The sequence below is a fragment of the Nonomuraea sp. NPDC054003 genome, assembly GCF_055585125.1.
The window spans coordinates 393,017-445,473 of sequence record NZ_JBVJKR010000006.1; the positions used below are offsets into that span (position 1 = coordinate 393,017).

Consider the following 52,457-nt stretch of genomic DNA (forward strand, 5'->3'; position numbering starts at 1 on the left):
GCCCTCCCATGGCCTCGCGATCTTCACGGTACCAGGCGGGGATCAGGCGGGGATCAGCTCGTGCAGGGTCGCGGGCGTGACCACGCGCGCCGCCTGCCCGAGATAGGTGGTGTGCGCCGCCGAAGAGCCCTTGGCGCGCAGCCGGTCGGCCAGGTAGCGGACCGTCAGATACTCGCGCTCCACGATCGAGCGCACCAGCAGCGAGGCGGTGACCCGGTTGTCCTCCACCTGGTTGAAGTCCGGATATCCCTTCAGGTAGAGGTGCAGCCACTTCACCCGCCAGGCGCCGTCGCCGTCGCGCAGGAAGGCCAGGGGCAGCGCGACCCGGCCGGAGCCGCGCAGGTCGGACTTCATCCGTACGGTGCGCGGCTCGAAGGGGAGGCCCCGCTGCTCGTCGTTCCTCGTCATGTAGCCGAAGAACGCCTCGGCGGCCTCGTCGAACGGTTCCCCCGCGTAGACGTGGACCTGGGGGATGATGATCGACCGGGTGGCGGCGGCGAGCCGGATGTCGACGAACTCCGACGCGCCTTCCGGCGCCTCGGTGAGGTCGCCGGAATACCGCGCGAAGCCACTGCTGTAGTTGGTCCACGACACGTGGATCTCGTCGCCGTACGAGTCGTCCAGCATGAGCGCGGACAGGTCGTAGTCGGTGCGGCGCGCGGCCTGGCGCCAGTGCACGAAGAACCGGAGCAGCTCGCCGTCCACCGGTGAGATCGAGCCGCGGGGCAGCATGCCGAGACCGGGCGCGACGGCCTTGCCCGACAGGGGCAGGGCCACGCCGAGCATGTCGGGGTCGACGATCAGCTCGCCGGGGTCCGGGAGGCGGCGGGTGATCTCCTCGTCCAGGAGGGCCAGCGCGTGCGCCAGCACCTCCCGGTCCAGCGGCGGGCGGGAGTCGGGCGTGGTGTAGGCCCGGCCGTGCCGGTTGGTGAAGACGCGGCCGGGGGCGGGGGACAGGCGGTTCTGCACGTGCTCGCGCAGCGACAGCAGCACGCGGCCGGACGCGTGCGCCGCGGCCCGCGCCGCCGCGTCCAGCACGTCCCGCGCGGACGGGCTGAGGCGCAGCAGGTGGTCCAGACGGCGCAGCAGCGCGCCGGGCGCGTTGGCGAGCAGCGTGACGGCCTCGGCGGGGCGGCCATCCGCCAGGGCGGCCTCGACCCGGCTGTCGAGGCTCGCGGCCTCGCGCGTACCCCTGGCCACCTCGAAGACCTGGGCGGCGCGCGGCAGCAGCGGGTACTCGTGCGGGTGCAGCCGCTCGCCGAGCCGCTTCCACCGCTCCCGGTGGCGTGGCACGTCGCCGAGCTTGGCGGGGGTGGCCACCGCGTCCAGGGCCCGCAGCAGCGCGCGGCGCTCGGCGCGGCGGAAGGACCGGAACCTCGTGGGGGTGGCCAGGGTGACGTCCCCGCCGGAAAGGGCGCAGGCCAGGCGGAGCACGTCGGTCACCGTGTCCACCAGCGGCGGACGCCCGGCGGCCAGCCGCGCCTCGTTGAGCACGGCGCGGTTCTCGCGCACCGGGATGCGCTCCGGCTCGTCGGCGCAGCTCGCGGCCAGCAGGCGCAGCGCCGCCAGGTCCTCCTCGGCGAGCGGGGCCTCGGAGCCGGCCATCGACAGGAACAGCGCGCGGGTCTCGGCCTCCAGGCTCCCGCCCAGCTCCAGCACCGTCACCCGGTCGGCGGCCAGCGGGACCAGCTCGGCGTGCGCGGCCAGCAGGTCGGCGTAGGTGTGCTGGTAGCGGCCGTACGCGGGGAAGTCCAGCAGGTCGACGACTTCCGGCCGCGCGCGCTCGGCGGTCACCGGGTCGAGCAGCGCCTGGCGGAGCAGGTCGCCCCAGAACTCCAGGGTGTCGGGCACGTTGCTGGGGAAGTCGACGAAGTAGGCGTTGTGCCGGACGTGGTCGCCGACCAGGGTCCTGACCGCGGCGAGGACCCGTACGCCCAGATCCAGTACGGCCTCGCCGGGCAGTTGCGACAGCCGTCCGAGCAGGGCGGGCGAGCAGGTGAAGCCGACGGTCAGCAGCGCGGCGTCGAGCTGCCGGGCGGCGGCCTCTCCCCAGCCCGGGGCGGCGCCTGCGGGGGCGTCGACGGGGACGCGCAGGCGCCGGGCGATGACCAGGGACTCCAAGTCGCTCACCGCTGCACTTTATCGGCGAACTGATCCACTTTCGTGGGGTTTTCGCCTGCCCAGCCCGGGTCCGGTCGTGGCCGGACCCGGGCGGCTCAGGGCGGTGTGCGGTGATCAGCGCACTTGGAAGCAGGTGCGGTGATCAGCGCACTTCGAAGCAGGTGCGGCCCTTGGGACGCCAGCCGGATCCGACCTTCTCCCAGCCCTGAGCGCAGATCCTCGACCCGGCGGTGTAGTCGTCCACCCCGCTCCAGATCGCCGCCTGGGGCGGGGTGTGGTCGCCCCGCTGGATCGTGTGCCGGCCTTCGCGATGCAGGTCGATGTGCCCGGTCCAGGCGCCGGTGCGGCCGTCGTGGTAGGCCTCGGCGTAGGTGACGCGCAGCCCTTCGTTCACCACTTTCAGGCAGACCCCGGGGACGTCGGTCCGGTTGCTGCACGACTGGTGGTCGGCGTGCGCGGCGGGGGTCCCGGCGAGCAGCCCCGTCAGGAGCATCGCTCCCGCGAGGAGTCCCTTGGCGGCGGAGGACGCGGTGCGGGTACGGGTGTTCATCTCTGGGTTCCTCCCTCGGTGGCCGGCGGCCGTTCCGCCGGACGGGACCCAGAGAAGCCGCCGGGCCGAGGTGTCCAACAGGGGCGCGGACGGACTCGAACGGAATCGATCCACTTCCGCGCCGGTCCCGGACAGGGCGTGGCCACCGGGGCCGATCAGTCGCTCCGGCCGGCCCGCCACTCCGGCGCCAGCACCGACCAGACCTCCATGTCGTGCCGCCGGCCGCGGTAGGGGTAGCTCTCGCGCAGCACGCCGTCCTTGGTCATGCCGAGCCGCCGGGCGACGGCGATGCTGGCCGCGTTCTCCGACGAGACCACCCACTCCACGCGGTGGATGCCGCGCTCCTCGACGGCCCAGTCGATGATCGCCCGCACCGCCTTGGTCACCAGGCCCCGGCCGGCCGCCGACGGCTCCAGCCAGCAGCCCGCCTCGGCGGTGCCCTTCGGGACGTCCATCGTCCTGAACAGGACGCCGCCGGCCAGCTCGCCGTCCACCCAGATGCCGTAGACCCGCCCGGTGTCGGAGGCGGCCTTCTCCGCGTACGCCCGCAGGAACGCCAGGCTGGAATCCAGGTCCGTGACGGAGTCGGGGAGCCCAACGTACCGCCCGATGAACTCCCGGCCCCGGTCGATGTGGCTCAGGAACTCCCCGGCGTGCCAGGGCTCCAGCGGCCGCAGTTCCGCGCCGTCACCCAAGGAAACTGCGAACATTTCGCCCTCCATGCCCTTATAACCGGAGAAATCCTCTCATGGGCGTGATCCTTTCAGGCCCGGTGGAGCTGCCCTCCGGGCCTGGTGACCACCAGCTCCGACACGACGGCCCTGGAGGAGAGCCGCGTCAGGCTCATCGCCAGCTCGGCGACGTCCGCCGTGCGGATCATGTCGGCGGGATCGATCCGGTCGTGCACCCACGCGGACATGTCGGTGTCCACATAACCGGGGCAGATGGCGGTGGCCGTGACGCCGTCGGCGGAGAGCTCCGCGTTCAGCGACCGGCACAGCGAGATGAGCGCCGCCTTCGAAGCCCCGTACGCGGCCAGGCCGGGCTCGGGGAAGGCCCCGGTGAGCGACGACAACATGATGATCTTCACGCCGTGGTCCGGCCGTGTCGCCGCGGTCGCTCTGAGCGTCGGCAGCAGCGCCTGCACCAGCGTGTACGGGGCCCGGACGTTGACGGCGAACTGCTTGTCGAACCGGTGCAGGGGCGCGGTGTCCACCGGCCCCGCCGTGCCGACCCCCGCCGCCACCACCAGCACGTCGAGCCGCCCGTACGCGTCCTCGTGCGCCCTGGCGAGCCGCCGCACGTCGTCCTCGGCCGCCATGTCCGCGGGCTCGGCGCGGACGGCCGCCCCGAGCGCGGCGAGCCTGGCGCCCGCGGCGGCGAGCGCGTCGCCACCCCGGGCGCAGATGGTCAGGTCATGCCCGGCGGCGGCGAGGCGCTCGGCGATGGCGAGACCGATGCCCCGGGAGGCGCCGGTCACCAGCGCCGCGGGCCTGGTCGTGGTCATGTGCGGATGCCCTCCTTGAGCGCGCGCGGCCCCGCCGCGACGAGGAGTGGCGTGCAGGAACTCATGGATGCTCCCCGCCCGCGCGGAGCACGTTCTTCTGGATCTTCCCCGTCGAGGTCTTGGGCAGCTCCCCGAAGACCACCTTCCTGGGCGCCTTGAAGCGGGCGATCCGCTCGCGCACGTACGCGATGACGTCGTCCTCGGTCACCGGGGGCGCCTCCGGCCGGAGCGCGACGAAGGCCACGGGCACCTGGCCCCACTTCTCGTCGGGCACGCCGACGACGGCCGACTCCAGCACGGACGGGTGACCGTCGAGGACCCGCTCCACCTCGACGGAGGCGATGTTCTCGCCGCCGGAGATGATGATGTCCTTGGACCGGTCGCGGATCTCCAGATAGCCGTCGGGGTGCCGCACGGCCAGGTCCCCGGTGCGCAGCCAGCCGCCGGCGTCCACCTCGGCGGTGGCCTGCTCGTCGCGGTAGTAGCCGAGCATCACGTCGTTGCCGCGGACCATGATCTCGCCCACCGTCCCGCCGTCGGCCGGCACGTCCGCGCCGGACCCGTCCACGACGCGCACCTGTTCCGCGATCACGTTGCCCACGCCCTGGCGGGCCTTGAGCTCGGCCTGCCCGCCGGCGGGGAGGGCGTCCCACTGCGGCTGCCACTGGTTGACCGCCACCGGTCCGAACGTCTCGGTGAGCCCGTACAGATGGGTGACCTCCATGCGCAGCCCGGCCATGCGGGCGAGCAGGGCTGGGGTCGGCGGCGCGCCGCCCGTCTGCACGCGCACGGTCCGGCCGAGCGGGGCGCCCGCCCGCGCCTCGGGCGCGTTCGCGATCATGGTGAGTACGGTCGGCGCGGCGCTGAAATGGGAGACGTCCTCCTCGCGCAGCAGCCGCCAGATCTCGGCCGGGTCCACGGCCCGCAGGCAGACGTGGGTGCCGCCGGCCGCGGTGACGGCCCAGGTGAAGCACCAGCCGTCGCAGTGGAACATGGGCAGCGTCCACAGATAGGCGCTGGCGGGGCCGAGCCCGGCGTGGAACGCCATGGCCAGCGTCTGCAGGTAGGCGCCCCGGTGGTGGTACATGACCCCCTTCGGGCGCCCCGTGGTGCCGCTCGTGTAGTTGATCGCCAGCAGCCCGCGCTCGTCCTCGCAGGCCGCGAGGCGGGGCTCGGCGGCGGCGAGCAGCTCTTCGTACTCGTCACCGGGGCCGCCCGCCAGGACGAGCCTGACCCCGGTCGCGGCGGCGACCTCGCGGGCGCGCCCGGCCAGCTCGTCCGTGGCGACCAGGACGCGCGCGCCGGAGTGTTCGACGATGTGCGCCAGCTCCCCGGCCGACAGCCGGATGTTGAGCGGCACCAGCACCGCGCCGCGCATCGGCACCCCGTTGTGCAGCTCCAGCATCACGTGGCTGTTGACGCAGAGCGCCGCCACCCGGTCGCCGGGCTCGACGCCGAGATCCGCCAGCGCCCCGGTGAGCCGCCGCGCCCGATCGAGGAACTCACCGTACGTGAGCCGCCTGGCGCCGTCGATCACCGCGATCCGGTCGCGGAAGACGGCCCCGGACCGCTCCAGGAAGGCGGACGGCGTGAGCGGGGTGAACGTGAACGACGCCATGGCGGCGCTCACCGGCCGCCGGGCAGGAGTCCGGCGAGATCACCCGGGGCGGCGGCGACGGCCAGCGCGGGCCGGGCCGACGCGAGCTCATTCGGGTAGTAGCCCCAGCCGGCGCCGACGAACGCGGTCCCGGCGGCGATGGCCGCCTCGGCGTCGTGCGGGCCGTCGCCCACGTAGGCGCAGTCGCCGGCCGTCCACCCGGCGCGGCGCAGCCCGTGCAGGATCGGCTCGGGCGACGGCTTGCGCTCGACGGTGTCCTCGGTGGTGACCACCACGTCGAACAGCGGCAGCAGGTCACGCGCGCCGTGCACGTGGCGCAGGTCGTGCTCGGTCCGCTCCCGGCCCTTGTTCGTCACGATGCCGAGCCGCAGCCCCTGCCCGCGCAGCGCGTCGAGCATGTCGGCCGCCCCCCGGTAGAGGACGACCTTCCGGTGACCGTCCTCCAGGTAGTGGCGCTCGTACCGGGACACGCACTCGGGGGCGCGCTCGCCCGCGACCTCGGCCATCACCTCGCGCATCCGCCAGCGCATCACCCGGCCGAGGCCGAGCTCCAGCAGGGACTCCCAGCCCTGGGGGATGGGCGCGAGCGCCGCCCGGTAGCAGTCCAGGATCGCGGGACGGGAGTCGACGAGCGTCCCGTCGAGGTCGAAGAGCACTGCCCGCGTCATCGCGTGACCTCCCTGAAGGCGAGGAACCCGGCCGGGTTGGCGACCAGGGTCAGCTCGGCCAGCTCGTCGCCCAGGGCCTTCCTGATGGCGTCGAGGCAGGGGCCGAGCCCCGGCGAGCCGCCGTAGGCGCGCTGGTAGGAGCCGCGGCCGAGGTCGCCGGAGACCATCACCCGGGTGTGGCCGGCGTCCACGAGGCGCCGGACCATCGCGGCCCGGTCGGTGTCGTGGCCGTACTTGTCCTTGGTCCACTGGTCGAGCCCGAGCCAGGCGCCGCGGCGGGCCAGCGAGAGGAGGTAGTCGGCTTCGAGGTTGCGGTCGAGGTGGCCGACGCACACCTGGCCCAGGTCGAGCCCGGCGGCCTCGAAGACGTCGAGCTGCTCGTGGCCCAGGCGGCCCGCCTGGGTGTGGGTCAGGATCGGCGCCCCGGTCTCCTTGGCGGCGATGGCCGCCGCCGTGAGGACCTTGCGCTCGACGTCCCACATCTCCTCGGTGGAGCAGGTCCCGGCCTTGATGGCGCCGGCCCGGGTGTTCTCCGGGCCGAACCCCGTCAGGATGTCGGCGACGAAGCCGGCGGCCAGCTCCTCGCTGCTCCGCCTGGACGTGCCGGCCGGGTAGTAGATGCCCTTCTGCAGGCCGGTGCCCTGGACGATGTGGGCGCCGGTGGCCCTGGCGGCGGACAGCGCGGCCGTGACGTCGCGGCCGTAGTCGACCGTGGTGAGCTCGACCAGCCCGCCGCCGCCGGCCTCGACGAAGTCGGAGACCTCTTCGGCGGCGCCCTCCGCGGTGCCGAACTCCAGGTCGGGATCCCGGTGAATTGCGTAGGCCGGCGGCGCCGTCAGCAGGTGCTCGTGGACGAGCATCGCTCCCAGGGACTCGGGTGACACGTCACCGAGCACCGTGCGGACCAGCCCTGCCGGTTCTGCGGTGTACACGATCAGTCCTTTCCTTGGTCGCCTGCGCGGCCGAAGCCGGCGAACAGCTCGCGCGCCGCCGCCTGCGCGCGGAGGAAGCGGTCGAACGCCTCCCGGTGGGGCTCGGCCAGGCGGGGGTCGGGCTCGACCCGGCCGACGGTGCGGACCATCTCCGACACCGCGGTCTCCAGGTCCTTCCAGATGCCGACGTTCACGGACGCGAGGATGGCGACGCCGAGCGCGGCCGACTCGCTGGTGGTCACCAGCTCGACCGGCACCTGGAGCGCGTTGCTGAAGGTCTGCCGCCAGACCCGGCTGCGCGCGCCGCCGCCGGTCAGCCTGAGCAGGCTCAGGTCGTCACCCTGCCGCCGGTAGCAGTCCATGGCGGCGTACACCTGGCCCTCGTAGACGGCGCGGAGGATGTCGCCGCGGGTCGTCCCGTGCTCCAGGCCGAGCATCACCCCGCGCACGTTCCCGTCCTTGAAGGGCGCCTGGACGCCGGCGGGAGAGAGGTACGGCAGGAACGTGAGGCCGTGGCCGGCCTCCTCCGACGCCAGCGCCTCGGCCTCGACGGCGGCGAAGTCGGACGCGGCGCCGCCGGCGAGGTCGCGGCAGAACGTGCGCACGGCCCAGTCGAACGTGCCCGCGCCCGCGGTGTGGGCCAGGCACCGGATCCAGTGCTCGCCGTCGGGCGACGGGTACACCCAGCCGACCCCGCGCAGGTCGTCGTCCAGGTAGCGGTTGACCATCTGGTTCAGCCAGCTCGTGCCCAGGACCGAGACGGCCTGGCCGGGCATGACGACCCCGGTGCCGAGCATGGCGGAGATGGCGTCGCCGAGTCCGTTGGCGACCGGCGTGCCCTCGGGGATGCCGGTCGCCAGCGACGCCTCGCGGGTGACCGTACCGATGATCTCCCCGGACGGGCGCACCTCCGGCGCCCGGGAGAGGAACGCCTCCGCCCCGACCAGCTCCATGAGCCGCGGCGAGATCCGGCCCGTGGCGATGTCGCCGGGCATCAGGGACACGTCGGTCGGGTCGGTGACGACGCGCCCGGTCAGGAACGACTGGACGTAGTCCTTGGCGCAGGCGAAGTAGCGGGTCCTGGCGATCACGTCCGGCTCGTGCCTGGCCAGATGCCCGAGCAGGAGCATCGTCATGCCGGGCAGCGCGCTGGTGGCCGAGATGTCGAGGTACTCCTCGTACGGCGGGCTCGCCTCGAAAGCCGTCAGCGTGTCCAGCGTGCGCGCGTCCGGCCAGGCGATCGCGTTGCGCACCGGCCGGCCGGTCTCGTCGAGCAGCCAGGCACCGGTCATGTGGCCGGACACGCTCACCGCGGCGATGTCGGAGGCGCGGCCGGGCAGCGCGGCGACCGCCTCGGCCACGGCGTCCATCGTGCTGCGCAGGCTCACCGCGGGATCTTCCTCGTGCCAGCCCCGCCGGGGGCTGAGCACCTCGATGAAGCGGGCCGCGCGGGCCAGCTCGTTGCCGGTCTCGTCGAAGACCGCCGCCTTGGTGACGGTGGTCCCCTTGTCGATGCCGACGATCAGCCTGCGGCCTTCGGGAACGCTCATCAGTGGCCTGCTCTCCTTCCGGACACCATGCGCCGGGCGCTGGTGCTCATGCCGACGGCCGCGATGAGCAGCAGGCCCTGGAAGATGAACTGCGCGGACGTGGACACGCCGTGGATCGCCATGCCGTTGAAGCCGACGGCCACGGTGACCACGCCGATCACGGTGCCGACGACGTGGAACTCGCCGTCGCGCAGGCACGCGGAGCCGAGGAAGGCCGCCGCGAACGAGGACAGCAGGTAGCCCTGGCCGCCCGCGATCTGCCCGCTGCCGACGTTCGCCGTGATCAGCACGCCGCCGGCGGCGGCGAGGACGCCGCACACGACGAACGCGAAGATGACCACCCGGTGCACGCGGATGCCGCTCAGCTCGGCGGCGGTCCTGTTGCCGCCGACGGCCTGCCACTCCAGGCCGAGCGAGGTGCGGTTGAGCAGCAGCCAGAGCACCCCGGCGACCGCGAAGAGGATGACGATCGGCCACGGGATCGGGCCCAGCTTGCCCAGGTAGACCTGGATCAGGTCCATCCCGGAGGCGTCCAGGCTCTGCGGCACGCCGGCGGTGACGATGTAGGTGGCGCCCATGACGACGCTGCCTATGCCCAAGGTGCCGACCAGCGCGTTGACGCCCAGTTTGGTCACGATGAGGCCGTTCACCAGGCCGACCAGCGCCCCCACGGCGATGACCAGCCCGATGGCGCCGAGTTTGCCCCCGGCGGAGCCCGCGTACAGGCCCGCCGTGAGCACGCCGGCCAGGCTGGCCGTGTAGCCGATGCTCAGGTCGAACTCGCCCACCACCAGGACCACCGTGAGGCCGAGCGCGATCACGACCGAGATCGTCGACTGCAGGAGGATGTTCTGGAAGTTGGTGAACGACAGGAAGCGGCTGCCGTCCAGGAAGGAGAAGACGAGGACGAGCAGGATGAGGACGAGCAGCGTGCCGTAACGGCCGAGGAACTTGACGGCCTTCAGCGTCATCGAGCTCGCGCCCGCCTGCTCGGCCCGATGCGAGCCAGGTGGCGGCGCGGCGGGCTGCTGGCCAGCCGCGGTGTGACGGACGGTGTTCATGGAACTCTCCTGGATCGTCTTTCTATGCCTGCTCGACGGCGGCCGCGCCGGCGCGCAGGAAGCAGAGGCGGGTCAGCTCGTCCTCGTCGAAACCGTCGTCGTTGTCGAACTGCACCGTGGCGCGGCCCTCGACCATGACCACGATGCGATCGCAGTACTCCAGCTCGGCCAGCTCGGAGGAGACGTAGACGACGCCGACGCCCTGGTCGGCGAGGCCGCGCACCATCTGCTGGAAGTCGTAACGGGCGCCGACGTCCACGCCCCGGGTGGGCTCGTCCAGCAGGAGCAGGCGCAGCCCGTCGACGGTCGCCCGGCCGAGCACCACCTTCTGCTGGTTGCCGCCGCTGAGCGACATGATCGAGTCGTTCAGCGACCGCGCCTTGAGCCGCAGCGACTCGGCGAGCCGCTGGGCCGACTCCCGGTAGCGGGACCGCCTGCTCAGGATGCCTCCCGGCCCGCCGCCCAGCGTGCGGAAACGGGAGCTGGAGAAGTTGAACACGATGTCCCGCTGGGTGAAGATCGCCTGGGCCAGGCGTTCCTCCGGCACCAGGACGACGCCCTGCTTCAGCGCCCTGGCCGGGTCGCGGGGCTGGTAGGCCCGGCCGCCGAGGCTGATCTCGCCGGACACGACCCGGCGGAGCCCGACCAGCGCCTCCAGCACCTCGGTCCGGCCGGCGCCGACGAGGCCCGCGATGCCGACGATCTCGCCGGGGTTCACCTCGAACGAGACGTCATCCACGCGGTTCTGCAGCCGGAGACCGCTGACCGAGAGCAGCGGCCCGTCAGGGCTCGCGCTCTTCTTGACCGAGGCGGCCGGGGCCGTCGTGGTGCGTTCGGCGCGACGCCGGTCACCGCCCGCGTCGTGGGCGATGAGATCGGCGAGCGCGTGCTCGTCGACGCCCTCCATCGGGCCGTCGTGCACCCGCTGGCCGTTGCGCAGCACGGTGATGGCGTCGCACAGCCGGCTGACCTCGCCCAGCCGGTGACTCACGAAGATGACGCCCGCGCCGGCCTCGACGCGGCGGCGGATGATGGAGAACAGCCCGCTCACCTCCTTCGGGCCGAGCGAGGCGGTCGGCTCGTCGAGGATGAGCAGGCGTCCGCTGCCGACCAGCGTCTTGGCCAGCGCCACGGTCGCCTGGTGGGCGGGGGACAGCTCGCGCATGACGGCGTCCAGCGAGATGTCCAGCCCCCATTCCTCGAACAGCTCCGTGTACGCGCGCTCGCGTTCCTTGGCGCCGGCCAGCTCGGGATGGAGGTAGCGGCCGAGGTGGAGGTTCTGGCGCACGCTGAGCGCCGGGACGATGGCGAGCTCCTGGTGGGCCAGGCGCACGCCGGCCGCCGCCGCCTCGCGGATGCTGCCGGGGCGGAAGGGCACGCCGTCGATGGCGAAGTCTCCCTCGTCCGGCTTGGCGAGGCCGGCGAGGATCTTCACCAGGGTGGACTTCCCGGCGCCGTTGGCGCCGAGCAGCCCGTGCACCTCCCCGCGCCCGACGGTGAGGTCGGCACCGCGCAAGGCCTGGACGAGGCCGTAGTTCTTCACCGCGCCCCGCACCGACAGCAGGGGCGCCGGATCGTCTCCGGCCGCCCGCGCGGCCGGATGCCCTGTCGCCATCACGTATGACTCGCCTCCCTCGTCAGGCCTTGGTGGTGGGTCCCGGTACCGCTAGCTGAGGAGATCCGGGTTCTCCTGGAGCGTCTGCTCGATGTTGTCCTTGGTCAGCAGGACGCTGGGCGCGGTGACGTCCTTGGGCTGCCACGAGCCGCCCGCGTCACGCCACTCCTTGATCATTTCCACGATCTGCTCGCCGGCCTTGTCGACCTGGATCCACAGCACGCCGGTCGCGTAGCCGTCCTGGATGGCCTGGATCGCGGGCTTGGAGATGTCCCAGGTGTAGAGCGGGTAGGGGCCGCGGCCGGCCTGCTTCTCGGCGGACACCGCGCCGATGGCGGCCTCGGAGAAGCACGGCCAGATCATGAAGGTCGTCTGCCCGTCGTCGGGGTGCGCCTGCAGCCAGGCGGAGGTGGCCTCCTGGGCCGACTGCTCGCCGCCGGGGATCTTCACTTCCTGGCGGGTGACGTTGACGTTGGACAGCCCTTCGAGCTTGGCGTCGAGGTCCTCGGCCCTGGACCGGCACGGGGCGCCGGGGGTGTAGCGCAGCTGGAGCAGCTCGACCTTCGGCTTGTCCTTGATCGCCGCGATCACCTCGTCGTTGACGTTGGCCGCCGCGACGAGCTCGACCGCGCCGGCCTCCCCGCCGCCGGCCAGCCCGCCCGCGGTCGAGAAGACCGGGATGTCGGCCGCCTTCGCGGCCGCGAGGCCGGCGGACAGCTGGTCGGGGGTGTAGGTCTGCACGATGATGGCGTTCACGCCGCTCTGCACGAGGTTCTGCATCGCGGAGATGGCCTTGGCGGGGTCGCCGTCGGAGTTGATCTCCGTGGTCTCCCAGCCGATGCTCTTCATCTTCTTCTGGGCGGCGGTGCGCTCGTTGAGCGCGGTGATCTGCGTCGCGTCGAGGGCGACGATGCCCACCTTGAACGGGTCGCCCTCCGCGGGCGTGCCCGCCTGGTCGGTGGAAGGGCTGGACCCGCATGCGGCGACCACGGCCGCCAGGGCGCCCATGGCGGCGAGCGCGCGGATCCTGCTGAACCGACGGGCCGACTGTGCGATCACGTCTTCTCCTGTCTTATGGCGTCGTACGAAGAGATGCCGTCGCATTCGATCCCGACGTAGCGCTAAGCGGGACGTGGACCGTTTGCTGGAGCCATTTGTCCAACTCAGTGGACATATGACATCAGAGTGGGAATGAGATTTCAAGGGTGTATATAGGGCAAGATATGGCGTTTGCGCAGGTGAGCGAGCCAGTACCGGAACGACTCCTCGGTGTCGAGGCAGTCGTGGAAGCCCGCCCGGTGCAGCTTGACGGTGCTCAGGAACTTCGGCGGCATCGGCTTCTCCGACCCGTACGCGAAGCACTTGTCCGCGTAGTGGTGGGACTCGCCGAGTAAGGCCGGCAGGGGCGTCGGGCGCAGCCCGTGCTCCCGCACGATCTCCTTCCACACGTGCTCGTGCCGGGGCAGGAAGTCCGCGAGCGCCCGGGGTGTGTCGGCCGCCGGCTCCATGCCGAGCTCCGCCGCGATGGCGGGCCACAGGTCCCGCCACTCGAAGACGTCGCCGTTCGTGATGTTGAAGGTCTCTCCCCGGGCGGCGGGCGACGAGCGGGCCCACGACAGCGCCGAGGCCACGATCCGCGCGTCGACCGCCTCCCAGACGTAGGACCGCCCGCCGGGGAAGCCGAACGGGAGGCCGAGTCTCGCGCAGAGCGCCGCGTAGACGCCGATGACGGGGACCACGTTCATCGCCGAGCCGGTGGCTCCGCCGACCAGCATCTGGGGGCGGAAGATCGTGAGGTCGAAGCCGTGCCGGTCGGCCGCCTGCCGGAGGTAGTCCTCCTGCAGCCAGTAGAAGTTCGGGTGGGGGTCGCGCGGCTCCCGCTCGCGTGACGGGATCCGGCGGGGCGGGTGGACGTGCCCGCCGTACGCCTTGGCGCCCTGCATGAGGCTGACGTGGCGCAGGACCGGCCGGGTCGCGCCGACGAGCGCTTCGACGAGGTTCGTGAGCATGGCCAGGTTGGTGCGCATCTGGTCTTCCTGCAGCCACCCGGCCACGAGCCCAGGCTTCTCGAACAGCGCCGCGTAGACGACGTGCGTCACGCCCGCCAGCCGCCCCAGGACGTCCCGGCACGCGGCGGCGTCCGTCAGGTCCACGGCGACGTGCCGGAGCCGGGGGTGGGGAGCCACGTCGGGAGGCCGCCGCGACAGGGCGACGACGTCGGTCCCGTCGGCCAGGAAGCGCTCGACCGCGGCCTGGCCGATGACGCCCGAGGCGCCCGCCACCAGGACGGTCATGACGCGTCACCCGCCGCGATCAGGGTCTTCATCAGCCCCGCGGGCCCGTCGCCGAACACGCGGCCGGGCGCCTCGCGCACCGGCACCACGTCGCTGACCAGCGCTTCGAGGGGCAGCCCCGCCGTCCCCATGAGGTTGACGGCGCGGGCCATGTGGTCGCCGGTGTAGACGCGGGAGCCCACCAGCGTCTGCTCCTTGAGCATCACCTGGGACATGGGCACCCGGGCCGGCCGGTCGGTGAGCGCGCCCACCAGGACGGTGCCGCGGGGCCTGGTGACCTCGGCCGCGGCCGCGTAGGAGGAGTCGGCCCCCGACACCTCGAAGCTCACGTCCACCCCGCCGGGCGCGCGGCTCTCGCACCAGGAGGCCACGTCGGCGCCGAGCGGGTCGGTGACGGTCATGCCGAGCTCCGCCAGCAGCTCCCGCCGGTCCGCGCGCGGCTCGGCGACCAGCACGGCGGAGGCGCCGGACAGCCGGGCCACGAGGCCCAGCAGCGCGCCGATGGGCCCGCCGCCGAAGACCATGACGACGTCGCCGACCGCCACGCCGGCGCGGGAGACCATGTGGACCGCCACCGAGAGCGGCTCGGCGAGCGCCGCGACCCGCGGCGGGACGCCGTCAGGCAGCCGGTGCAGGCGGTCGGCCGCGACCACCACGTGGCTCGCCGCGCCGCCGTCGCGGTCGATGCCGTAGAGCCCGAGCGCCTCGCAGATGTGCCGGTGCCCGCGGCGGCAGGTGCGGCAGGTCCCGCAGCTGATGAGCGGCTCGACGGCGACCGGGTCGCCGGGCCGGAGCCCCGCCCGGCCGAGGTCGCCGCCGACGGCGCGCCCGGCCATCTCGTGACCGATCACCACCCCCGGCCGGACCCGTGCCAGGCCGCCGCGGACCAGGAGGTGATCGGTCCCGCAGACGCCGACGTGACCGACTTCCACGAGGACCTCGCCCGGACCCGGCTCGGGCTCGGGCACGTCGCGGATCTCGACCGCGCCGGGACCGGCGTAGACCAGCGCCTCCATGACGTTCCTTCCGTTGGGTCGGGGCGATGACGAGCAGCGTGGCAACCAGAACGGGCGATGTCAATGAGTAGGACACACATTCGTTGAATGAGACAGAGTTGTTGTCTGCTCTCAGGCCCTGAGAGTATGTGTCATTGACTGAGTCTTGTGCATCGTTCATAGTGGGACCAGGCAGCTCTGGATGGCTAGGCCGCCGATGGTCTGACCTCATGAAAAGGAATCGACTGCATGCCCGCAAGTGAAGGCGCGTCCCTCACGACCTCATCGGAGGTGGTCGAGCGGATCCGCGAGCGCGCCCAGTTCGTCCGCCTCGAGACCGTCCGCCTGATCTCGATCGCGAAGACGGGTCACTACTCGTCGACGTTCTCGTGCGCGGAGATCCTCGCGACCTTGTACTACGGGGTGCTGCGCCTGCGCCACGGAGACCCTCAGTGGCCGGATCGCGACCGTTTCGTCATGGGCAAGGGCCATGCCGCCGTCGGGCTCTACCCGATCCTGGCCGACCACGGGTTCTTCGATCCCGAGCTGCTCGACGGCTACACGCGCCTCGGCAACCCGCTCGGCGACCACCCGGACATGACCAAGGTCCCGGGCTGCGACTTCAGCTCGGGCTCGCTCGGCCACAACCTCTCCGTCGGGCTCGGCATGGCGCTGGGCGCCCGCATGACCGGGCGTGACTTCAACGTCTACGCCCTGCTCGGCGACGGCGAGCTGCACGAGGGCCAGATCTGGGAGGCCGCCGCGGCGGCCGGTCACTACGGCCTGGGCAACCTGGTCGCGATCGTCGACCGCAACGGCTACTGCCTCGACGGCAAGGTCGACGACATCATCACGATCGAGCCGCTCGCCGACCGCTGGCGGGCCTTCGGCTGGGACGTCGTGGAGGTCGACGGCCACGACGTGCCGGCGCTGCTCGACACCCTGCTGCGGCTCCGCGACGGCGAGCCGGCCAAGCCCACGGCCGTCATCGCGCACACCGTCAAGGGCAAGGGCGTCGGCTTCATGGAGCGCGACTTCGGCTGGCATCTGGGCTGGCTCGCCGAGCAGGACGAGGCCGCGGTCATCCGGGAACTGAAGGACGAGAAGTGAACCTGAACACCGACAGCCTCGTCCCGCGCGGAGCCGATGGGCAGCCGCTCGCGGAGGGCTCCTGGCACATCCCCAGCATGCTGCTCAAGTCGCCGGGCCTGCTCGCGCTCGGAGAGCAGCTGGGCGCCCTGGTCGACGACGGCGAGCCGGTCGTCGTGCTCACGCCGGACCTGTCGTTCTCCAACGGCCTGTGGGCGTTCCACGAGCGCCATCCCGACCGGTTCCTGCAGCTCGGGGTGAGCGAGCAGAACTCGGTGTCCGTCGCCGCCGGTCTGGCCACCACCGGGCTGCGGCCGTACGTCACCGGCTTCGCCTCGTTCCTGGCCCTGCTGTGCTGCGAGCAGATCCGCACCGACATCGCCTACACCCGGCAGCCGGTCCGGCTCATCGGCCACCACTCCGGCATCACCTTCGGCTTCTACGGCACCTCGCACCACGCGACGGAAGACATCGCGATCATGCGTACGATCGCCAACATGACGGTCGTCGCGCCCGCCGACCACGTGGCGATGGGCGTGCTCCTGAAGGCGTACGCCGACCACCCGCTGCCGGTCTACTTCCGGATGGGCCGCGGCCGCGAGCCGCTGGTGTACGAGCCGGACGACGAGCGGATCCGGCCGGGGCAGGCGATCGTGCACGCCACGGGCGACGACCTCACCATCATCGCCACCGGGACGACGGTGCATCCGTCGCTGCTGGCGGCGGAGGAGCTGCGCGCCGAGGGCCACAGCGTCGGCGTGATCGACCTGCACACGATCAAGCCGCTGGACGAGGCCGCGGTCGTGGCCGCCGCCGAGGGGTCACGCCGGCTGATGACGGTCGAGGAGCACAACGTCTACGGCGGGCTCGGCGGCGCGGTCGCCGAGACGCTCACCGACCACGGGATCGGCGTGCCCCTGCTGCGGCACGGCATCCGCGACGAGTACGCTCCCATCGGCCCGCCGACCCATCTCTACCGCCACTACCGTCTCGACGGGCCGGGCATCGCCGAAGAGGCCCGCGCGTTCCTGAAGTCGGGGAGGATGACCTCCGATGTCCGCTGAGACGGCTCGGCCCGTCGCCCTCGTCACCGGCGCCGCCCGCGGGCTGGGCGCCGCCATCGCGGTCAAGCTGGCCGCTGACGGCTTCGACCTCGTGATCGCCGACCTGAACGGCGAAGGCGCCGCCGCGGCGGCCGACGTGGTGGCGAAGGAAGGCGGCACGGCCGTCGGGGTGCACGCCGACGTCACCGACGACGACAGCGTCGGGCGGCTGCTGGAGGAGGTGCGCTCCCGCTTCGGGCGGCTGGACGCGCTGGTCAACAACGCCGGCGTGATCGCGCGGGCGGCGGCCGAGAGCTTCCCGACCGAGGGCTTCATGAAGGAGCTCGACGTCCACCTCGGCGGCGCCATGCGCTGTTCCCGCGCGGCCTTCCCGCTGCTGGAGCGCAGTCCCCGGGCCGCGATCGTCAACCTGGCGTCGGTGGGGTCGACCTTCGGCCTGCCGCTGCGGCTCGCTTACACCACGGCCAAGACCGGCGTCTCGGGGCTCACCCGGGTGCTGGCGGTCGAGTGGGGACGGCGCGGCATCCGGGTGAACGCGGTGGCGCCGGGCTACATGGACACGGACATGTTCCGCTCCGGGCTGGTCATGGGCGTCCTCGACGAGGAGACCCTGCTGCGGCGCACCCCGCTGGGCAGGTTCGGCAGGCCGGAGGAGGTCGCGGACGCCGTGGCCTTCCTGGTCTCCCCTCAGGCGGCGTTCGTCACCGGGGTGGTGCTGCCCGTCGACGGAGGCATCACGGTCGACGGGACCTTCCACCGGGAGGACGACTTTCCCGATCGTTGATCCGACTATTGTCACGCGACCACCAAGATAGGGTTGTTCCATGAGAGGACAGGCTTCGCCAGGCACCCCCTCCACCAGTGACGGGGAGCCGGTCGGCCTGCTCGACAAGGCGTCCGCCATCCTGGAGATCCTCGCCCAGCGCGAGTGGGTCAGCGCGGCGGAGCTCGCCGAGACCCTGGGGGAGCCGCGCAGCACCATCCACCGGCTGCTGCGCAACCTCGCCTCCCTCGGCTGGGTCGAGTCAGGCACCCGCGGTCAGTGGGGGATCGGCCTGCACCTGTTCCGTCTCGGCTCCGGCGCGGTCCGCCGGATGGACGTGCGCCGTGCGGCCCTGCCGCACATGCAGCACCTCCACGACGAGAGCGGCGAGACGGTCTTCCTGTGCATCCGGCGCGGTCTCGACGCCGTCTGCGTGGAGCGCCTCGACGGCCGCCGGGTGCAGAGCCTGGCCCTGCAGCTGGGCGGCTCCATGCCGCTCCACCTGGGCGCCGGGCCGATGGCGATCCTGGCGTTCTCTCCCGAGGACGTCTATCGGGAGTGGCTGCTCGACTTCGCGGAGAACGGCTCGAAGGACGGGCCCACCGCGGCCGAGATCAACGAAGAGGTCAAGGTCACGCGCCAGCGCGGCTACGCCGTCTCCGACCAGAACGTCACCCCGGGCATCGCCGCCGTCGGCGCCCCGGTGTTCAACTTCCGCAACGAGCTCGAGGGCGCCCTGTCCGTGAGCGGCCTGCGCGACGTCATACTCGACCCCGCCAACAGGCTGGCCGAGCTCACCGTCGAGGCCGCCGAGCGGGCGTCGCGAGATCTGGGCTGGGCCCGGCCCGCCGCCTGGTGGGGCAAGCCCCTGCCGTCCGACAACCACCGATAGCACGACCCTTCCGGCGCCGGCTCCCGTGCGGGAGCACCGGCGGCGTTCCCGCCTGCGCCGATCGAGAAAGGACCGACCATCATGACGGACACTCCGGACGCCGGCAGGATCCGCGACGAAGCCGCGATCCCCTACCGCGGCCCCCTCCTGCCGAACACCGTGGACGACCTCGTCGAGCTCGGCGCGCTGGACGTCGAGTGCGACGAGCGCCTCTGGGTGCCGCAGGCGCCCGACGTGACCTTCAGGCCGCTCCTGCTCAGCGCGACCCAGGGCTACTTCGTCAACATCCTGCGGGTCAGGAGGTCCGGCATCCTGTCGCGCCACCGCCACGCCGGCCCCGTCCACGCGACGACGCTCCGGGGCCGCTGGCACTACCTGGAGCACGACTGGTGGGCCGAGGAGGGCAGCTACGCCTTCGAGCCGCCGGGCGACATCCACACCCTCGAAGTCCCCGAGGGCGTCGAGGAGATGCGGACCCTGTTCCACGTCACGGGCGCGTACATCTACGTCGACCCGGACGGCAACCCCACCGGCGTGGAGGACGTCTTCTCCAAGATCGAGAACGCCCGCCGCCACTACGCCGAGGTGGGGCTGGGCGCCGACTACGTCGACCGCTTCATCCGCTGAGCGACGCCCCCGGCCGTTCGCCGGCCGGGGGCGCGGCCGTCATCCCGAAGAGACGGTCATCTCGAAGAGCCGGTCATCTCGTAGAGACGGTGGGGGAGTCCTCGCCCGGCGGCGTGCCGCACGACGGACCGTTGGGGCCGCCGATGCGGACGGACTCGAAGAACTCGCGGTAGGTGGAGAAGAAGTTGCCCTTGGAGCCGGCGCGGGTCACGGCCGTGCAGCCGGTGTAGTTCGCCCCGGAGTAGAGGTGGACGAGGGAGCTCGTACGGTTCCAGTCGGAGTTGGCGCGGTTGGCCATGCCCAGCGCCGCGAGGTTGGGGGTGTCGGCGGTGATCTGGATGATGTCACCGGTGCCGTCGAGGCCGGAGAACATGCAGTAGTTCCCCGGCTGGCACCGGTCGTAGCCGTCGGCGGCCTGTGCGGGAAGGCTGGTGAGTGCGGCCATGGCGACGGCCGCGATCGGAACGGCCAGCAGGTGAAGCTTCTTGCCCATCGATCCTCCGTGGGTGAAACTTTCTTTCGGCAACGGCTTGACCATACATGGCGCGATCTTGTTAGGGAAGGGTGAAAGTTTCACTCCATCGGGCCTGTGGTACGCCCTGGCTGGACCGCTCCCGCGCCCGCCGACGTCACCGCCTACCGCCTCGGGTCCGTGCTGTCGGGCGGCGGGTCCGCGCCGTCACCAACACTCCGGCTGCCTGGGCGGACATGTACGACAGGTTCCAGAACGCGGCGCTGGCCACCCCGCTCGGCATCCCATCCTGTCCGGGGTCGACGCGGTGCACGGGCACAACAACGGCCGCACCGCTACCGCCCGCCCCGCCGGGCACAACGCCACTGTCGCGCCGGGCGGCGAGACGTCCTTCGGCTTCCAGGCCCACCCGCCCCGGCGGTGACCCATCCCTGCCGGCGGGCTACACGTGCACCCCATGACCACGGTGGAGGGCCTCGTGGGTCCGGTTCAGGCCCGGGCGCCGCACACGCCCGGAGTCCTGCCGATCATGGCGTCGTCCTCGGCCGCGTCCAGGAGCGCCGTCGCGTAGTCGGCGCGGGGCAGCGTGGCCTCGCCGCCGGTGGCGTTGGCCTCGAAGTCGACGTGCAGCCGGCCGTTGGCGGGTTTGCCGGTCAGCATGGTGGCGCGGACGATCGTCCAGTCGAGGCCGGAGACCTCCAGCATGCCCTCGGCCCGCGCCAGGTCCACGTAGGCCGATCGGAAGAACAGCCAGGCCAGGCCGACGGCGAGGCGGGGGCGGGTGGCGGGGATGGAGCGGCTGCTGGTCATCACCACCCTGCGCACGCCGGTCTCGCGCATCGCGGCGATCAGCGTCCTCGCGATGCCGCTCGTGCCCACCGCCGAGATGACGGCGTCCTGGCCCGCCACGGCCTCGCGCACGGTGGGCAGGTCGGTCGCGTCCCCCGTCACGACGGCGCGCAGGCCCTCGCGCCCCTTCAGGAGCTCCGGTTTCCGGGTGAACGCCGTCACCTCGTGGCCGCGCGCGACACCCTGCTCCAGGACGTGCGCACCGGTACGGCCCGTCGCCCCGATCACTAACAGTCTCATACTGCCTCCTTCTATATTGCAAGATGCAATAGGGCAGCATGCAGTGTCAAGTTCCCTACGGGGGATCAGCAGTCGCAGGAGCACCCGTCTCCGCCGCAGCAGTTGCAGCAGTTGCAACATTCGCCGCAGTTGCCGCAGGCGTCCCAGCCCGAGCAGTCGAAGCGCTGGCAGCAGGAACTCTCATGGTCCTCGTCCCACGCGGGCCGGTACAACCCGCACGTGCAGCACGTCAGCGCGGCGCACAACGAGGACAGCAACCCTCCGGGATCCCGCTTCGGCGGACGCTTGCCCGGCGGCGCCCCGGGATCACCGGGCGGCGTCTCAGGCGCCCGCCCGGACAAGCGCCCGGCGCGGTGGTCTCCCGCGAGGTGGTTCCCCGCGTGATGGCTTCCCGCACGGTCGTCTGCGGCGTGGTGGGGCTGTGCTCCACTGCCCTCCGCGATGGCGAAGGCTCGGGAGACGGCTCGGCCGGTCTCCCGTACCAGGAGGGCGCGTGCCAGGGAGGGGTGCGGCAGGTCCAGCTCGGTGACCGCCGCGCGGACGTCGGCGCGGGCGGCGTCGCAGTGGCGGCGGGCCTCGCGCAGGCCGGTGCCGGTGGCGGCGAGCGGGTTGTACGCGCCGGACGCTTTGTCGTCGGCCAGGTCCTCCACCGCGTCGATCAGGTGGGCCAGCCTGCCGAACCCGCGCCCGGCCGCCTCCAGGGCCGCCCGGTTGTGCGGCTTCCCCGTGAGCACCGCCGTGTGCCCGAAGGCGGCGGCCACGGCGTCCTCGGTGGGCCCGGTCAGCTCACGCAGGGCACGGGCGGGCGCGCGTTCCAGGAGGGCCTGGCGGCCGGCCGCCGCCGTCAGCGGGGCCGGGTCGAACCCGAGCGTGCCCGCCATGGCCGTGCCCGCCGAGGACCAGCGGCTCGCCAGCCGGGTGGCTCCGGCGGCCACCGGACGGCGGGCGTACACGCCGTCCCCGTCCGCCACGTGGTCGCGTACCTTGCCCGCCGCCAGCAGCAGCGACACCGAGGCCGCCAGCCGCACCCCTTCGGCCTCCACCACGTCGGCGCCCTTGAAGCCGCGCAGCGCGCACGCGCCCGCCCGCCGGCGCGGCGCGGACGCGGGGGACTGGGCCTCGGTGAGGACGGACACGAGCAGGCCGTCGTAGTTGGTCACCAGGCGGGACAGGTGCCCGTGCTCGTCACGGAGCGCCAGGCAGAGCCCGCACAGATGGCCCATCCAGTCCGCGAAGAGTCCCTCGCACATGACGTGCCGGCATGGGCGGACAATGCCGAACATATATCCCCTTATGTGTCTATTGAGCGGCTAAACCGTAGCAGGACAGCTCCCGGGAAAGGCGGATCTCTCACGGGTCACGGGTCGAGCCTGTTCAGCAGTTTGGGCAGGGCCACCAGCGTCGCCCCGCCCGCCCCGCCGCCGCCGAGCAGGGCGGCCGGCCAGGGCGCGCCGGTGGCCAGGAAGAGCGCGCAGGTGATCGCGGCGATCATGATCGTCACGGTGAGCGTGAGCAACTGGCAGGTGGTGAACATCGGTCCTCTTTCTTCAGGCGCGGTCGTCGGCCCAGAAGTCGATGAGCTCTTCGGGGGTCATCTCTTCCGGGCGCACGGCAGGAGGTGTGCGCCCGGTCGCGAGCACCCAGGTCGTCAGGAGGGTGACCAGCAGGTGCTCGTCCGCCGGGCAGGGAGCGTCGGCGCGGTACGTGATGCTTGAGGGGCGAGCCGTGAGAAGCGGCATGGGGGCGCTGGCCTCCCGGAGGGCGGCGGTGGACGCGACCCATGGTGTGGCTCCGGGAAAGGCGCCGGCCAGTGGTGCAAACATGCCCGGACAGAGCCGGACGAGATCGACAACGAAGCGTCCCCGGGGGCAAACTTCCGCGATCGTACGAGGTCGTCCGGCTTGTTCCGGACTTATCCGGAAATCAGCCACCTAAGACGATCCCATCGGCCGTCTGACCAGCGGTACCACACCTGGTACGGCTGCGCCGGAGATCAATGAAAGTGGCCGTTGATGCCGAAATAGATGGATATCGGAAAACCGTCCAAACTGCGAGATTTTTTCTGCAAATATGGCGACAACCTGATCCGTTCGACACTTTCAAGGACGATGACTGAAACGCATAAGGGCGAGCACCACGCCTTCATAGCCCAGCTCATAGAGCTGCGGGAAGCGGCCGGGCAGCCGAGCTATGGCCGGATGAACCGGCTGTCGCGCGCGCCGGGCATCCCCAAGGAACTGCCCACGAGCACGCTCAGCGACATACTCAACGGCAAGCGGGAACGCCTCCCCGACTGGGAGCTGGTCTCCTCCTTCGTCACGGTCTGTCATCGCCACGCCGAGCAGACCGGCCTGCCGGTGGCCCCCCTCGGCACCGTGCCGCAGTGGCAGGCCCGCTGGCTCGCCGCCAGGAAGGAGCCCCGCACGCACGCCGGCTCGTACGAGCCCCGCGCGCAGGCCACCGGCACGTACGACCTCTACCGGACGCCCGCGGAGGAGGCCGACCGGCGCACCTCCAGGATGGTCGCGTACCTGGTCCGCCGGGCGGCCGAGGGCGACTCCGAGCCCGCCTACCGCCTGGCGATCATCAAGGCGCTGCTGGGCGAGGTCGCGGAGTCCCGTCACTGGGCCTACGTCGCGGTGCAGCGGCGCCATCCCGGCGCCGAGGCCTTCGACCGTCACCGGCCGCCGATCGACCTGGCGGCGGATCTGGCCTTCGCCTACGGCCGGGCCTACGAGCAGGAGGGCCCGTCCAAGCTCGACATCGCCAGGGCCTACTACAGGCTCGCCGCCGGACACGGCCACCTTCGCGCCGCCGAACGCCTGCGCGCCATGCGCGCCGTCCCGTTCGGCAAGCTGCTTCCCGCGCCCCTGCCCACCGACCACCGCCCCGGCCCCGGATGATCTGACCGCCGCCGGGGTCCTCCGCTCACGGCCCGCACGCCGTACAGTCTTCTCATGCACGAGCGTCGTGTCGTCGTCGTCGGCTATCCCGACGCGCAGCTGCTCGACATCGCCTGCGTGACCTCGACGCTGCAGAGCGCGAACTGGTACGGAGCCGCGCCCGCCTACCGGATGGTCATGGCCAGTCCCGGCGGCCATCCCGTCACCTGCGCCAGCGGCCTGACCCTGCAGGCCCACGAGGCGCTCGAACAGGTCAAGGGCCCGCTCGACACGCTGGTCGTCACCGGCGGCATCGGCTGCATGGCGGCGGCGGACAACCCGCGGATCCTCGCCCACGTACGCCGCCTGGCCAGGGAGAGCCGGCGGGTCGCGTCGGTCTGCACGGGGGCGGAGATCCTGGCGGCGGCGGGGCTGCTCGACGGGCGGCGCGTCACCACCCACTGGGAGTGGGCGCGGCATCTGGCCACGAAGTACCCGAAGGTCTCGGTCGATCCCGATCCGATCTTCGTCCGCGACGGCGAGATCGCCACCTCGGCCGGGGTCACCAGCGCCCTCGACCTCACCCTCGCCTTCGTCGAGGAGGACCACGGCCCGGAGGTGGCCCGGCGGGTCGCCCGCAACCTCGTCACCTACATGCAGCGGCCCGGCAACCAGGCCCAGATGAGCATGTTCACCGCCGCGCCCCCGCCCGGCAACGGCCTGGTCGAGCGCGTCATGAGCCACATCGTCGCCAACCTGGACGGCGATCTGACCACGACCACGCTGGCCGCCGGCGCGGGCGTGAGCGAGCGTCACCTGACCCGGCTGTTCCTCAAGCACGCGGGCCTGACGCCCGGCAGGTTCATCAGGCAGGCCCGCACCGAAGCGGCCGCCCACCTGCTGGCGGCCACGTCCCTGCCGGTGGCCGTGGTGGCGGCGAGATGCGGGTTCGGCACCGCCGAGACCCTGCGCCAGGCGTTCGTCGACCGCTACGGCGTCCCGCCGTCGCACTACCGGATGACGCAGTCCTCGACCGCCGCGTCCGGCTGAGACCCTGACGGGTCACCAGTCGCCGCGGTAGAGCTGGCCGCGGACGGCGCCGCCGGGGAACTGCTTGTTGTGCAGGTTGACGTACCAGTTCTTCGGGTTGTTCCAGATGCGGCGGCTCGTCGCCGCCGGAGTGGGCACGCTGCCCGCGACGCCGTTGACGCCCGCCGGCAGGCCCTTCTCGGCGGCGAAGAAGGGCACCACCACGGGGCCGTTCCTGCCCTTCGGGGCGCGGTGGATGTGCGCGGCGACCGGTGCGCCGATCCGCTTCCACGCGGTGGCGAACCAGACGCGCTTCCCCTCCGGCTGCACCAGCCATCCGGCGCGCCCGTCGCGGTCGCCGGCCTTCGTGCCGGGCGCCGGCACCTCCTGGCGGCCGTTCGCCTGGGTGGTGAGCGTCTTGCCGAACCCGTGCGAGAGCACCGACTCCAGCTCCACCGGATGGATCCGGTACAGCTGCGCCCGTACGGCTCCGGCGGCGAACTGGGCGTTGTGCAGGTTGGCGTACCAGTTGCCGGGGTTGGTGATGATACGGCGCAGCAGCCCGAGATCCTTCACCCGGACGGTGCCCTTGACGGCGTGCAGCGTGGCGGGCAGCGCCTGGCCGAAGAACGGCACCGTGACCGGGCCGTTCTGTCCCTTCTGGCCCCGGTGGATGTGGAACCCGCTGGGCGCGGCCACGCCGTGCCATCTGATGGCGTAGTCGACGCGCTGACCATGGATCCTGAACACGGCGAGGGCGTTGCCGTCGGGATCGCCGGCCTTCCCTCCCTTGGCGGGTACCTCGTTGGCGCCTTTGAGCGCCGCCGCCAGGTAGACGGGGGTGGTGGCCTGCGCCGAGACCGGGCTGAGCGAGGTGGCGATCAGAGCAGTGGCGGCGGCCAGGCCGGGAGCCACGAGGGTGCGCTTGTGCATCTTGACCCTTTCGCTGTTCTCTGTGGCTTGGTACGGCCGGCCGCGCCGCCGAGTTCAACGGCAGGAGTGTGGAAAAGTATGCACTCGCCGCCGCCGAAGATCATCCGGAGCGTCAAATTCCCGTATTTATCCCGATTTTTCGGGTTCCTGATAGCGAGTCTAATTTCGAAAGGGAATGGCAAAAGCGCCCCCATCCTCGGTTTTGATCCGCACTTCTCTGATCACTCCTGGAGAAGCAGGAAAAGAAACGAGGTCGAGCGATGCCGCCAGGTCTGAACACCGGAGACTCCGCCTGGGTACTCGTCAGCACCGCCATGGTGCTGCTCATGACCCCCGGACTCGCCTTCTTCTACGGGGGCATGGTCCGCGCGCAGAACGTCCTGAGCATCATCTTCATGAGCTTCGTCTCGATCTCGCTGGTGACGATCGTGTGGTTCGCCTACGGCTACGGGCTGGTGTTCGGCCCCGACGTGGGCGGCGTGGGGCTGATCGGCTTCGGTGACCTGCGGTTCTCCGACATCGCGCCCGGCATGCTGCACGGCCGGGTGCCCACGTACGCCTTCGCGCTCTTCCAGCTCACCTTCGCGATCATCACCGTCGCGCTGATCAGCGGGTCCGTCGCCGGCCGGACGCGGCTCGGGCCGTGGGTGGTGTTCTCCGTCGTCTGGGTGACGCTGGTGTACTTCCCGATCGCGCACTGGGTGTTCGACCCGGCCGGGTGGATCAACAAGTGGGGGGTGCTCGACTTCGCCGGCGGACTGGTCGTCGAGCTGAACTCCGGCATGGCGGGGCTGGCCCTCGCCATCGCGCTCGGCCCGGGCGTCAGGTTCCGCAGGAAGGAGCCGCCCCAGCCGAGCAACATCCCCCTGGTCATGCTGGGTCTCGCCCTGCTCTGGTTCGGCTGGTTCGGCTTCAACGCCGGCTCGGCCATGGCCGACGGCAGGACCGCGGTCACCGCGTTCCTGAGCACCATGATCGCCGGAGCCGCCGGCATGCTCACCTGGCTGGTCATCGAGTGGTTCCAGTACCGGCACTTCACCCGGCTCGGCTCCGCCACCGGCGCGCTCGCGGGGCTCGTCGCCATCACCCCGTCCTGCGCCTTCGTCAACGTCGAGGGCGCGCTGGTCATCGGCATCGTCGCCGCCGTCGTGGTGTCGTTCGCCGTGACCTGGAAGCTCGTCCTCGGCTACGACGACACCCTCGACGTGGTGGGCGTGCACGGCGCGGGCGGCGTCGTCGGCACCGTCCTCATCGGCCTGTTCGCCACCGGCGCCACCGCCAGCACCACCAAGGGCCTGCTGTACGGGGGATCGATCACGCTGCTGCTCAAGCAGATCGTCGCGGTCATCGCGGTGGCCATCTACTCCTTCGTCGTCACCTGGGTGATCGGCAAGGTCGTGGACCGGTTCCTGCGCATGCGGGAAACCGAGGCCGAGCAGCTCGCCGGCTCCGACATGCAACTCGGCAAGGAGGAATGATGGCCGACGCCCCGCGCGTGGGGCGCGCCCTGGTGTTCGTCGCGGTCGGCGGCGGCTTCGGCGCGGTCGCCCGGTACCTGCTCACCGAGGCGCTGCTGGGCGCCTCCCACCCGCTGCCCTGGCCGACGCTGATCGTCAACACCGTGGGCTGCCTGCTGATGGGCCTGCTCACCGGTGAGCTGACCCGCCACCCGCTGCACCGCCAGCCGGTGAAGATGCTGCTCGGCACCGGCTTCCTGGGCGGCTTCACCACGTTCTCGCACTTCGTCGACGGGGTCAGGGAGCTGACCGTGGGCGGCTCGCCCGGCTGGGCCGCCGTCTACCTCGTGCTCAGCGTCGGGCTGGGACTCCTGGCCGTCTGGGCCGGCATCACGCTGGGAGGGAGCCGGAAATGATCACGGTCCTCGCCGTCTTCATCGGCGGCCTGGTCGGCGCGCCGACCCGCTACCTGGTCGACTCCTCCGTCAAGAGGAGGTTCGGGTCGGCCCTGCCGTGGGGGACGCTGACCGTCAACGTCATCGGCTCGGCCATCCTCGGCTTCCTGATGGGGCTCTCCTCGGTCGACGCGCTGCCTCACGCCGTGCTGTCGCTGATCGGCACCGGCTTCTGCGGTGCGCTCACCACGTTCAGCACGTTCAGCACCGACACGTACAAGCTGCTCTCGTCCGGCTCGACCGGCAAGGGGCTGATCAACATCGGCATGAACGTCGTGGCGGGTCTCGTCGCGGTGAGCCTCTGCTATCTGCTCGGCAGAGCCGTCGCGGGTTGATCGCGGTTAAAGAGTTAGGTGGCATTTTCTGATGATTGTCCAACTAATGGCATTTGCGCTTTAGCGGGTACGCGCCTGGGAATGCTGCGGCTCGTTGAATCTTTGGAACCGGAGAACAGGGGCGGGCATTGAACGTCAAGGCTTCCGAGCTGCCGCCCGCGATAGTCCGCGGTGTCAGCCAGGTCGATTTCCAGGTCGATTACCGGACGGCTCTGTGCTTCATCGTCGCGCTGTTCGTCGGCGGCTGGCAGTTCGGGGTCTTCGGCCTGCTCGGCGCCGCCGTCGCCACGCTCACCGCCGTGGTGCTCGGCGTTTCGTCCGATCGGGTGACCGGCGGGCTGGAGGGCTTCAACGGGACGCTGATCGGCGTCGCGCTGGTGCTGTACTTCGACGTCCGCTGGGTGACCGTGCTGCTGGTGATCATCGGCGCGATCATGGGAAGCGTGCTGACCTCGGCGCTCGTCGCGCTGCTCGGCCCGTACAACCTGCCGACCTTCACCGCGCCGTTCTGCGCGGTCACCACGATCATGGTGATCGGCGCCCCGGCCTTCGAGCGGATCTGGAGGGGGCGCAGCATGGCGCCGCCGCCGTCGGCCGCCTATCCCGGGCGCGAGCTGACGTTCACCGACCTGTGGCAGGGCCTGTTCAACGGGGTCGGCCAGGTGTTCTTCCAGAGCAAGTGGTACGTCGGGCTCATCTTCCTGATCGGCCTGGCGTTCGCCGGCCGGCTCGTGGCCCTGTCCGCGCTCCTCGCCAGCGCCGTCGGCATCGTGGTGGCGATCGTGCTCGGCGCGCCCGCCGCCGACATCGGCGCCGGACTGTACGGCTACAACGCGGTGCTCACCGGCATCGCCCTGACCGGCACGTTCGTCGTCCTGTCCCGGCTCGGCGTGCTGTACGCGGTGGCCGGGGCGGTAGCGGCGACCGTGCTCACGGCGTTCGTCACCGACTTCTTCAAGCCCGTCGGCGGACACACCCTGACCTGGCCTTTCGTCATCGTCACCTGGATCTTCCTGGCGGCAGTGCCGGCGTTCTCCGGCCTGCGGCGCAGTCCTACCTAAGGAGAGCTGATGAACCTCGCCCCTCGCGAGATGGACAAACTGTTGATCTACGTGGTCGCCGACCTGGCGGCCAAACGGCGGGATCGCGGTCTCAAGCTGAACTACAGCGAGGCGGTGGCCCTGATCAGCGCCGCCGTCCTGGAAGCGGCCCGCGAGGGCAAGACCGTCGCCGAGTGCATGGAGCTCGGCAAGAACGTGCTCGGCGCCGGCGACGTCATGCCGGGAGTGCGCGAAATGCTCAAGCTGATGCAGGTCGAGGCGTCGTTCAAGGACGGCTCCAAGCTCGTTTCCTGCCACGACCCGATCGGCGGCTGACCGCCGCCCGACCAGAAGGGACCGGTTCGTCATGACGGACACGGACAGGGTCGTCTACGCCGACGACCCCATCGAGATCAACACCGGCCGGGCCACGGTCACGCTTACCGTGCGCAACACCGGGGACCGGGCCGTCCAGGTCGGGTCGCACTTCCACTTCTTCGAGGCCAACCGGGCGCTCAGCTTCGACCGCGAGAAGGCGTACGGCATGCACCTCGACATCCCGGCGGGCACCGCGGTCCGCATCGAGCCGGGCGACACCCATCAGGTCAACCTGGTCCAGTACGGCGGCGGGATGCGCATCGTCGGCTTCGCCGGCCTGCTCAACGGCGGCATCAAGGCCAGGGACGCCCGGACCCACGCGCTGCGGCGGCTGGCCGAGCTCGGCTACACCGACGAGCCGGAGCCGTCGGCCGAGATCCGTCCGAAGGGCGCCGCCAAGCCGGTCGGGGCCGGCAAGGCGGCGAAGAAGCCTCCCTCCGGCAAGAAGCCGTCCGCAGGGAAGAAGCCGCAAGCCGGGAAGAAGGGCTGACACATGGCCACGATGAGCCGCAAGCAGTACGGATCCATGTTCGGCCCGACGGTGGGCGACAGGGTCCGGCTGGCCGACACCAACCTGGTGATCGAGATCGAGAAGGACCACACGGCCGGCTACTACGGCGACGAGGCCGTCTACGGCGGCGGCAAGACCGCCCGCGACGGCATGTCGGCGGATCCGCTCTCCCAGAACGCCACGATCGCGCTCGACCTGGTGATCACCAACGCGGTCGTGCTCGACCCGATCCTCGGCGTCGTCAAGGGCGACATCGGCATCAAGGAGGGCAGGATCGTCGGCATCGGCAAGGCCGGCAACCCGCACACCCAGAACGGCGTGGACCGCAGGCTGGTCATCGGCGCGGGCACGGAGGTGCTGGCCGGCGAGCACCTCATCGCCACGCCGGGCGCCATCGACCCGCACGTCCACCTGATCACCCCCCAGCAGGCCCAGGCCGCGCTCACCAACGGCATCACCACGCTCATCGGCGGCGGCACCGGCCCCACCGACGGCACCCGCGGCACGACCTGCACGCCCGGCCCGTGGAACATCGGCCGGATGCTCCAGGCCGTCGAGGCGCTGCCGGTGAACATCGGCCTCATGGCCAAGGGCAACTCGAGCCTGCCCGCCTCGCTGGTCGAGCAGATCAAGGCCGGGGCGTGCGTGCTGAAGGTGCACGAGGACTGGGGCTCCACCCCGGCCGTCGTGGACTGCGCGCTGCGGGTGGCCGACGAGTACGACGTCCAGGTGGCGCTGCACTCCGACAGCCTCAACGAGGCCGGTTACATCGAGGACACGATCAGCGCCATCAACGGCCGCGCCATCCACACCTTCCACACCGAGGGCGCGGGCGGCGGGCACGCGCCGGACCTGATCCGCATCGCCGGCGAGGCCAACGCGCTGCCCTCCTCGACGAACCCGACGCTGCCGTACACGATCAACTCGGTGGACGAGCTGCTCGACATGGTGATGGTCTGCCACCACCTCAGCCACGACATCCCTGAGGACGTGTCGTTCGCCGACAGCCGGGTGCGGGCCGAGACCATCGCCGCCGAGACGGTCCTCCAGGACATGGGCGTGATCAGCATGTTCTCCTCCGACTCCCAGGCGATGGGCCGGATCGGGGAGACCTTCACCCGGGCCTTCCAGACCGCGCACCACAACAAGGACCAGCGCGGCAAGCTGCCGGAGGACTCCGAGCGCAACGACAACTTCCGGGTGCTGCGCTACCTGGCCAAGCTGACCATCAACCCGGCCAGGACCACCGGCATCGCCGAGACGGTCGGCTCGCTGGAGGACGGCAAGCTGGCCGACATCGTGCTCTGGCCGTTCCACTCCTTCGGCGCCAAGCCGTCCCTGGTGATCAAGGGCGGCATGATCAACTGGGGGCAGATGGGCGACCCGAACGCCTCGCTGCCCACGCCGCAGCCGGTCTACTACCGGCCGTCGTTCGGCGCGATGGGCATGGCGCAGCGCAAGAGCAACGTGACCTTCCTGCCCGACGCCGCCATCGCCGCCGGGGTGGCGGAACGCCTCGGCCTGCAACGGCTGATCGCCAAGGTCCGCCACACCCGTACGGTCGACAAGCGGCACATGGTGCGCAACTCGGCGCTGCCCACGATCACCGTGGACCCGGAGACGTACAAGGTCACCGTCGACGGCGAGCACGCCACCATCGCGCCGGCCCAGGAACTGCCGCTCAACCACCTGTTCTTCCTGGCATGACCCTGCTCGCCCAGCTTCAGCTGACCGACTCGGCCTTTCCCGGCGGCCTCTACACGCTCTCCCACGGGCTGGAGGCGTACACGCAGGCCGGGCCGGTCGACGTCGGCGCGCTGCTGGAGGACGTGCTGCTGCACGCGGCGGGGCCGGGCGACGCCACCGCCCTGGTGCTCATCCACCGGGCGGTGACGGCGGGCGACTGGGACGCGGTCGTGGAGACGGACCGGCGGCTGCACGCGATCAAGCTCAACCGGGAGATCCGCGCCGCCGCCACCAGGACCGGCAACCAGGTGCTCCGCACCGCGACCCTGGTCTTCGCCACCCCGGAGCTCGCCCGGCTCACCGAGCTGGTCGAGGCCGGGACCACGCCGGGCAACCACGCCGTCGTCCTGGGCGCCGCCTACGCCGGGCTCGGCGTCCCGGTGGACGACGCGGTGATCGGCGACCTGTACGCGTTCGCCGCGAGCTGGGTCAGCGCCGCCGTCCGGCTCGGCAGGCTCGACTTCCGGCGGGCGCAGGCCACGCTGTACGGCGCGGGGGGCGCGATCGGGCTGGCCGCCGCGCACGCGCTGGCCGCCCGCGGCCCCCTCGACCTGCACGCCGCCACCCCGGTCGCGGACGCCATGAGCGCCGTCCACGAGCGGGCGGAAGCCCGGCTCTTCACCACCTGAAAGGGGGTACGCCATGCACACCCACCACCACCATCACCTGGACCACGACACGCCCCGCGAGCTGGAAGGCGTTCTCAAGGTCGGCATCGGCGGGCCCGTCGGCTCCGGCAAGACGGCCCTGATCGAGGCGCTGGTCCCCATCCTGATCGGGCGGGGACACAGCGTCGGCGTCATCACCAACGACATCTACACCATGGAGGACGCCGACCACGTCAAGCGCACCCTCGACGGCGTGCTCGACCCGGCGCGCATCGTGGGCGTGGAGACCGGCTCCTGCCCGCACACCGCCGTCCGCGACGACCCCACGATGAACCTGGCCGCCGGGACCGAGATGCTGCGCCGCTTCGGCGACATCGACACGCTGCTGTACGAGAGCGGCGGCGACAACCTCACGCTCACCTTCAGCCCGGTCCTGGCCGACGTGTACGTGTTCGTCCTGGACACCGGCGAGGGCGACAAGATGCCGCGCAAGCGCGGGCCGGGCATCACCGACTCCGACCTGCTCGTCATCAACAAGATCGACATCGCCCCGTACGTGCGCGCCGACCTGGAGGTGATGACCCGCGACGCGCGCCGGGTCCGTGACGGGCGCCCGGTGATCCTCACCGACTCGCTGGAGGGCACGGGCGTGGCGGAGGTCGCGGACTTCATCGCCAGCCGCAGGCCGGTATGGTCGCCGAGCGCGTAGACCGGCTGGCGGCCTCGCACTACACGATCACCTCGATCCCGGAGGACGTGGCGCGGCACGCCGAGGTGCCGCACACGCTGCCGGTCGGCAGTCCGGGCAAGGTCGGCGTGCTCGACCTGGCCTTCGAGCGGCGGGGCGGCCGTTCGGAGCTGACCGGCCACTACCAGAAGGCGCCGCTGCAGATCATGCGGCCGCTCTACTACGACCCCGACCGGCCTGACCTGCCGTACGTGATCGTCATGTCCACGGGCGGGGGAGTGCTGCAGGGCGACCGCTACCGGATCGACCTCGCCTGCGGCGCCGGGGCGTCGACGCACGTGACGACGCAGGCCGCCACGAAGATCTACCGGATGGAGCAGGACTACGCCAGCCAGCTCGTCACCATCACGGCGGGGCCGGGCGGCTACGTCGAGTACCTGCCGGACCCGGTCATCCCGTTCACCGGCTCGCGCTTCTATCAGCGGATCAGGGTGACGGCCGACCCCACCGCCACCGTGATCCTCGGCGAGACGATGCTGGCCGGGCGGCTGGCCAGGGGCGAACGGCACGCGTACGACGCCTGCTGCAGCGACCTGGAGGTGTGCGGCCCGGACGGCGAGCTGCTGTTCGCCGACCCGATCAGGCTCGTCCCCGGACGGGCGCCGGTCACCGGCCCGGCCATGTTCGGCGGCTACGGCGTGCTGTCCACCCTGTACGTGATCACGTCCGCGGTGGACGCCGCCGAGCTGGCCGACGCGCTGCACGGGGCGGTGGCGGGCAGCGGGCTCACGGGCGGGGCCAGCACGCTGCCGAACCGCGCCGGCGCCTGGGCGAGGCTGCTCGGGCCGGAGTCCCCGCCGGTCATCGCGGCGCTGGAACGCCTGTGGGACGTCGCCAGGCGGATGATCACCGGAACCCCGGCGCCCGACAGGCGCAAACCCTGAGCACGGCCGGCCGCTGGGCCGAGCAGGTGTGGGACCTGCTGCGGCCGCAAGGCAAGCCGGACTTCCCGGCCGGGCTGGCGGCGGGCGTGCTGATCGTGGTGCCGCTGCTCGCCGGGGCCGCGCTGCACCGGACCTCGCTGGGCGCGGCGGTGACGCTGGCGGCCACGCTCATGCTGTACCCGGCGCCCCAGCCGCTGTCCCTGGTCATGCTCGTGCGCGGGGCGGCGGTCACCGCGGCGGGCGTGTTCGTCTGGCTCGTCGCCGGGCAGCCCTGGCTGCTGGCGGCCGGCGTGACGGCGGCGGCCGTCGCCGGGAGCTTCTGGCCGCTCCTGGGCACGACGGCCGCGCTCGGAGCTCTGCTCATGGCCATCATGGACGACCCCGGCATCGGCGTGCCCGGCCTGGCCCAGCTCGCCGGGGCGGCCTGGGCGGCCCTCGTCGTCCTGCCCCTGGGCCGGCTGTCGGCCACGGTCCCGCCGTCCGAGCTGAGTCTCGCCCGCCGCGCCCGGCACGCCGCCCGGCTCGGCGTGCTGGTCGCCGTCTCCATGTCGATCACGGTTCTGCTCGGGCTGCGCGTCGCCGAGGGCCACTGGCTGGTCACCGCGATCCTCGTCACCCTGCGGCCCACACCGGAAGCCACCGGCTCCCGCTACGTCAAGCGGATGCTGGGCGGCCTGGCCGGCAGCGCGCTGGCGGCGCTGATCCTGCTCTGCCGTCCGTCCACCCTGGTCACCGCCCTGTGCGTGGGCGCGGCCGGCACGCTGGCGCACGCCTACCGGGCGGCCAACTACGTCTACTGGTCGTTCTGGATGCCGGTCACGGTGCTGCTGCTGGCCGACTTCAGCCACCCGGAGCCGTGGACCGCGTCCGTCGCCCGGCTGGCCATGAACCTCGCGGGCGGCCTGGCCGCACTGGCGGCCGTCCGCTACCTCTGGCCCGACCCGCCATAGACGCATGATGGCGTGGTACGTCCGCCGGTGGCCCGGGGCCCGCCGGCCGTTCGCAGGCCGGCGGGTCCGTGGTCGGTGGGTCAGGCGGCCCTCAGCCAGACGGGGGTGAACCGGGCGAAGACGATGCCGCCGGTGTCGCCGATCTCGTAGAGGACGCCGACCTGGCCGTTGGCGAGCACGGCCATGGTCGAGTAGCCCGCCGCGCCGGGTTTGACCAGCGCCCTGGCGGGCCAGGTGGTCCCGTCGTCGGTGGAGAGCCGGACGGTGAGGTCGTTGCGCGCGGTCGGGTGGCCGTTGCCGCTGTACAGGACCGTGGCGGTGCGGATCGGCGCGCCGTTCGAGCCGCGCTGCCCGGGGGTGAGGTAGGACAGCTCGTCGGCGTTGCACAGGGGATCGGTCAGTACCGGGCTGGCGGCGGCGGCGCCGAAGGTCCGGCCGCCGTCGGCCGAGGTGGCCAGGAAGCGGGAGCGGACGCCGTTGTGCCGCATGTTCTGCGCCACGGCGCCGCCGCTGCGCTCCACGGCCTTGCTCTCGTTGACGTTGCCGCTCGCCGACGAGCCGCGCTGCCAGGTCCGGCCGTGGTCGTCGCTGTAGATGTTGGCGGCGTGGCTGGTCCCGGCGGCGTCGCGGTAGACGATCGGCTGGATCAGCCGGCCGGAGCTGGTCTGGATGCCGTGCCCGGACGACGCGAAGAGCTGCCGCCAGCCCGGGTCCTTCACCGACGGGTTGAGCTCGACCGGGGCGCTCCAGGTGAGGCCGTGGTCGGTGCTCTTGATGTACTGGATGTGCAGGCTGTCGGGGTCGTTGGCGGCGTTGGAGCCGGACCCGCCCGACCAGAAGCTGATGCCCGGCCGCGGCGAGTAGGTGTAGAAGACGAAGACCTCTCCGGTCGAGCGGTCGACGAGCACGCTCGGGTCCCCGACGCCCTGGGACGTCGTGGCGGCGTGGTGGATGACGCGCGGCTGCTCCCAGGTGAGGCCGTGGTCGGTGCTGCGCATGAGCACGATCTGGATGTTGTTGGTGCCGCCGCCGAGGTCGTAGGAGCCGTCGACGCGCGCGTCGGCCACGGCGATGACGGTGCCGTTCCCGGTGACGGCCATGCCGGGGATCCGCACCGATCGGACGGTGCCGTCGTAGCGGCCATTGGTGCCGTTGAGCCCTCTGATGGTGGTGCTGGTGCGGAGCACGGCGGTCGAGTTCAGCTGGGGCGCGTCGGCGGCCAGGCCGCAGCGCGCGACGCCGGAACGCGTGTCGTCGAAGCCTTCCGCCGTGGACCGCAGGGTGTACGGCGTGCCGGCCGGGACCGTCCAGTAGTGCTGGTAGTCAGCGTGTGATGCGCTGACCTGCGGTTCGGCCTTGTTCTAGCTGGTAGAGGGCACATCCGGGGCACTCTGCTGGAACATGTGGTCCACGGCCTTGCGGGTGCGGTCCTCGCTGGACGGCATGAGGTGCGTGTACGTGCGCAGGGTGAATCCGGGGTCGTGATGCCCGAGGTACTGGCTCAGTGCCTTGATGTTCTCGCCGCCGTCGAGCAGGACGGAGGCGTAGAAGTGGCGGAGGGCATGTATGCCGTGCTCGCGGTGGGACTCTGGCATCTCACCCTTGGGCGGAGCGGGGATGATCCCTGCACGCACCAGGGCCAACCGCCACTGGCCCTGGTTGAAGTACGTGCAGTGAATCGCGTTTCCGTTCGGTGAAGAGAAGATCAGCCGGTGCGTGACCGGCTTGCCGGCCAGCGCCAGCCAGGGCAACGCGACCTCCACGGCCGGATAGGCGGCGAGGTGCTGGGAGAGCCGATGTGCCACCGAGTCCGGCAGCGGCACATCCCGCGTCTTGCCGCCCTTGGGAGGGGCGAAGATCCGTCGGCCACGGATGAGCTTCACCTGTCGTCGGACCTGGACGACACGACGCGCGAAATCCACGTCATCCAGGGCCAGGCCGATGATCTCACCGTGGCGTAGCCCGAGACCTGCGCCGACGTCGACCACGGCGGCGTAGCGAGGTCCGAGGGCAGCCCGCATGGCCGCCACCATGCCGTAGGTCCAGGGCTTCACTCTCTCGTGCGAGATCATGGGCGGCCTCACTACGGACGCCTTGCACGGGTTCTTGGCCACCAAGCCGTCGTCCACCGCCGCAGAGAAGACAGCCGAGACGTGCGCGAGCAGGACCTTGATGTACGAGGGCGCAAGCTCGTTCTGCAGGCCCCTCACCCAAGCCTGGATCATGGAAGGCCGGTTCGCGAGGACTCGCATCTCGCGATTCCCGAGCACCGGGTAGACGTGGTTGCGCAGCCGCATGGCGACCTGATCGTGCACAGCTTCATCGAACGGAGCCGATCTCAGCCATTCGTCCGCTCGCTGACGGAAGAGGACCTTGCCCGCGCTCGGGTCGACGTACGTGCCGATGGCGAGCTCGTTCTTGATCTTCGCGTCGAAGGCATCGGCCGCCGCTCGCTTGTCGAAGTTCCTTTTCCGCTGCTCGCCGCCGTCATCGCGCCAGCGGACCTGCCAGCGCTCGCCTTTGCCGTGATCAGACGAGGGTACGCGCTTGTGCTCGGGACACTTGGAGTCTCCGGGGCGCGGCCTGGACTTGTGCCACCTGTCGTAGACCGTCATGACTGCTCACGCACCCAGGCGTAGACGTCCTCCGCGAAGTAGCGCACGTGACGCCCGATCTTGCAGCCTCGCGGCCCTTTGCCGAGGTAGCGCCATTGGTAGATCGTGGCAACCGGCACGCCCAGGAAGTCGGAGAGCCGATGTACGTCCCACATCCGGTCTTCGCCGATTCTGGTGATCAAGTGCCCACCTCCAGCGCTCGCGGAGGAACGGTCCCGGTGAGAGCGGCGGCGAGGAGCGCGTCCCCGAGGGAGTGGCCTTTGCCTGCGTACTCCCATTCGCTGATGACGAGGACGGTGTCTTCGTCGAAGAGGGGGAGGCGGCCGGTGGTGATGTCGTTATCGCGGGCGTGGTGTTCTCGGGCTGCTCGGAGTTCGCCGAGGGTGGTGGAGTAGCGGCGGGAGCGGGTGGAGAAGTGGCCGCGGAATCCGAGCATGTGGGCCCAGTCGGCGAGGCGGAGGTCGGCCAGCTCGTAGAGGGCGCCGAGGTGCATGCAAGTGGTGATGAGGCGTCGGGCATGGTCTCGGAGGTTGAAGGCGTCGAGATTGTCGAGGGGGTTGATGCGGCGGTCGAGGGTGCCGACGCATTCGGCGGCTTTGGTGGCGTACTTGGCGATGTAGCCGGCCACGGCTTGTTCGGTGAGGTCGCCGTTCAGGGTGATGGGCCGGATGTCGAGCTGCGCTCCCCAGCGCAGGGCGCGCTCTGGCCGGTCTTCGTACGCGGGTGCGGTGGCGGTGACCGCGTGGGCGGCGTGCTGGACGGCTTGGGTGAGGGCGTCGGCGGTGGCCCAGGCCGGTGGAGTGGTGGCGGGTCCGTCGGGTCCGTCGAGGCGGATGACGGCGTGGAAGTGGACGACGCCGCGCCGCTGGTATTCGGCGACCTTGGCGAAGGAGAGCGTCAGGTGGTGGCGCAGCTCCTTGAGGGCCAGGCCGCCGGTCTTGGCCAGGTGGCGGCGGACGGAGTCGGCGAAGCGTTTCCACAGCAGCGGCGCGAGGGCGTTGAACAGGACGGAGCCGGTGTAGTCGTAGCAGTCGGGGCAGAGCGGTTCGCCGAGGCGCGGGTCGTCGGCGCTGTGCCGTTCGGTGCAGGACATGACACGGCCGTGCGGGCAGGGTTCGGCGTTGCGGCGGGCGTGGCAGGGCTGCACCTTGCCGTTGTGCTCTCGGCGGGTGTGGACGGTGCCGAAGGACGGGGCGGTCAGGGTGACGAACAGGGTCGGATGTCCGGTGACGGTCTCCGGCACGCCCTTGCCGCCGATCAGCCCCGCGCGGATGAGGTGGTAGGTGTCGGCGCGGTAGGTCTCGGCGCAGGCGGGGCAGCGGGAGGCGCGGCGGGTCTTGCAGGGCACGCGCAGGATGCCGTCGGGTTCGTGGTTGGTGGTGTAGCGGTGCAGGAGTTGGCCGGTGGCTTGGTCGTAGTGGTCGACTTTGCCGCGTAGGTGGATGGGTTGGCGGCAGCCGCCGGTTGCGCGGATCTGGGATGCCCAGCGGTCGTAGTCGGCCCGGTTGAGGCGCTTGATCATGCCGGTGATGGCGTGCGCGTTGGCAGGAGTTGTGGGCAAGATGGAGTCCTCCTCTCACTCGTTCGGGTGATGGGGATGGCCCCCGACCTGGCGTGTGTCTTGGCGGATGTGCGGCCAGGCCGGGGGCGCTGCGCTTATGCGCCGTGGTTGTCGATGCCGGTGCCGTCGCAGTCGGCGCACCGGTCGCCTTCGGAGTGCAGGCCGGTGCCGCCGCAGGTGCAGCACCGGTAACGGATCACCGTCAGGTCATCGGTCACGGGTTACCTCCTTTCGGGTGCGCGGGTGGTCAGGTACACGCGCCAGTGGTGGGGGCGGGCGCGGTCGGGGTAAGCGCGGGAGACGGCGTAGACGGTGAAGTGCAGGCGCAGGCGGAACAGGGCGTCGACGATTTCGGCGCGGGTGCCGTCGATGCGGATGCGCATGAGTGGTTCTCCTGGTCAGGTGGCGGGCGTTGGGTCGGGGTCGATGCAGCCGCGATAGCTGGTCTCGGCCTCGTGGCGGGCGCGGGCCGGGGCAAGGATGGCCACGGCGCGGTATTCGACGGGGCCGAAGAAGCGCGAGGTGGTGTAGTGGCCGTGCGGGATGTCGTCGGCGTCGATGGTCGAGCCGACGCGGGCGGCGATCTGGTCGATCTCGGCGCACTTTTCGGAGTCGGTGGCCTGGTGGGGAAAGTGGTGCACGATCCCGGTCTTGGGGACCGGTATGTCGGGGTGGGCCTTCAGGAACGCGGCCAGCTCTAGCAGGCCGTTGATGAGGGCGGTGCGGTGGTCGTGGGTCATCGGTGGTCTCCCTTCTGGGTTAGGCGGTGCGCAGGGTGCGCAGCAGGTCGGCGGCGAGTTGGCTGGACACGCCCAGGTGGGCGCGGAGGGCGTCGCCGGTGATGGGCTTGCCGTGTTTGGTGTGGTGGTCGTCGGCGACGCGGCGGGCGTAGTCGACGAGCGCCGGGGCCAGGCCGTCGTCCTGGGAGTCGTTTACGTCCTGGCGGACGAGTTCGGCGACCGGCGACGAGGCCAGGACGGGCGTAGACGAGGCCGCCGGTGCTGGAGGCGGTTCGGGATGGGTGGCGCGGCGTTCCAGCATCGAGACGGCGATGAGGAACGCGGCGGCCGGTGTAGCGGCGGTGATCCAGCCCCACACGGTTGGGGCGGCTTGGGCGAGGTTGGCGGCCAGGGACAGGACGATGCCGCCGGTCAGGACGAGGACCGGCCAGGAGAGCGGGCCGTGCCGGCCTTTGCCGGTCTTCTTGTCGCGTTGGCGTTCGCGGGCGGCCATGACGCAGGTGAGGTCGATGCAGACGGCCACGGCCCAGGACATCCAGCCGGTTTGGCCGTGCTCGGTGGCGGTGTCGCGGATGTGGGTGAACGATCCGGCGCCCGCGATGACGGCCAGGACGAGGACCGGGCCGGTGTCGAGCAGTCGGCAGGCCAGACGTCGCATCGTTGCACCCCCTTTCTCAGGTCAGGCGTTGACGGGGTTGGGCAGGTGGGTGGTGATCTCGTCCCAGGGCGGGGCGAGGTGAGCATTCGCTTGAGCTGCTTGTTCGGCGGTGTGCTCGGTGACGTAGAAGGAGCGGGCGCGGTACCACTGGCCGTCCTGCGAGGCGACGATCGCGACGCCGGGTGTCTCGGCGGCGATGGCGCGGGCAGAGACGAGCGCGGCAGGATCGAGGTCACCGAGCGTCATGGTCGCGGTCTCGGGATCGTTGACCCGGTGGCAGATCCGGCCCGAGCACTGCGCCCGCAGCGCGGTCACGCCAGGCCCGAGGTCGGAGCCGATCCGTTGGCCGCAGCAGAACAGGTAGATGCCGAACGCCCGCCCGAGCTGCGCCACCCGCAGCAGCGCCGTCGAGGTCTTGGTGATCTCGTCTTTCTCGCTCTTGTCGGCCATCAGGTAGAGCTCGGCCAGCTCGTCCACCAGGACCACGACCGGCACGGGCCGGATGGCGGGCGGCAGTTGCCAGATGTTGCGGGCAGACGCCTGGCGGCACAAGCCCATCCGGTCGATCATCAGCCCGACCAGATCGGCCAGCAGGCCGACGGACTCGGCGCGCGAGGTAGCCAGCGCCGACAGACGCGGCGCATACGGCGTGAACTCGACACCGCCCTTAAGGTCGAAGCCCACCAAAGCGACCGGCTGCGGGGCCAGGCCGACGATGAGCGCGTTGGCCAGGTTCGACTTGCCGGACTGGGTGGCTCCGGCGTTGAGCCAGTGCGGCACCGTCCGGAAGTCGATCACCCACGGTTTGCCGGTCTCCAACTGCCCGACCGTCACCTTGAGCAGTTCAGGTGAGGGTGGGAGCTGGTCGACCTTGACCAGCGGGTCGCGCATGGTCGCCATCAGCACGACGCGGCCGGGCCGGGGTGAGGAGACGCGGATCGCGTGGACGCCCCAGGAGTGGGCCAGGCGTTCGGCGGCGTCGGCGTAGTCGCCGGGTGTCTGGCCTTCCAGCGTCCACAGGGTGACGCGCCAGCCGTGCCGGGTCGGCTTGGGCAGCCACATGAACGGCTTGGTGTCGACGGCCACCCGCTGAAAGCGGCGGCGAACCTTCACCAGCCCAGTGGAGGCCACCGCGCCCGGCGTGAGCGTGAACCACCAGCGCTGCCGCTTCTTGGTCAGGGCGCAGCCGAGCGCGACCCGCCGCCAGGACGCCCGGACCGAGACAGCGGTGAGCGGGAAGCCGAGCGTGAGCCAGAAGGAGGGGTAGTGGAAGCGGCGCCAGGCCCACAGCCCCGCCGCCGTGACGGCGAGGGCTGCGAGCAGCAGGAGCGCGTCACGCATCGGCGGCCTCCCGCAGAGGGAGGAGGGCGGTGGCGCGGTAGGCGATGCCCCACCGGCCGGAGATCTCCCACACGTAGCCGAGTAGGCCGACGGCGGTGACCTGGTCGCCGGTGGTGATGGGCGGTTCTCCGGTGGTGCCGATCTTGACGAGTTCGATCCGGCCGAACTCGTCTTCTACTGAGACGGTGACTTCGTAGACGGTGTTGCCGTTCTTGTCGGTCTTGATCTCGCCGGTGTCGCGGTTGAGGACGCGCGGGCGCGGGGCCTTGACGCAGGTGATGGCGAGCTTGCTGACATCCACGGGGATGGGGACGGAACGCATGGGCTGTGACCTCCTCTTTCGTCGTAACAAACATAGTTAACCTAGTTGGCTTGGTTGTCAATGTTCTCTCGGTTGGCTTGGTCGAACTTTCGTGGTGAGATTGAGAGCGATGGTCAAGAACACCGGCCGGCCGGGCTACCTGCAGATCGCCGACGATCTCCGCGCGCAGATCCGCGGCGGCTCCCTCGCGCCCGGAGCTCCGCTGCCGTCCACGGCCAAACTCGCCGAGCAGTACGGCGCGTCGCTGTCGGTGGTGAAGCTGGCCGTCGGCGTCCTGCGCACCGAGGGCCTGGTGATCGGCCAGCAGGGCAAGGGCGTGTTCGTCCGCGACGCCGACGAGACCCCGCCGGTCCAGGTTGCTGGCGACGAGCTGGCCGATCTGCGTGCCACCGTGCACGACCTGTCGGTACGTCTGGCGAAGGTCGAGGAGCAGTTGGCTACGTCCACGACACCCCGTTCCGGACGTAGCAGCCGGTAACCTTCCGCGCCAGCGACGCCGACGCCCCCGACGGGTTGCGGCGCAGGCTGAGCGCCTTGTCCTCACGGCGGATGCCGACCAGGACTGTCACGTACCCGACCAGCAGCGCGACGCCGAGCACTCCGGCCATGATCAGCGGGATCGTGGTCATGACCAGATCACTCCCGCCACGGCCAGGCCGCGAGGCGCGCGCGGGGGACGACGGGTCTCACTCCGACGCTGGCCGTCGCGGTTGCGCTTGGCCGCCTGCTTCTTGATCCAGCGCTCACGGGCCAGGCACTTACGGCAGCGCGTCTGTCCCTGCTCCAGGCGTGCGGTGCAGGCGCAGGTGGGCTCTGGGTAGATCTCCTCGGTCATGTGATCACCACTCCTCTCGGTCGGTTGTTCTTGCTTGCGAACCGAGAATGCTGCGGAGGGTTAGGACGAGATCACTACACGACGGGACATGTTCAAGACGTCCGGCCTACGATGGCCAGGTCCTTGGACGTCCCTCGGAGCGGGTGAGATGGCGAACGAACGGCTACGCGCGGCCCTGCTACAGAAAGGCGTGTCCATCGCCGATCTGGCCGAGGCGATCGAGGTGGACCCCAAGACAGTTGAGCGGTGGGTCACCAAGGGACGCGAGCCGTACCGAAAACACCGCTTTGCCACCGCTTCGTACCTGGGCGTGGACGAGACATACCTGTGGCCGGACGCGCTCACCCCGCAGCAGGTGACGGCGGCCTCGCAGAGCGAGGTCATTGCGATCCATCCGCACCGGTGGGCGGTACCTCGGGACATCTGGGGACGACTGTTCGGCGCGGCGTCCGAAGAGATCGGTGTCCTGGTCTACAGCGGGTTGTTTCTCGCCGACGACGGCGGCATGGTGCGACTGTTCGGCGACAAGGCACGGGCCGGTGTGCGGGTCCGCATCCTGCTGGGAGACCCCGACAGCGCCGAGGTCGCTCAGCGCGGCGCCGACGAGGAGAGCGGCGACGGCTTGGCCGCGCAGATCCGCAACGCCCTGGTGCTGTACCGGCCGATCACCGGACTGGAGAACGTCGAGATCCGGTTGCACCGCACGGTGTTGTACAACTCGATCTACCGCGCCGATGACGAATTCCTGATCAACATGCACGTGTACGGCACCCGCGCCGGGAACGCGCCGGTCCTGCACCTGCGGCGGGTGGCCGGCGGCGACATGGTCGCCACATACGCTGAGAGCTTCGAGAAAGTGTGGGCGCAGGCGACCCCGGTGGAGTCCTGAAGGCATGGCACGACGAATCGACTTCGATCATGACCCGAACGCGCCCAAGGCCAACAGCCTGGTCCCGTCGGTGAACGTCGTGGTCACCAACGAGCGCGGCGAGCTACTGATGATCCAGCGCTCCGACAACGACAACTGGGCGTTGCCCGGTGGGGCGATCGATCTGGGGGAGTCGCTGCCGCAGGCGGGCGTACGGGAGACGCTGGAGGAGACCGGCATCCTGTGTGAGATCAACGGCCTGGTCGGCACCTACACCGACCCCGGACACGTGATCCTCTACACCAGCAACGGCGAGGCCCGGCAGGAGTTCTCCATCGTGCTCACCGGCCGCGCGATATCCGGCGCTCCGGCCATCAGCGCGGAGTCTCTTGAGGTGCGGTGGGTGCCACGGGATGAGGTTCTGTCGCTGCCGATGGCCGCGTCGATGCGGATGCGGATCGAGCACTACCTATCCGGCACCGGTCTGCCGTACATCGGATAGCGCGGCCTCCATTGCCCGCACCGAGGACACGATGCAGGGCGTGGCGTCGGTGATGGACCGGCTGACCACATGCTCGGGGCCGTAGCGGGAGTGGATCTCCGCCAGTCGGTCGCGGACGTCCAGGTGCCGGCCGTCCGGGCCGGTGGTCATGTCGCAGTACGTCAACGCCCGAGCGAGGTCGGGGCGTTCCTGGTCGAACTCCTTGGCCAGGACGTCGAACAGGTCCCGTTGTCGAGCTTCGTTGTCCGCGCAGGAGTGGTAGGCCACCAGGCGGCACAGCCGCTCATCGGCCTGGGCGACGTCGCGTAGGTAGCGGGCGCCGTCGAGCTGATGCATACCGGTGTCGACCAAGTCCGGGGCGTACCCGATGTCATGCAGCAGGCACGCGGCGATCAGGGTGTCGGTGTCCGCGCCGAGGATCGGGGTCAGGGTCTCGGCCTGGTCGGCTACCCCCTGGGTGTGTGCCCAGCGCCGGGGCAGTTCTGTCTTCAGCAGATCCTTGGCCAGGTCGTACGCCCACTCAACATGTCCCACGTGGTTCACAATAGGCAGCAAGCCTGCCCTCGCATCCAGAGGGCGAGGAGAGACGTCCCAGGACGTCTCTCCGTCAATCCCGGACGAAACGCCCCCGGCCATGCTCGGCCACGATCAACCCCTCGTGCTCCAGGACGGCCAGGGCCTGCCGCACGGTGTTGCGCGACGCTGTGAAGCGGCGGCGTAGCTCGGCCTCGCTCGGCAACGCCGCGCCAGGAGCGAGGTCTTCGCACTGGATCTGCTCGCGCAGGGTCGCGGCGATCTCCTCGTAGCGGTACAAGGTGGTTCCGGCTTCTCCGGCGACCACGCGGCCCTTGGACGGAACGGTGACCACGAGCCCTTCATTCTCCAGAATCGCCAGGCCGCGCCGGACCGTGTTGCGGGCCACGCCGAACGTCCGGCACAACTCCGCCTCAGAGGGCAGAACCGTACCGGGCGGAAACTGGCCCGTGTGGATCTGGTCGCGGATGCGGCCGGCGATCTGGGGGTAGGCGCGCCCGCCGGTCAGCCATCGGCGCTCGGCCATCGTCTCAGCCGCGGTAGGCATCGAGAATCTTGTCCAGGTTGATGCTGAGCTCGCCCTGCTCGCCGTCGTGCCAGCCGTCGCGGGCAGCCTGCTCGATCCGGTCCACCGCGACGGCCATCTGCAGGAACGACACCCGCTCGTCGTCCTGGTCGCCCCAGTAGAACCAGCAGAACGACAGGTGCACGAACACCCGCCGCATCCGGCACCGGTCGTCGATCACATCCAGTGCCGGACGGCCGTCCTGGGTGCCGATGAGCACCGCCGAGATATCGCGCGCGTTCAGCTGCTCGCCCAGCGCGGCCAGCAGCCGCTCGGTGTAGGCCCGTTGCTGCTCCTTGACGGTCTGGCTTGCCTGCATCCTGGTCCTCCCTGACATTCATGCCCGGTCGTTGTGTGCGTCGAGCGTCGCCCCACGGCCGGGGGCGGGAACACCACAACTTGGGGACGTCTAGGGACGTCTGATGTTAACGTCGCAGCACAAGGGTCAACGCGCGAGAGGAACAGGCCGGTCACATGAACGACAACCTCCGCTACGCACTGGCCGCCGCCCGCCTCAACACCACCGACATCGCCGCAGCCCTGGCCGTCGACCCCAAAACCGTCAGCCGATGGCTCCAAGGACGCATCCCCTATCCGCGCCACCGGTGGGCCGTCGCCGACCTGCTCCACGTCGACGAAGCTGAGCTATGGCCCGAACTCGCACCACGACACCAGGCACTCGCCGACGGCGTACAAGCGATCTACCCACACCGCTGGGCCGTCCCACAGACGATGTGGCGCAACCTGCTCGGCGGAGCCCGACAGGAGATCGGCATCCTGGCCTACAGCGCGCTGTTCCTCGCTGAAGACCGAGGCATCCTCGACATCCTCGCCGACCGCGCCAAGGCCGGCGTCACGGTGCGCATCCTTCTCGGTGACCCCGAAGGCCACGAGGTGGCCGCGCGCGGAGTCGATGAGGGGATCGGAGCCGAGGTCATGACAGCGAGGGTCAGGAACGCGCTCATGCTGTATAGGTCGCTGCGTGGTGTCCAAGGCGTCGAGATCCGCCTCCACCGGACCGTGCTCTACAACTCCATCTACCGTGCCGACGATGACCTTCTCGTCAACACCCACGCCTACGGCACACCAGCAGCCAACGCCCCCGTCATGCACCTATCGCACGCCGACGACCGAGGACCAGCCGTCACCTACCTCAGCAGCATGAACCGCATCTGGACCACCGCTCAGCGCTACCCCAAATAGCTCACAGACACCTACAGTCACAGCTACGGGCAGCCCAGAAAGCAACTTATCTTCTCGTCATCAAGGCAGCCCGCCTGCGGCGGCCTGCCACGCGTCAGGCGGTCGCTGGCCGCGCTGCGGCTCTCCGGCCGGTCGCGACCAGCACCGCCTACGCGCCTTGTGAACCGGGCCGAAGGCGCCTACAACCTACCGACGCCTAACTGCCACGTTCCTGCTCCGCACGAGGAAATAACACGGAAGATACGCATACGCAGTCAGGACAGGACATGCTATAAGGAGGGTGTCCCTAGATAAGGCCAGAAGCCTTAAGGTTTAGCATTAAGGCGAACCGTATTGCGTATTAAGTGTGGATCTGGTCATAGAAAATTTAGGTAGGCGTCCAAGATGGCACGGAAGTTCTTCTTTATGGCGCTCAACGTTCTCCCGGAAAAGACGGATGAAACTGGGGGTGGAAGGAATTGTGTCATAGTTCCTAGGGCGTGGGAGGTTGGCATATGGGATTGGGCTTTCCTGCAAACTAAGAACCGCCTTCACCTGCCATATCAAATGATAGACATGTATGCCAAGTCCTGCAATCTCGAATTAGCTGTAGAAGCAGGCGACCTAGAAGAAGCCAAGAGAAGGGTTAAGGCAGTAGCGGCTTCCTTGTACGCTAAGAATGTAAATCCCTTTCCGGTGCCGGTTGTCTCTACGTGCAGCATAAATGACTTCTCGGCATTCAGGTCGATGGCAGACAAGCCGGAAGATCCTAGATATGATCGTGCGAAAGAAGTTCGAGAAAACATCGATTCCGTAGAAGTGTGGGAAAATAACGGAATCGGCGGCGGGCATCTAATCACAAACTCAAGTCGAAAAATCTCTATCGATCTCGTCAGGCAAGCAGACGACGAAGCCGACAAATGGCTTCAGATGGTGGCCAGACAGCCGCATCTGCAAGTAATTGAAGACACTATAATATCTGCTCCGCAAATATCGAACTTAGGTCAAGGAATTCTGCAGATGTGGACTGGGATGGAGTCATTATTTCCGTCCGTGCACTCCGAGGTATCCTTCAGGCTTGCGCTATATCTCACTCAGCTTCAGGGAGTGCAAGCCAGCAAACTTGACTTCTTCAACCGTACAAAGAAGGCGTATAACGTACGATCGAAAGTTGCTCATGGGGGCAGCCTAATAGAGCATACGCCTAAAAATCTTGCTGCCTGGTCGGATAGTTGGGAACTGCTCTGCAAAGCCTATATAGCTATCTTGCAAAGAGGAAAGCTGCCAAGCGAAGATGAGTTGATAAGAGAGCTCTTGCTGGGTGGGAGCGAAAAGTAGTGTGGCCACTACGGCGCAGCAGCTCTTCTGTCGTAAACTTTGCGGTGGTGTGGATAGCGGATGGATGAACCTGTGAGGACGGACTTGCTTCACGCTGAGCACATGCAGGTGATGGGATCGGGCAAGAACGGGCCGAGTTCGTCTCGACGACTCTTCCAGCCTTGACTTACTGGATATGCCGATCTCCGATCGCATTCTGATCGGGCCAGAGTGCTCCTACTAGCCATGGCCTTACGTATGGTTCGAGACGTCGGGCGAAAGTATCATTGCTACCAGTCACTAGATTTGTACTCCATTGCCGACTAGCGCCTGCGATCCAATCAACAATCTGCAGTTGCGGGCTTATCGTGCTATCGCTGAAGTCTAGGGTTGAGATGGGAAGGGGAGAAAGATTCTCGCCCGGGCGTGTTGGGTCAGGCAAAAGATCAAGAGCCAGAAGTTTCGTTCTCTGGCGGGCGATCGCGTTAGATTGATCGTGTACCAGCCGAAAAACCCCTACCCTTCTCGCAAACTCTTCACACAATGTAACTAGGATAGGAATGGCTGGATCGAGACAGTCGCGCATGTCTCCTGTCGAAACCCTTGCCGCCACCCTATCTGCTTCCGAGCGGCAAAGCTCAAGCATCTCGACGGTTTCCGCCCACTGCGGATCACATGTCTCTCGATAGTTGGCTATGGCCACGAAGAGGTCGTCGATTGATGCTCTCTTTCTATAGCGAACGGCATCAATAAATACTTGAAGCATCTTGTTATACGCCAAAGGATCACCCAGGACAGGTGCCACGAAATAAATCATGTGAGTCATGGCTACCGCGGATCCGTCCGCGTACATATCGTAACCGACAGAATGCAGCAACTCTTCCAGTAGTAAGTCAACCATCTTGCCTACAACCATAAATGGTTTGTGCGCCACATATGCTGCAACAGAGTGGTTCGGTATTGACTCAAATATACTCAGCAGTGCTTCGCGGCCACGATCTGTGTTGGCTAGGGCGGTGTACTTTGGTTCGCCATGGGTGGCAGGAAGCTCTGCTTGAACGACTCGAAGGAGCTCGCTGGCTTCGGCTGTATCCATATGCAAGCCAGCAAGAACAAAGACCGGCTGATTGGCGTCTAGGAGATTCTCCCCGGTACTACTTGACTCGTCCATAAATACTGTCGGAGGCATCAGGATCGGCGAAGGTTTCTCCTCAAGGGCATCCTCATACTTACTAGGTGGATCTATTGGCGAGAAGTTTGACATCGAGATTCCTGCTTCATGAAGGTGTCCAAGGATAAGCGTTGTGCAGTGCTCAGCTCACCAGCGTAGGAGACCAAACCCGTAGGTCAAGTGGTTTAACATCCACTGGCCTCAACCTCCCCATCTCTGATGGCGAAGGCCGTGACGATCGCTCACTTCGCCTATGGCCGACGGTGGCCGGGGCGATCGACGCCGAGGCCCTCCTTCGTCGGGCCCCGGCACCGGGTGACCGTGGCTGAGGTGACAGCAGCCCCGCGACAGTGGTGCGGCCGTGACGTTCACACACATGAGCCTGATCCGGAATCTTGCTCTCGCTTCCCTGACTCGCGCGCGAGCTACTGCCGGATGCCTGTAACAGGACCTCTGGATCTTCGTCCGGCATCAGCTAGGTATGAGATCGGAGCGTAGTCCAGATTCCGGCATCTTCGGTCGGAGGGGGAGAAATTGTCGGAGCTAGCCGATAGCGTCAGCGAATCTCTGCGACCCCAAGTCCAAGGAGCCGACCCGATGCCAGCGCGAAACCGCACACCTCTGCCGATAGGTACACAGCTGGGGGTCTTCGAGGTCGTCTCGCTTCCATTCGCCCTGCTGGTGCCGGGGCGCAGCGGGCAATCCCAGATGCGCAACCGCTACTTCGTACGGCTGCGGTGTATGGGCCCGGACTGCGTATGGGAAGACGATGTCCGGGAGGACGATCTGGAGCGGCGCAAGGCCGCAGCATGCGGTTTCTGCTACATCAGCCTTGATGTGAATCCCGAGGCGAGGATTCACGTAGATCGTGTATGGAAGGGCCGCCAGCAGACGTACGATCGCTATCGCTATCACGGGAAGTCCTATGACCGTCTCCATAGGATCTGGGCGAACATGCGCGAACGATGCTCAAACCCGACATCTGAGAAGTGGAAGCGCTACGGCGGCCGCGGGATAGCGGTGGATTCAGGCTGGGAGAACTTCCGTGCGTTCGAGGCATGGGCCCTGGAGAACGGTTACGCAGACGGCCTTACCATCGACCGGATCAACAACGACCGCGGGTACGAGCCGGGCAACTGCCGGTGGGTCACTGATCTAGAGAACCTGCTGAACCGCGCAAGGTATCTCCCAACGCCACTTCACGAAGCGCTGGAGGCACGTGCCGCCGAGGATGACGTCGATACCTATTCCGTGATCCGAGCGGCCCTCGAAGCGCTGCGCGCCGAGAGGGAGCAAATCTCATGACGACCTCAGCGACGCCGACCGGCGGGAGTGATGTGTTTCAGCGCCCTGGTCGTGGTGCCAGAGTGGGGTTCACATCTGGACGCCTGACGGTGATAGAGGTCCTGGACCTCCGACCGGCGTTCTCCGCGCGAGGGAACGAGCGCTGGGTCCTGGTCGAATGCTCCTGCGAGGACCGAACCCGAAAGGAGCTTCGATGGGGCAGTGTGCGCAGCGGCAACACGCGAAGCTGCGGATGCCTCGACGCCGAGAGCCGGCGGACCAGGCGCCGCACTCACGGTGAGTCTGGGAAGCCGCTCTACCGGGCCTGGTCCGCTATGAAGCAGCGCTGCTCCAACCCCAACATCAGGGGAGCTCATCGTTACTCCGGGCGGGGGATCACGGTCTGCACGGAGTGGGTCGACAGCTTCGAGAACTTCCGGGACTGGGCAATGAGGCACGGCTATGTCGAAGGCAAGGAACTCGACCGAATCGACAATGATCTCGGCTACTCGCCCGACAACTGCCGCTGGGTCACTAAGCTGGAGAACCTCGACAATCGGTCGAAGTACCTCCCTCTCGACCTGGAAGCATGGCTCCGTGAGCACGCGCAACAGCTCGCCTGCACACCGTACGAGGTCATCAAGCAGGCGCTGGAGTCTTACCTTGGGGTTTCACGGGTGGATCGTGGTGATCTTTCGTGAATGTTACGAACGCACCACTTAAGGTCATTGGTTCCCAACTGTTTCCCTGGGAGTAGGTGGGCTTGTGTCGGACGCGTCAGCGGTCGGTGATGCCGTCGACCGTGGTGAGCTGTGAGCCTTTCTCGGGAATCGCCATGGAGTGGCCTCCTACTCTGTTCCGTTCCTGTTCCGTGGGAGCACCGAACCAGCGACAAGTGATGCGAAATGCCCGCAAGCGTAATCCCTGCTCAGCTATATGATCGAGTCGTTTTCCCAGGTGGCATGCTGTGGCATCGGAGATCACCCAGATCTGCGAGGGCAGGGCACAACGAGGGCACATGAGGGTGTGAGAAGCCCGGAAACGTTGAGAGCTGATGAGTGGACGAACCGCAGGTCAGGGCCATCATCGTTACATCGGCCCAGCTCTCAGCCGCCGCCCTTGCTGAAGTGCAGGTAGTTACCGCCCGCAGCGACGGTGCGCGTCCAGGGCGAGCCGGTCCGGCCCGGCCAGGTGACCGTGAACGTCTTCGCCGCAGTGGTGCGGTTCTCCAGGATGAGCTGGAGGCGGCTCTCCGTGCAGTCGAAGCCGACGAGCGCGGACATCCCGCCGCCGCAGTGGAACCTGCCGCTCTGCGTGGTGTCGAGGCCGGTCGGAGTCGTGGTGCGCAGGGTGTACGGGGTGCCGGGGTCGAGCGTCCAGTGGAGCAGCGCGCTGCCTCCGGCGGGCACCGTGCGGGTCCACGGCGATCCGGAGCGGCCGGGCCAGGTCACGGTGTACGTCTGGGTCTGGGCCGACTTGTTGTCCAGGGTGAGCTGCAGCCGGCTGAGCGGGCAGTCGGCCCCGACGGTCGCCGAGACGCCGGGGACGGCCGCGAAGGCGGGGGCGGGGACGAAGACCGCCGCGGCGGCGACGGACAGGACGAGGGCTAAGACTCCGCGCAGGAGCCTTCTGGGCAGGGACATCACGGATCGATCGCTCCTTCGGTTCGGGGGGTTGGAGCCGAGGAGCATCAGACATCAGACGTCCCGTACTGTAAGTGCGGGGTGGAGAGCCGTCAATGCCCGCGATTTTCCCTCAGGTGCCGCCGCACCGGGGCGTAGTGGGCGGCGATCGCCTCCGCGAACCCCTGGAGGTCCTCGGCGGAGGCCGCCCGCACGATCGCGCGGTGCGCCGCGACGGTCTCGCGCACCGACTCGGGGGTGGTGTGCATGGTGGGCGCGACGATCGCGTGCACGTCCCAGAAGGCGGCGGTGAGCTGGGTGACCAGCTCGTTGCCCAGAGGCTTCATGAGGAGCAGGTGGAACTCGCGGTCCTGCTCGATGAACGTCTCGCCCGCCCGCGCCCGCTCGTCCATCTCGTCGGTGAGCCTCTCCAGCTCGCCGCGCAGATCCTCGCCCAGGGCGGGGATGATCGCGGAG

64 protein-coding genes (1 of these 64 cut by a window edge) are annotated in these 52,457 nt (G+C 69.5%); 27 read left to right on the forward strand and 37 right to left on the reverse strand.

Annotated features, from left to right (window positions below):
- Positions 1-42: 42 nt before the first annotated feature.
- The 13 genes from ACZ6YG_RS18370 to ACZ6YG_RS18430 all read right to left on the reverse strand — a co-directional run bounded on the left by ACZ6YG_RS18370 (position 43) and on the right by ACZ6YG_RS18430 (position 14,932).
- Entirely contained in the window at positions 43-2,130 is a 2,088-nt protein-coding gene (locus ACZ6YG_RS18370) for a TerD family protein (protein WP_466018646.1), read from the reverse strand.
- A gap of 133 nt (positions 2,131-2,263) precedes the next feature.
- Positions 2,264-2,671, reverse strand: a complete 408-nt coding sequence (locus ACZ6YG_RS18375; protein WP_271278617.1) for a hypothetical protein — start codon at positions 2,669-2,671, stop codon at positions 2,264-2,266.
- 155 nt (positions 2,672-2,826) lie between these two features.
- On the reverse strand, positions 2,827-3,381 hold the full coding sequence (locus tag ACZ6YG_RS18380; protein WP_466018647.1) for a GNAT family N-acetyltransferase: 555 nt from the start codon (positions 3,379-3,381) through the stop codon (positions 2,827-2,829).
- Positions 3,382-3,434: 53 nt separating this feature from the next.
- Positions 3,435-4,178, reverse strand: a complete 744-nt coding sequence (locus tag ACZ6YG_RS18385; protein WP_466018648.1) for an SDR family NAD(P)-dependent oxidoreductase — start codon at positions 4,176-4,178, stop codon at positions 3,435-3,437.
- Between the two features lie 61 nt (positions 4,179-4,239).
- Positions 4,240-5,796 (reverse strand): acyl--CoA ligase family protein, encoded by a 1,557-nt coding sequence (locus tag ACZ6YG_RS18390; RefSeq protein ID WP_466018649.1) that lies wholly within the window; start codon positions 5,794-5,796, stop codon positions 4,240-4,242.
- 8 nt (positions 5,797-5,804) lie between these two features.
- The gene (locus ACZ6YG_RS18395) at positions 5,805-6,464 is read right to left on the reverse strand and encodes an HAD family hydrolase (protein ID WP_466018650.1); all 660 of its coding nucleotides are present in this window, start codon (positions 6,462-6,464) and stop codon (positions 5,805-5,807) included.
- On the reverse strand, positions 6,461-7,396 hold the full coding sequence (locus ACZ6YG_RS18400) for a phosphotriesterase family protein (RefSeq protein WP_466018651.1): 936 nt from the start codon (positions 7,394-7,396) through the stop codon (positions 6,461-6,463). The genes ACZ6YG_RS18395 and ACZ6YG_RS18400 overlap by 4 nt, the downstream gene beginning before the upstream one ends.
- 2 nt (positions 7,397-7,398) lie before the next feature.
- Positions 7,399-8,946 carry an FGGY-family carbohydrate kinase gene (locus tag ACZ6YG_RS18405; RefSeq protein WP_397198699.1) on the reverse strand — a complete coding sequence of 516 codons (1,548 nt, stop codon included), beginning with the start codon at positions 8,944-8,946 and terminating at the stop codon, positions 7,399-7,401.
- A complete protein-coding gene (locus ACZ6YG_RS18410) occupies positions 8,946-10,007 on the reverse strand; it encodes an ABC transporter permease (protein WP_148029714.1) in 1,062 nt (353 codons plus the stop codon). The genes ACZ6YG_RS18405 and ACZ6YG_RS18410 overlap by 1 nt, the downstream gene beginning before the upstream one ends.
- A 22-nt stretch (positions 10,008-10,029) precedes the next feature.
- The gene (locus ACZ6YG_RS18415; protein WP_466018652.1) at positions 10,030-11,622 is read right to left on the reverse strand and encodes a sugar ABC transporter ATP-binding protein; all 1,593 of its coding nucleotides are present in this window, start codon (positions 11,620-11,622) and stop codon (positions 10,030-10,032) included.
- Positions 11,623-11,673: 51 nt separating this feature from the next.
- A complete protein-coding gene (locus ACZ6YG_RS18420; RefSeq protein ID WP_187280984.1) occupies positions 11,674-12,681 on the reverse strand; it encodes a sugar ABC transporter substrate-binding protein in 1,008 nt (335 codons plus the stop codon).
- A 140-nt stretch (positions 12,682-12,821) separates the two neighbouring features.
- On the reverse strand, positions 12,822-13,916 hold the full coding sequence (locus ACZ6YG_RS18425) for an SDR family oxidoreductase (RefSeq protein WP_466018653.1): 1,095 nt from the start codon (positions 13,914-13,916) through the stop codon (positions 12,822-12,824).
- On the reverse strand, positions 13,913-14,932 hold the full coding sequence (locus ACZ6YG_RS18430; protein WP_148029718.1) for a zinc-dependent alcohol dehydrogenase: 1,020 nt from the start codon (positions 14,930-14,932) through the stop codon (positions 13,913-13,915). Before ACZ6YG_RS18430 ends, ACZ6YG_RS18425 begins: the two co-directional genes overlap by 4 nt.
- Before the next feature lie 228 nt (positions 14,933-15,160).
- Between ACZ6YG_RS18430 and ACZ6YG_RS18435 the strand changes: the two genes are divergently transcribed.
- From ACZ6YG_RS18435 to ACZ6YG_RS18455, 5 genes are all read left to right on the forward strand, one after another.
- Complete coding sequence (locus ACZ6YG_RS18435; RefSeq protein ID WP_466018654.1) at positions 15,161-16,021, forward strand: transketolase; 861 nt, start codon at positions 15,161-15,163, stop codon at positions 16,019-16,021.
- Positions 16,018-17,064, forward strand: coding sequence for a transketolase family protein (locus ACZ6YG_RS18440; protein ID WP_466018655.1), 1,047 nt, complete (start codon positions 16,018-16,020; stop codon positions 17,062-17,064). Before ACZ6YG_RS18435 ends, ACZ6YG_RS18440 begins: the two co-directional genes overlap by 4 nt.
- A complete protein-coding gene (locus ACZ6YG_RS18445) occupies positions 17,054-17,848 on the forward strand; it encodes an SDR family NAD(P)-dependent oxidoreductase (protein ID WP_148029720.1) in 795 nt (264 codons plus the stop codon). The genes ACZ6YG_RS18440 and ACZ6YG_RS18445 overlap by 11 nt, the downstream gene beginning before the upstream one ends.
- 40 nt (positions 17,849-17,888) lie before the next feature.
- A complete protein-coding gene (locus tag ACZ6YG_RS18450; RefSeq protein ID WP_148029721.1) occupies positions 17,889-18,719 on the forward strand; it encodes an IclR family transcriptional regulator in 831 nt (276 codons plus the stop codon).
- 81 nt (positions 18,720-18,800) lie between these two features.
- Positions 18,801-19,346: a 2,4'-dihydroxyacetophenone dioxygenase family protein gene (locus ACZ6YG_RS18455; RefSeq protein ID WP_148029722.1), complete on the forward strand. Its 546-nt coding sequence runs from the start codon at positions 18,801-18,803 to the stop codon at positions 19,344-19,346.
- 73 nt (positions 19,347-19,419) lie between these two features.
- On the opposite strand, the gene ACZ6YG_RS18460 is transcribed toward ACZ6YG_RS18455, so the two are convergent.
- Complete coding sequence (locus tag ACZ6YG_RS18460) at positions 19,420-19,839, reverse strand: peptidase inhibitor family I36 protein (RefSeq protein WP_466018656.1); 420 nt, start codon at positions 19,837-19,839, stop codon at positions 19,420-19,422.
- A gap of 286 nt (positions 19,840-20,125) precedes the next feature.
- Between ACZ6YG_RS18460 and ACZ6YG_RS18465 the strand changes: the two genes are divergently transcribed.
- Entirely contained in the window at positions 20,126-20,242 is a 117-nt protein-coding gene (locus ACZ6YG_RS18465) for a cellulose binding domain-containing protein (RefSeq protein ID WP_466018657.1), read from the forward strand.
- 65 nt (positions 20,243-20,307) lie between these two features.
- Here ACZ6YG_RS18465 and ACZ6YG_RS18470 read toward each other — a convergent pair whose 3' ends face one another.
- The 4 genes from ACZ6YG_RS18470 to ACZ6YG_RS18485 form a co-directional block, all read right to left on the reverse strand.
- The gene (locus ACZ6YG_RS18470) at positions 20,308-20,907 is read right to left on the reverse strand and encodes an NAD(P)-dependent oxidoreductase (RefSeq protein ID WP_187280986.1); all 600 of its coding nucleotides are present in this window, start codon (positions 20,905-20,907) and stop codon (positions 20,308-20,310) included.
- Positions 20,908-20,972: 65 nt separating this feature from the next.
- Positions 20,973-22,190, reverse strand: coding sequence for a DUF5685 family protein (locus tag ACZ6YG_RS18475; RefSeq protein ID WP_466018658.1), 1,218 nt, complete (start codon positions 22,188-22,190; stop codon positions 20,973-20,975).
- 74 nt (positions 22,191-22,264) lie between these two features.
- A complete protein-coding gene (locus tag ACZ6YG_RS18480) occupies positions 22,265-22,441 on the reverse strand; it encodes a hypothetical protein (protein ID WP_219543872.1) in 177 nt (58 codons plus the stop codon).
- Between the two features lie 13 nt (positions 22,442-22,454).
- Positions 22,455-22,646 (reverse strand): hypothetical protein, encoded by a 192-nt coding sequence (locus ACZ6YG_RS18485; RefSeq protein ID WP_187280989.1) that lies wholly within the window; start codon positions 22,644-22,646, stop codon positions 22,455-22,457.
- Positions 22,647-23,015: 369 nt separating this feature from the next.
- Between ACZ6YG_RS18485 and ACZ6YG_RS18490 the strand changes: the two genes are divergently transcribed.
- Positions 23,016-23,810 carry a hypothetical protein gene (locus ACZ6YG_RS18490; RefSeq protein ID WP_466018659.1) on the forward strand — a complete coding sequence of 265 codons (795 nt, stop codon included), beginning with the start codon at positions 23,016-23,018 and terminating at the stop codon, positions 23,808-23,810.
- A 54-nt stretch (positions 23,811-23,864) separates the two neighbouring features.
- The gene (locus ACZ6YG_RS18495; protein WP_271278022.1) at positions 23,865-24,839 is read left to right on the forward strand and encodes a GlxA family transcriptional regulator; all 975 of its coding nucleotides are present in this window, start codon (positions 23,865-23,867) and stop codon (positions 24,837-24,839) included.
- Positions 24,840-24,851: 12 nt separating this feature from the next.
- Here ACZ6YG_RS18495 and ACZ6YG_RS18500 read toward each other — a convergent pair whose 3' ends face one another.
- The gene (locus tag ACZ6YG_RS18500) at positions 24,852-25,751 is read right to left on the reverse strand and encodes a CHRD domain-containing protein (protein ID WP_466018660.1); all 900 of its coding nucleotides are present in this window, start codon (positions 25,749-25,751) and stop codon (positions 24,852-24,854) included.
- 260 nt (positions 25,752-26,011) lie between these two features.
- Here ACZ6YG_RS18500 and ACZ6YG_RS18505 point away from each other — a divergent pair, with 260 nt between their 5' ends.
- The 11 genes from ACZ6YG_RS18505 to ACZ6YG_RS18555 all read left to right on the forward strand — a co-directional run bounded on the left by ACZ6YG_RS18505 (position 26,012) and on the right by ACZ6YG_RS18555 (position 34,863).
- Entirely contained in the window at positions 26,012-27,229 is a 1,218-nt protein-coding gene (locus ACZ6YG_RS18505) for an ammonium transporter (protein WP_219543876.1), read from the forward strand.
- Complete coding sequence (crcB, locus tag ACZ6YG_RS18510) at positions 27,226-27,624, forward strand: fluoride efflux transporter CrcB (protein WP_219543877.1); 399 nt, start codon at positions 27,226-27,228, stop codon at positions 27,622-27,624. Before ACZ6YG_RS18505 ends, crcB (ACZ6YG_RS18510) begins: the two co-directional genes overlap by 4 nt.
- Positions 27,621-27,998 (forward strand): fluoride efflux transporter CrcB, encoded by a 378-nt coding sequence (gene crcB, locus ACZ6YG_RS18515; protein ID WP_271278020.1) that lies wholly within the window; start codon positions 27,621-27,623, stop codon positions 27,996-27,998. The genes crcB (ACZ6YG_RS18510) and crcB (ACZ6YG_RS18515) overlap by 4 nt, the downstream gene beginning before the upstream one ends.
- A gap of 128 nt (positions 27,999-28,126) precedes the next feature.
- Positions 28,127-29,059 carry an urea transporter gene (locus tag ACZ6YG_RS18520; protein WP_364231397.1) on the forward strand — a complete coding sequence of 311 codons (933 nt, stop codon included), beginning with the start codon at positions 28,127-28,129 and terminating at the stop codon, positions 29,057-29,059.
- 9 nt (positions 29,060-29,068) lie between these two features.
- Positions 29,069-29,374, forward strand: a complete 306-nt coding sequence (locus ACZ6YG_RS18525; RefSeq protein ID WP_219543880.1) for an urease subunit gamma — start codon at positions 29,069-29,071, stop codon at positions 29,372-29,374.
- 31 nt (positions 29,375-29,405) lie between these two features.
- Positions 29,406-29,906: an urease subunit beta gene (locus ACZ6YG_RS18530; RefSeq protein ID WP_219543881.1), complete on the forward strand. Its 501-nt coding sequence runs from the start codon at positions 29,406-29,408 to the stop codon at positions 29,904-29,906.
- A gap of 3 nt (positions 29,907-29,909) precedes the next feature.
- On the forward strand, positions 29,910-31,634 hold the full coding sequence (gene ureC / locus ACZ6YG_RS18535; protein WP_466018661.1) for an urease subunit alpha: 1,725 nt from the start codon (positions 29,910-29,912) through the stop codon (positions 31,632-31,634).
- Positions 31,631-32,302: an urease accessory protein UreF gene (locus tag ACZ6YG_RS18540; protein ID WP_466018662.1), complete on the forward strand. Its 672-nt coding sequence runs from the start codon at positions 31,631-31,633 to the stop codon at positions 32,300-32,302. Before ureC ends, ACZ6YG_RS18540 begins: the two co-directional genes overlap by 4 nt.
- Before the next feature lie 13 nt (positions 32,303-32,315).
- Entirely contained in the window at positions 32,316-32,990 is a 675-nt protein-coding gene (ureG, locus tag ACZ6YG_RS18545) for an urease accessory protein UreG (protein ID WP_219543884.1), read from the forward strand.
- Positions 32,972-33,913: an urease accessory protein UreD gene (locus ACZ6YG_RS18550; RefSeq protein WP_466018663.1), complete on the forward strand. Its 942-nt coding sequence runs from the start codon at positions 32,972-32,974 to the stop codon at positions 33,911-33,913. Before ureG ends, ACZ6YG_RS18550 begins: the two co-directional genes overlap by 19 nt.
- Positions 33,853-34,863 (forward strand): FUSC family protein, encoded by a 1,011-nt coding sequence (locus tag ACZ6YG_RS18555; protein WP_466018664.1) that lies wholly within the window; start codon positions 33,853-33,855, stop codon positions 34,861-34,863. Before ACZ6YG_RS18550 ends, ACZ6YG_RS18555 begins: the two co-directional genes overlap by 61 nt.
- Positions 34,864-34,943: 80 nt before the next feature.
- Here ACZ6YG_RS18555 and ACZ6YG_RS18560 read toward each other — a convergent pair whose 3' ends face one another.
- The gene (locus ACZ6YG_RS18560) at positions 34,944-36,050 is read right to left on the reverse strand and encodes a sialidase family protein (protein WP_466018665.1); all 1,107 of its coding nucleotides are present in this window, start codon (positions 36,048-36,050) and stop codon (positions 34,944-34,946) included.
- On the opposite strand from ACZ6YG_RS18560, the gene ACZ6YG_RS18565 reads away from it, so the two are divergent.
- On the forward strand, positions 36,040-36,177 hold the full coding sequence (locus ACZ6YG_RS18565; protein ID WP_466018666.1) for a hypothetical protein: 138 nt from the start codon (positions 36,040-36,042) through the stop codon (positions 36,175-36,177). The genes ACZ6YG_RS18560 and ACZ6YG_RS18565 overlap by 11 nt on opposite strands.
- 47 nt (positions 36,178-36,224) lie before the next feature.
- Here the strand turns inward: ACZ6YG_RS18565 and ACZ6YG_RS18570 are convergent, their stop codons facing one another.
- From ACZ6YG_RS18570 to ACZ6YG_RS18610, 9 genes are all read right to left on the reverse strand, one after another.
- Positions 36,225-37,478: a tyrosine-type recombinase/integrase gene (locus ACZ6YG_RS18570; protein ID WP_466018667.1), complete on the reverse strand. Its 1,254-nt coding sequence runs from the start codon at positions 37,476-37,478 to the stop codon at positions 36,225-36,227.
- On the reverse strand, positions 37,475-37,660 hold the full coding sequence (locus ACZ6YG_RS18575; protein ID WP_466018668.1) for a helix-turn-helix transcriptional regulator: 186 nt from the start codon (positions 37,658-37,660) through the stop codon (positions 37,475-37,477). The genes ACZ6YG_RS18570 and ACZ6YG_RS18575 overlap by 4 nt, the downstream gene beginning before the upstream one ends.
- A complete protein-coding gene (locus ACZ6YG_RS18580) occupies positions 37,657-39,000 on the reverse strand; it encodes a replication initiator (RefSeq protein ID WP_466018747.1) in 1,344 nt (447 codons plus the stop codon). Before ACZ6YG_RS18580 ends, ACZ6YG_RS18575 begins: the two co-directional genes overlap by 4 nt.
- 134 nt (positions 39,001-39,134) lie before the next feature.
- Complete coding sequence (locus tag ACZ6YG_RS18585) at positions 39,135-39,257, reverse strand: hypothetical protein (protein ID WP_466018669.1); 123 nt, start codon at positions 39,255-39,257, stop codon at positions 39,135-39,137.
- Between the two features lie 3 nt (positions 39,258-39,260).
- Positions 39,261-39,422, reverse strand: a complete 162-nt coding sequence (locus ACZ6YG_RS18590) for a hypothetical protein (protein WP_466018670.1) — start codon at positions 39,420-39,422, stop codon at positions 39,261-39,263.
- A gap of 15 nt (positions 39,423-39,437) precedes the next feature.
- Positions 39,438-39,779: a hypothetical protein gene (locus tag ACZ6YG_RS18595; protein ID WP_466018671.1), complete on the reverse strand. Its 342-nt coding sequence runs from the start codon at positions 39,777-39,779 to the stop codon at positions 39,438-39,440.
- A gap of 19 nt (positions 39,780-39,798) precedes the next feature.
- Positions 39,799-40,437: a DUF2637 domain-containing protein gene (locus ACZ6YG_RS18600; RefSeq protein ID WP_466018672.1), complete on the reverse strand. Its 639-nt coding sequence runs from the start codon at positions 40,435-40,437 to the stop codon at positions 39,799-39,801.
- A 21-nt stretch (positions 40,438-40,458) separates the two neighbouring features.
- Positions 40,459-41,778 (reverse strand): FtsK/SpoIIIE domain-containing protein, encoded by a 1,320-nt coding sequence (locus ACZ6YG_RS18605; RefSeq protein WP_466018673.1) that lies wholly within the window; start codon positions 41,776-41,778, stop codon positions 40,459-40,461.
- A complete protein-coding gene (locus tag ACZ6YG_RS18610; protein ID WP_466018674.1) occupies positions 41,771-42,100 on the reverse strand; it encodes an SCO3933 family regulatory protein in 330 nt (109 codons plus the stop codon). Before ACZ6YG_RS18610 ends, ACZ6YG_RS18605 begins: the two co-directional genes overlap by 8 nt.
- A 109-nt stretch (positions 42,101-42,209) precedes the next feature.
- On the opposite strand from ACZ6YG_RS18610, the gene ACZ6YG_RS18615 reads away from it, so the two are divergent.
- Positions 42,210-42,578, forward strand: a complete 369-nt coding sequence (locus tag ACZ6YG_RS18615) for a GntR family transcriptional regulator (protein ID WP_466018675.1) — start codon at positions 42,210-42,212, stop codon at positions 42,576-42,578.
- Here ACZ6YG_RS18615 and ACZ6YG_RS18620 read toward each other — a convergent pair.
- The gene (locus tag ACZ6YG_RS18620; protein WP_466018676.1) at positions 42,538-42,729 is read right to left on the reverse strand and encodes a hypothetical protein; all 192 of its coding nucleotides are present in this window, start codon (positions 42,727-42,729) and stop codon (positions 42,538-42,540) included. The genes ACZ6YG_RS18615 and ACZ6YG_RS18620 overlap by 41 nt on opposite strands.
- Positions 42,726-42,935, reverse strand: coding sequence for a hypothetical protein (locus tag ACZ6YG_RS18625; protein WP_466018677.1), 210 nt, complete (start codon positions 42,933-42,935; stop codon positions 42,726-42,728). Before ACZ6YG_RS18625 ends, ACZ6YG_RS18620 begins: the two co-directional genes overlap by 4 nt.
- A gap of 148 nt (positions 42,936-43,083) precedes the next feature.
- On the opposite strand from ACZ6YG_RS18625, the gene ACZ6YG_RS18630 reads away from it, so the two are divergent.
- Both ACZ6YG_RS18630 and ACZ6YG_RS18635 read left to right on the forward strand, forming a co-directional pair.
- Positions 43,084-43,824: a helix-turn-helix domain-containing protein gene (locus ACZ6YG_RS18630; RefSeq protein WP_466018678.1), complete on the forward strand. Its 741-nt coding sequence runs from the start codon at positions 43,084-43,086 to the stop codon at positions 43,822-43,824.
- A 4-nt stretch (positions 43,825-43,828) separates the two neighbouring features.
- On the forward strand, positions 43,829-44,305 hold the full coding sequence (locus tag ACZ6YG_RS18635) for an NUDIX hydrolase (RefSeq protein WP_466018679.1): 477 nt from the start codon (positions 43,829-43,831) through the stop codon (positions 44,303-44,305).
- Here the strand turns inward: ACZ6YG_RS18635 and ACZ6YG_RS18640 are convergent.
- The 3 genes from ACZ6YG_RS18640 to ACZ6YG_RS18650 form a co-directional block, all read right to left on the reverse strand.
- Positions 44,273-44,839 (reverse strand): HD domain-containing protein, encoded by a 567-nt coding sequence (locus ACZ6YG_RS18640; protein WP_466018680.1) that lies wholly within the window; start codon positions 44,837-44,839, stop codon positions 44,273-44,275. The genes ACZ6YG_RS18635 and ACZ6YG_RS18640 overlap by 33 nt on opposite strands.
- Positions 44,840-44,912: 73 nt before the next feature.
- Complete coding sequence (locus tag ACZ6YG_RS18645) at positions 44,913-45,365, reverse strand: winged helix-turn-helix domain-containing protein (protein WP_466018681.1); 453 nt, start codon at positions 45,363-45,365, stop codon at positions 44,913-44,915.
- 4 nt (positions 45,366-45,369) lie between these two features.
- Positions 45,370-45,723 carry a hypothetical protein gene (locus ACZ6YG_RS18650; protein ID WP_466018682.1) on the reverse strand — a complete coding sequence of 118 codons (354 nt, stop codon included), beginning with the start codon at positions 45,721-45,723 and terminating at the stop codon, positions 45,370-45,372.
- A 155-nt stretch (positions 45,724-45,878) separates the two neighbouring features.
- Here ACZ6YG_RS18650 and ACZ6YG_RS18655 point away from each other — a divergent pair, with 155 nt between their 5' ends.
- Both ACZ6YG_RS18655 and ACZ6YG_RS18660 read left to right on the forward strand, forming a co-directional pair.
- Positions 45,879-46,607 (forward strand): XRE family transcriptional regulator, encoded by a 729-nt coding sequence (locus tag ACZ6YG_RS18655; protein WP_466018683.1) that lies wholly within the window; start codon positions 45,879-45,881, stop codon positions 46,605-46,607.
- Positions 46,608-46,991: 384 nt separating this feature from the next.
- On the forward strand, positions 46,992-47,924 hold the full coding sequence (locus ACZ6YG_RS18660; protein ID WP_466018684.1) for a hypothetical protein: 933 nt from the start codon (positions 46,992-46,994) through the stop codon (positions 47,922-47,924).
- Between the two features lie 166 nt (positions 47,925-48,090).
- On the opposite strand, the gene ACZ6YG_RS18665 is transcribed toward ACZ6YG_RS18660, so the two are convergent.
- The gene (locus tag ACZ6YG_RS18665; protein WP_466018685.1) at positions 48,091-49,167 is read right to left on the reverse strand and encodes a DUF3800 domain-containing protein; all 1,077 of its coding nucleotides are present in this window, start codon (positions 49,165-49,167) and stop codon (positions 48,091-48,093) included.
- Between the two features lie 504 nt (positions 49,168-49,671).
- Between ACZ6YG_RS18665 and ACZ6YG_RS18670 the strand changes: the two genes are divergently transcribed.
- Together ACZ6YG_RS18670 and ACZ6YG_RS18675 are read left to right on the forward strand one after the other, a co-directional pair.
- On the forward strand, positions 49,672-50,379 hold the full coding sequence (locus ACZ6YG_RS18670) for a hypothetical protein (protein ID WP_466018686.1): 708 nt from the start codon (positions 49,672-49,674) through the stop codon (positions 50,377-50,379).
- A 314-nt stretch (positions 50,380-50,693) separates the two neighbouring features.
- The gene (locus ACZ6YG_RS18675; protein WP_466018687.1) at positions 50,694-51,059 is read left to right on the forward strand and encodes a hypothetical protein; all 366 of its coding nucleotides are present in this window, start codon (positions 50,694-50,696) and stop codon (positions 51,057-51,059) included.
- 405 nt (positions 51,060-51,464) lie between these two features.
- Here the strand turns inward: ACZ6YG_RS18675 and ACZ6YG_RS18680 are convergent, their stop codons facing one another.
- Together ACZ6YG_RS18680 and ACZ6YG_RS18685 are read right to left on the reverse strand one after the other, a co-directional pair.
- Entirely contained in the window at positions 51,465-52,001 is a 537-nt protein-coding gene (locus ACZ6YG_RS18680; RefSeq protein WP_466018688.1) for a phospholipase domain-containing protein, read from the reverse strand.
- 92 nt (positions 52,002-52,093) lie between these two features.
- Positions 52,094-52,457: the 3' portion of a FadR/GntR family transcriptional regulator gene (locus ACZ6YG_RS18685; RefSeq protein WP_466018689.1), read on the reverse strand. 359 nt of this gene lie beyond the right edge of the window; only the last 364 of its 723 coding nucleotides appear in the window; the start codon falls outside the window, past its right edge — the gene reads right to left on this strand; the stop codon is at positions 52,094-52,096.

Bases quoted from the DNA above. Each gene is read 5' to 3' on its own strand.
- ACZ6YG_RS18375 (WP_271278617.1), bottom strand. From the start codon at position 2,671: ATGAACACCCGTACCCGCACCGCGTCCTCCGCCGCCAAGGGACTCCTC.
- ACZ6YG_RS18380 (WP_466018647.1), bottom strand. From the start codon at position 3,381: ATGTTCGCAGTTTCCTTGGGTGACGGCGCGGAACTGCGGCCGCTGGAG.
- ACZ6YG_RS18385 (WP_466018648.1), bottom strand. From the start codon at position 4,178: ATGACCACGACCAGGCCCGCGGCGCTGGTGACCGGCGCCTCCCGGGGC.
- ACZ6YG_RS18390 (WP_466018649.1), bottom strand. From the start codon at position 5,796: ATGGCGTCGTTCACGTTCACCCCGCTCACGCCGTCCGCCTTCCTGGAG.
- ACZ6YG_RS18395 (WP_466018650.1), bottom strand. From the start codon at position 6,464: ATGACGCGGGCAGTGCTCTTCGACCTCGACGGGACGCTCGTCGACTCC.
- ACZ6YG_RS18405 (WP_397198699.1), bottom strand. From the start codon at position 8,946: ATGAGCGTTCCCGAAGGCCGCAGGCTGATCGTCGGCATCGACAAGGGG.
- ACZ6YG_RS18410 (WP_148029714.1), bottom strand. From the start codon at position 10,007: ATGAACACCGTCCGTCACACCGCGGCTGGCCAGCAGCCCGCCGCGCCG.
- ACZ6YG_RS18415 (WP_466018652.1), bottom strand. From the start codon at position 11,622: ATGGCGACAGGGCATCCGGCCGCGCGGGCGGCCGGAGACGATCCGGCG.
- ACZ6YG_RS18425 (WP_466018653.1), bottom strand. From the start codon at position 13,916: ATGACCGTCCTGGTGGCGGGCGCCTCGGGCGTCATCGGCCAGGCCGCG.
- ACZ6YG_RS18430 (WP_148029718.1), bottom strand. From the start codon at position 14,932: ATGGAGGCGCTGGTCTACGCCGGTCCCGGCGCGGTCGAGATCCGCGAC.
- ACZ6YG_RS18435 (WP_466018654.1), top strand. From the start codon at position 15,161: ATGCCCGCAAGTGAAGGCGCGTCCCTCACGACCTCATCGGAGGTGGTC.
- ACZ6YG_RS18445 (WP_148029720.1), top strand. From the start codon at position 17,054: ATGTCCGCTGAGACGGCTCGGCCCGTCGCCCTCGTCACCGGCGCCGCC.
- ACZ6YG_RS18450 (WP_148029721.1), top strand. From the start codon at position 17,889: ATGAGAGGACAGGCTTCGCCAGGCACCCCCTCCACCAGTGACGGGGAG.
- ACZ6YG_RS18455 (WP_148029722.1), top strand. From the start codon at position 18,801: ATGACGGACACTCCGGACGCCGGCAGGATCCGCGACGAAGCCGCGATC.
- ACZ6YG_RS18460 (WP_466018656.1), bottom strand. From the start codon at position 19,839: ATGGGCAAGAAGCTTCACCTGCTGGCCGTTCCGATCGCGGCCGTCGCC.
- ACZ6YG_RS18470 (WP_187280986.1), bottom strand. From the start codon at position 20,907: ATGAGACTGTTAGTGATCGGGGCGACGGGCCGTACCGGTGCGCACGTC.
- ACZ6YG_RS18475 (WP_466018658.1), bottom strand. From the start codon at position 22,190: ATGTTCGGCATTGTCCGCCCATGCCGGCACGTCATGTGCGAGGGACTC.
- ACZ6YG_RS18480 (WP_219543872.1), bottom strand. From the start codon at position 22,441: ATGTTCACCACCTGCCAGTTGCTCACGCTCACCGTGACGATCATGATC.
- ACZ6YG_RS18485 (WP_187280989.1), bottom strand. From the start codon at position 22,646: ATGCCGCTTCTCACGGCTCGCCCCTCAAGCATCACGTACCGCGCCGAC.
- ACZ6YG_RS18490 (WP_466018659.1), top strand. From the start codon at position 23,016: ATGACTGAAACGCATAAGGGCGAGCACCACGCCTTCATAGCCCAGCTC.
- ACZ6YG_RS18495 (WP_271278022.1), top strand. From the start codon at position 23,865: ATGCACGAGCGTCGTGTCGTCGTCGTCGGCTATCCCGACGCGCAGCTG.
- ACZ6YG_RS18500 (WP_466018660.1), bottom strand. From the start codon at position 25,751: ATGCACAAGCGCACCCTCGTGGCTCCCGGCCTGGCCGCCGCCACTGCT.
- ACZ6YG_RS18505 (WP_219543876.1), top strand. From the start codon at position 26,012: ATGCCGCCAGGTCTGAACACCGGAGACTCCGCCTGGGTACTCGTCAGC.
- crcB (WP_219543877.1), top strand. From the start codon at position 27,226: ATGATGGCCGACGCCCCGCGCGTGGGGCGCGCCCTGGTGTTCGTCGCG.
- crcB (WP_271278020.1), top strand. From the start codon at position 27,621: ATGATCACGGTCCTCGCCGTCTTCATCGGCGGCCTGGTCGGCGCGCCG.
- ACZ6YG_RS18525 (WP_219543880.1), top strand. From the start codon at position 29,069: ATGAACCTCGCCCCTCGCGAGATGGACAAACTGTTGATCTACGTGGTC.
- ACZ6YG_RS18530 (WP_219543881.1), top strand. From the start codon at position 29,406: ATGACGGACACGGACAGGGTCGTCTACGCCGACGACCCCATCGAGATC.
- ureC (WP_466018661.1), top strand. From the start codon at position 29,910: ATGGCCACGATGAGCCGCAAGCAGTACGGATCCATGTTCGGCCCGACG.
- ACZ6YG_RS18540 (WP_466018662.1), top strand. From the start codon at position 31,631: ATGACCCTGCTCGCCCAGCTTCAGCTGACCGACTCGGCCTTTCCCGGC.
- ureG (WP_219543884.1), top strand. From the start codon at position 32,316: ATGCACACCCACCACCACCATCACCTGGACCACGACACGCCCCGCGAG.
- ACZ6YG_RS18550 (WP_466018663.1), top strand. From the start codon at position 32,972: ATGGTCGCCGAGCGCGTAGACCGGCTGGCGGCCTCGCACTACACGATC.
- ACZ6YG_RS18570 (WP_466018667.1), bottom strand. From the start codon at position 37,478: ATGACGGTCTACGACAGGTGGCACAAGTCCAGGCCGCGCCCCGGAGAC.
- ACZ6YG_RS18580 (WP_466018747.1), bottom strand. From the start codon at position 39,000: ATGATCAAGCGCCTCAACCGGGCCGACTACGACCGCTGGGCATCCCAG.
- ACZ6YG_RS18590 (WP_466018670.1), bottom strand. From the start codon at position 39,422: ATGCGCATCCGCATCGACGGCACCCGCGCCGAAATCGTCGACGCCCTG.
- ACZ6YG_RS18595 (WP_466018671.1), bottom strand. From the start codon at position 39,779: ATGACCCACGACCACCGCACCGCCCTCATCAACGGCCTGCTAGAGCTG.
- ACZ6YG_RS18600 (WP_466018672.1), bottom strand. From the start codon at position 40,437: ATGCGACGTCTGGCCTGCCGACTGCTCGACACCGGCCCGGTCCTCGTC.
- ACZ6YG_RS18605 (WP_466018673.1), bottom strand. From the start codon at position 41,778: ATGCGTGACGCGCTCCTGCTGCTCGCAGCCCTCGCCGTCACGGCGGCG.
- ACZ6YG_RS18610 (WP_466018674.1), bottom strand. From the start codon at position 42,100: ATGCGTTCCGTCCCCATCCCCGTGGATGTCAGCAAGCTCGCCATCACC.
- ACZ6YG_RS18615 (WP_466018675.1), top strand. From the start codon at position 42,210: ATGGTCAAGAACACCGGCCGGCCGGGCTACCTGCAGATCGCCGACGAT.
- ACZ6YG_RS18620 (WP_466018676.1), bottom strand. From the start codon at position 42,729: ATGACCACGATCCCGCTGATCATGGCCGGAGTGCTCGGCGTCGCGCTG.
- ACZ6YG_RS18625 (WP_466018677.1), bottom strand. From the start codon at position 42,935: ATGACCGAGGAGATCTACCCAGAGCCCACCTGCGCCTGCACCGCACGC.
- ACZ6YG_RS18630 (WP_466018678.1), top strand. From the start codon at position 43,084: ATGGCGAACGAACGGCTACGCGCGGCCCTGCTACAGAAAGGCGTGTCC.
- ACZ6YG_RS18635 (WP_466018679.1), top strand. From the start codon at position 43,829: ATGGCACGACGAATCGACTTCGATCATGACCCGAACGCGCCCAAGGCC.
- ACZ6YG_RS18645 (WP_466018681.1), bottom strand. From the start codon at position 45,365: ATGGCCGAGCGCCGATGGCTGACCGGCGGGCGCGCCTACCCCCAGATC.
- ACZ6YG_RS18650 (WP_466018682.1), bottom strand. From the start codon at position 45,723: ATGCAGGCAAGCCAGACCGTCAAGGAGCAGCAACGGGCCTACACCGAG.
- ACZ6YG_RS18655 (WP_466018683.1), top strand. From the start codon at position 45,879: ATGAACGACAACCTCCGCTACGCACTGGCCGCCGCCCGCCTCAACACC.
- ACZ6YG_RS18660 (WP_466018684.1), top strand. From the start codon at position 46,992: ATGGCACGGAAGTTCTTCTTTATGGCGCTCAACGTTCTCCCGGAAAAG.
- ACZ6YG_RS18665 (WP_466018685.1), bottom strand. From the start codon at position 49,167: ATGTCAAACTTCTCGCCAATAGATCCACCTAGTAAGTATGAGGATGCC.
- ACZ6YG_RS18670 (WP_466018686.1), top strand. From the start codon at position 49,672: ATGCCAGCGCGAAACCGCACACCTCTGCCGATAGGTACACAGCTGGGG.
- ACZ6YG_RS18675 (WP_466018687.1), top strand. From the start codon at position 50,694: ATGAAGCAGCGCTGCTCCAACCCCAACATCAGGGGAGCTCATCGTTAC.
- ACZ6YG_RS18680 (WP_466018688.1), bottom strand. From the start codon at position 52,001: ATGTCCCTGCCCAGAAGGCTCCTGCGCGGAGTCTTAGCCCTCGTCCTG.